The 57,671-nt window shown below is 62.6% G+C and carries 48 protein-coding genes (1 of these 48 running past the window's edge); 33 read left to right on the top strand and 15 right to left on the bottom strand.

Features of this window, described 5'->3' with window-relative positions:
- Nucleotides 1-106: 106 nt before the first annotated feature.
- The 3 genes from queF to ilvA are packed head-to-tail and all read right to left on the bottom strand — an operon-like array spanning nucleotide 107 to nucleotide 3,377.
- A complete protein-coding gene (gene queF / locus M0D68_RS34765; protein WP_054037665.1) occupies nucleotides 107-931 on the bottom strand; it encodes an NADPH-dependent 7-cyano-7-deazaguanine reductase QueF in 825 nt (274 codons plus the stop codon).
- Nucleotides 928-1,830, bottom strand: coding sequence for a 5'-nucleotidase (locus M0D68_RS34770; RefSeq protein WP_093647935.1), 903 nt, complete (start codon nucleotides 1,828-1,830; stop codon nucleotides 928-930). The genes queF and M0D68_RS34770 overlap by 4 nt, the downstream gene beginning before the upstream one ends.
- Before the next feature lie 23 nt (nucleotides 1,831-1,853).
- Nucleotides 1,854-3,377: a threonine ammonia-lyase, biosynthetic gene (ilvA, locus tag M0D68_RS34775; RefSeq protein WP_266226726.1), complete on the bottom strand. Its 1,524-nt coding sequence runs from the start codon at nucleotides 3,375-3,377 to the stop codon at nucleotides 1,854-1,856.
- A gap of 515 nt (nucleotides 3,378-3,892) precedes the next feature.
- On the opposite strand from ilvA, the gene M0D68_RS34780 reads away from it, so the two are divergent.
- The 18 genes from M0D68_RS34780 (at nucleotide 3,893) to M0D68_RS34865 (ending at nucleotide 26,304) form a co-directional block, all read left to right on the top strand.
- A complete protein-coding gene (locus M0D68_RS34780; protein ID WP_266226727.1) occupies nucleotides 3,893-7,987 on the top strand; it encodes a DUF3683 domain-containing protein in 4,095 nt (1,364 codons plus the stop codon).
- A gap of 34 nt (nucleotides 7,988-8,021) precedes the next feature.
- Complete coding sequence (locus M0D68_RS34785) at nucleotides 8,022-8,450, top strand: HIT family protein (RefSeq protein ID WP_266226728.1); 429 nt, start codon at nucleotides 8,022-8,024, stop codon at nucleotides 8,448-8,450.
- A 59-nt stretch (nucleotides 8,451-8,509) separates the two neighbouring features.
- On the top strand, nucleotides 8,510-8,923 hold the full coding sequence (locus M0D68_RS34790; RefSeq protein WP_054037674.1) for a gamma-butyrobetaine hydroxylase-like domain-containing protein: 414 nt from the start codon (nucleotides 8,510-8,512) through the stop codon (nucleotides 8,921-8,923).
- 67 nt (nucleotides 8,924-8,990) lie between these two features.
- Nucleotides 8,991-9,722 carry a bifunctional demethylmenaquinone methyltransferase/2-methoxy-6-polyprenyl-1,4-benzoquinol methylase UbiE gene (ubiE, locus tag M0D68_RS34795; protein ID WP_093646467.1) on the top strand — a complete coding sequence of 244 codons (732 nt, stop codon included), beginning with the start codon at nucleotides 8,991-8,993 and terminating at the stop codon, nucleotides 9,720-9,722.
- A gap of 38 nt (nucleotides 9,723-9,760) precedes the next feature.
- Nucleotides 9,761-10,753, top strand: coding sequence for a Tim44 domain-containing protein (locus tag M0D68_RS34800; RefSeq protein WP_211702913.1), 993 nt, complete (start codon nucleotides 9,761-9,763; stop codon nucleotides 10,751-10,753).
- Between the two features lie 131 nt (nucleotides 10,754-10,884).
- Nucleotides 10,885-11,529, top strand: a complete 645-nt coding sequence (locus tag M0D68_RS34805; protein WP_266226729.1) for an SCP2 domain-containing protein — start codon at nucleotides 10,885-10,887, stop codon at nucleotides 11,527-11,529.
- 15 nt (nucleotides 11,530-11,544) lie between these two features.
- Complete coding sequence (ubiB, locus tag M0D68_RS34810; RefSeq protein ID WP_211702914.1) at nucleotides 11,545-13,122, top strand: ubiquinone biosynthesis regulatory protein kinase UbiB; 1,578 nt, start codon at nucleotides 11,545-11,547, stop codon at nucleotides 13,120-13,122.
- 34 nt (nucleotides 13,123-13,156) lie between these two features.
- Nucleotides 13,157-13,780: a methyltransferase domain-containing protein gene (locus tag M0D68_RS34815; RefSeq protein WP_093646473.1), complete on the top strand. Its 624-nt coding sequence runs from the start codon at nucleotides 13,157-13,159 to the stop codon at nucleotides 13,778-13,780.
- 178 nt (nucleotides 13,781-13,958) lie between these two features.
- Nucleotides 13,959-14,363: an FmdB family zinc ribbon protein gene (locus tag M0D68_RS34820; RefSeq protein WP_093646475.1), complete on the top strand. Its 405-nt coding sequence runs from the start codon at nucleotides 13,959-13,961 to the stop codon at nucleotides 14,361-14,363.
- Nucleotides 14,364-14,438: 75 nt separating this feature from the next.
- The gene (locus M0D68_RS34825; protein WP_093646478.1) at nucleotides 14,439-15,092 is read left to right on the top strand and encodes a DUF502 domain-containing protein; all 654 of its coding nucleotides are present in this window, start codon (nucleotides 14,439-14,441) and stop codon (nucleotides 15,090-15,092) included.
- A 63-nt stretch (nucleotides 15,093-15,155) separates the two neighbouring features.
- Nucleotides 15,156-16,955 (top strand): aspartate--tRNA ligase, encoded by a 1,800-nt coding sequence (gene aspS / locus M0D68_RS34830; protein WP_093646480.1) that lies wholly within the window; start codon nucleotides 15,156-15,158, stop codon nucleotides 16,953-16,955.
- A 180-nt stretch (nucleotides 16,956-17,135) separates the two neighbouring features.
- Entirely contained in the window at nucleotides 17,136-17,636 is a 501-nt protein-coding gene (gene nudB / locus M0D68_RS34835; RefSeq protein WP_093646567.1) for a dihydroneopterin triphosphate diphosphatase, read from the top strand.
- Nucleotides 17,633-18,892: a cardiolipin synthase ClsB gene (clsB, locus tag M0D68_RS34840; RefSeq protein WP_093646483.1), complete on the top strand. Its 1,260-nt coding sequence runs from the start codon at nucleotides 17,633-17,635 to the stop codon at nucleotides 18,890-18,892. Before nudB ends, clsB begins: the two co-directional genes overlap by 4 nt.
- A 226-nt stretch (nucleotides 18,893-19,118) precedes the next feature.
- Nucleotides 19,119-19,718 carry a TetR/AcrR family transcriptional regulator gene (locus tag M0D68_RS34845; RefSeq protein WP_046566835.1) on the top strand — a complete coding sequence of 200 codons (600 nt, stop codon included), beginning with the start codon at nucleotides 19,119-19,121 and terminating at the stop codon, nucleotides 19,716-19,718.
- Between the two features lie 98 nt (nucleotides 19,719-19,816).
- Nucleotides 19,817-21,604 (top strand): acyl-CoA dehydrogenase C-terminal domain-containing protein, encoded by a 1,788-nt coding sequence (locus M0D68_RS34850; RefSeq protein ID WP_093646485.1) that lies wholly within the window; start codon nucleotides 19,817-19,819, stop codon nucleotides 21,602-21,604.
- A 124-nt stretch (nucleotides 21,605-21,728) separates the two neighbouring features.
- Nucleotides 21,729-24,164: a 3-hydroxyacyl-CoA dehydrogenase/enoyl-CoA hydratase family protein gene (locus tag M0D68_RS34855; protein WP_266226730.1), complete on the top strand. Its 2,436-nt coding sequence runs from the start codon at nucleotides 21,729-21,731 to the stop codon at nucleotides 24,162-24,164.
- Nucleotides 24,165-24,185: 21 nt separating this feature from the next.
- Nucleotides 24,186-25,385 carry an acetyl-CoA C-acyltransferase gene (locus M0D68_RS34860; RefSeq protein WP_266226731.1) on the top strand — a complete coding sequence of 400 codons (1,200 nt, stop codon included), beginning with the start codon at nucleotides 24,186-24,188 and terminating at the stop codon, nucleotides 25,383-25,385.
- Nucleotides 25,386-25,533: 148 nt separating this feature from the next.
- Nucleotides 25,534-26,304: an enoyl-CoA hydratase gene (locus M0D68_RS34865; protein WP_266226732.1), complete on the top strand. Its 771-nt coding sequence runs from the start codon at nucleotides 25,534-25,536 to the stop codon at nucleotides 26,302-26,304.
- Nucleotides 26,305-26,361: 57 nt separating this feature from the next.
- Here M0D68_RS34865 and fdhD read toward each other — a convergent pair whose 3' ends face one another.
- Complete coding sequence (fdhD, locus tag M0D68_RS34870; protein ID WP_266226733.1) at nucleotides 26,362-27,201, bottom strand: formate dehydrogenase accessory sulfurtransferase FdhD; 840 nt, start codon at nucleotides 27,199-27,201, stop codon at nucleotides 26,362-26,364.
- A 158-nt stretch (nucleotides 27,202-27,359) separates the two neighbouring features.
- On the opposite strand from fdhD, the gene M0D68_RS34875 reads away from it, so the two are divergent.
- Nucleotides 27,360-27,836, top strand: a complete 477-nt coding sequence (locus M0D68_RS34875) for a nitrate reductase associated protein (RefSeq protein WP_093646497.1) — start codon at nucleotides 27,360-27,362, stop codon at nucleotides 27,834-27,836.
- Nucleotides 27,837-28,072: 236 nt separating this feature from the next.
- Complete coding sequence (locus tag M0D68_RS34880; RefSeq protein WP_266226734.1) at nucleotides 28,073-31,183, top strand: EAL domain-containing protein; 3,111 nt, start codon at nucleotides 28,073-28,075, stop codon at nucleotides 31,181-31,183.
- A 29-nt stretch (nucleotides 31,184-31,212) separates the two neighbouring features.
- Here the strand turns inward: M0D68_RS34880 and M0D68_RS34885 are convergent, their stop codons facing one another.
- A complete protein-coding gene (locus M0D68_RS34885) occupies nucleotides 31,213-31,827 on the bottom strand; it encodes a glutathione S-transferase (protein ID WP_266226735.1) in 615 nt (204 codons plus the stop codon).
- A gap of 160 nt (nucleotides 31,828-31,987) precedes the next feature.
- On the opposite strand from M0D68_RS34885, the gene M0D68_RS34890 reads away from it, so the two are divergent.
- Together M0D68_RS34890 and M0D68_RS34895 are read left to right on the top strand one after the other, a co-directional pair.
- Nucleotides 31,988-32,893 (top strand): LysR substrate-binding domain-containing protein, encoded by a 906-nt coding sequence (locus M0D68_RS34890; protein ID WP_266226736.1) that lies wholly within the window; start codon nucleotides 31,988-31,990, stop codon nucleotides 32,891-32,893.
- A 215-nt stretch (nucleotides 32,894-33,108) separates the two neighbouring features.
- The gene (locus tag M0D68_RS34895) at nucleotides 33,109-33,435 is read left to right on the top strand and encodes a DUF4148 domain-containing protein (protein ID WP_266226737.1); all 327 of its coding nucleotides are present in this window, start codon (nucleotides 33,109-33,111) and stop codon (nucleotides 33,433-33,435) included.
- 124 nt (nucleotides 33,436-33,559) lie between these two features.
- Here M0D68_RS34895 and M0D68_RS34900 read toward each other — a convergent pair whose 3' ends face one another.
- Entirely contained in the window at nucleotides 33,560-33,955 is a 396-nt protein-coding gene (locus tag M0D68_RS34900) for an acyl-CoA thioesterase (RefSeq protein WP_093646508.1), read from the bottom strand.
- A gap of 171 nt (nucleotides 33,956-34,126) precedes the next feature.
- On the opposite strand from M0D68_RS34900, the gene M0D68_RS34905 reads away from it, so the two are divergent.
- The gene (locus M0D68_RS34905) at nucleotides 34,127-36,016 is read left to right on the top strand and encodes an ABC transporter ATP-binding protein/permease (RefSeq protein ID WP_266226738.1); all 1,890 of its coding nucleotides are present in this window, start codon (nucleotides 34,127-34,129) and stop codon (nucleotides 36,014-36,016) included.
- Nucleotides 36,017-36,086: 70 nt separating this feature from the next.
- On the opposite strand, the gene murU is transcribed toward M0D68_RS34905, so the two are convergent.
- Together murU and M0D68_RS34915 are read right to left on the bottom strand one after the other, a co-directional pair.
- On the bottom strand, nucleotides 36,087-36,800 hold the full coding sequence (gene murU, locus M0D68_RS34910) for an N-acetylmuramate alpha-1-phosphate uridylyltransferase MurU (protein WP_266212653.1): 714 nt from the start codon (nucleotides 36,798-36,800) through the stop codon (nucleotides 36,087-36,089).
- Nucleotides 36,801-36,803: 3 nt separating this feature from the next.
- Nucleotides 36,804-37,895: an aminoglycoside phosphotransferase family protein gene (locus M0D68_RS34915; RefSeq protein WP_266226739.1), complete on the bottom strand. Its 1,092-nt coding sequence runs from the start codon at nucleotides 37,893-37,895 to the stop codon at nucleotides 36,804-36,806.
- Between the two features lie 221 nt (nucleotides 37,896-38,116).
- Between M0D68_RS34915 and M0D68_RS34920 the strand changes: the two genes are divergently transcribed.
- The 4 genes from M0D68_RS34920 (at nucleotide 38,117) to rsmA (ending at nucleotide 43,937) form a co-directional block, all read left to right on the top strand.
- Nucleotides 38,117-40,474: an LPS-assembly protein LptD gene (locus tag M0D68_RS34920; protein WP_200652772.1), complete on the top strand. Its 2,358-nt coding sequence runs from the start codon at nucleotides 38,117-38,119 to the stop codon at nucleotides 40,472-40,474.
- 67 nt (nucleotides 40,475-40,541) lie between these two features.
- Nucleotides 40,542-41,903, top strand: a complete 1,362-nt coding sequence (locus tag M0D68_RS34925; protein WP_093646520.1) for a peptidylprolyl isomerase — start codon at nucleotides 40,542-40,544, stop codon at nucleotides 41,901-41,903.
- Nucleotides 41,904-41,908: 5 nt separating this feature from the next.
- On the top strand, nucleotides 41,909-42,919 hold the full coding sequence (gene pdxA / locus M0D68_RS34930) for a 4-hydroxythreonine-4-phosphate dehydrogenase PdxA (protein ID WP_266226740.1): 1,011 nt from the start codon (nucleotides 41,909-41,911) through the stop codon (nucleotides 42,917-42,919).
- 145 nt (nucleotides 42,920-43,064) lie between these two features.
- On the top strand, nucleotides 43,065-43,937 hold the full coding sequence (gene rsmA, locus M0D68_RS34935) for a 16S rRNA (adenine(1518)-N(6)/adenine(1519)-N(6))-dimethyltransferase RsmA (protein ID WP_093646524.1): 873 nt from the start codon (nucleotides 43,065-43,067) through the stop codon (nucleotides 43,935-43,937).
- 65 nt (nucleotides 43,938-44,002) lie between these two features.
- Here rsmA and M0D68_RS34940 read toward each other — a convergent pair whose 3' ends face one another.
- Nucleotides 44,003-44,938 carry a DMT family transporter gene (locus M0D68_RS34940; RefSeq protein WP_093646527.1) on the bottom strand — a complete coding sequence of 312 codons (936 nt, stop codon included), beginning with the start codon at nucleotides 44,936-44,938 and terminating at the stop codon, nucleotides 44,003-44,005.
- A gap of 355 nt (nucleotides 44,939-45,293) precedes the next feature.
- On the opposite strand from M0D68_RS34940, the gene M0D68_RS34945 reads away from it, so the two are divergent.
- A complete protein-coding gene (locus M0D68_RS34945) occupies nucleotides 45,294-46,403 on the top strand; it encodes a porin (protein ID WP_093646529.1) in 1,110 nt (369 codons plus the stop codon).
- 106 nt (nucleotides 46,404-46,509) lie between these two features.
- Here the strand turns inward: M0D68_RS34945 and M0D68_RS34950 are convergent, their stop codons facing one another.
- Entirely contained in the window at nucleotides 46,510-47,856 is a 1,347-nt protein-coding gene (locus M0D68_RS34950) for an MFS transporter (RefSeq protein ID WP_167378533.1), read from the bottom strand.
- Between the two features lie 102 nt (nucleotides 47,857-47,958).
- Here M0D68_RS34950 and M0D68_RS34955 point away from each other — a divergent pair, with 102 nt between their 5' ends.
- The 5 genes from M0D68_RS34955 to M0D68_RS34975 all read left to right on the top strand — a co-directional run bounded on the left by M0D68_RS34955 (nucleotide 47,959) and on the right by M0D68_RS34975 (nucleotide 52,627).
- On the top strand, nucleotides 47,959-48,915 hold the full coding sequence (locus M0D68_RS34955; RefSeq protein WP_266226741.1) for a LysR family transcriptional regulator: 957 nt from the start codon (nucleotides 47,959-47,961) through the stop codon (nucleotides 48,913-48,915).
- Between the two features lie 163 nt (nucleotides 48,916-49,078).
- A complete protein-coding gene (locus M0D68_RS34960; protein WP_093646533.1) occupies nucleotides 49,079-49,768 on the top strand; it encodes a TetR/AcrR family transcriptional regulator in 690 nt (229 codons plus the stop codon).
- Nucleotides 49,769-49,878: 110 nt separating this feature from the next.
- Complete coding sequence (locus tag M0D68_RS34965; RefSeq protein WP_266226742.1) at nucleotides 49,879-51,699, top strand: alkyl sulfatase dimerization domain-containing protein; 1,821 nt, start codon at nucleotides 49,879-49,881, stop codon at nucleotides 51,697-51,699.
- A 116-nt stretch (nucleotides 51,700-51,815) separates the two neighbouring features.
- Entirely contained in the window at nucleotides 51,816-52,202 is a 387-nt protein-coding gene (gloA, locus tag M0D68_RS34970; RefSeq protein ID WP_093646538.1) for a lactoylglutathione lyase, read from the top strand.
- A gap of 26 nt (nucleotides 52,203-52,228) precedes the next feature.
- Nucleotides 52,229-52,627: a hypothetical protein gene (locus M0D68_RS34975; RefSeq protein WP_093646541.1), complete on the top strand. Its 399-nt coding sequence runs from the start codon at nucleotides 52,229-52,231 to the stop codon at nucleotides 52,625-52,627.
- A 79-nt stretch (nucleotides 52,628-52,706) separates the two neighbouring features.
- Here M0D68_RS34975 and M0D68_RS34980 read toward each other — a convergent pair whose 3' ends face one another.
- The 5 genes in view from M0D68_RS34980 to glyQ are tightly spaced (at most 44 nt apart) and all read right to left on the bottom strand, a layout consistent with a single transcriptional unit that may run on beyond the window.
- Nucleotides 52,707-53,597, bottom strand: a complete 891-nt coding sequence (locus tag M0D68_RS34980; protein WP_266226744.1) for a M48 family metallopeptidase — start codon at nucleotides 53,595-53,597, stop codon at nucleotides 52,707-52,709.
- Nucleotides 53,598-53,641: 44 nt separating this feature from the next.
- Nucleotides 53,642-54,400 (bottom strand): 1-acyl-sn-glycerol-3-phosphate acyltransferase, encoded by a 759-nt coding sequence (locus M0D68_RS34985; protein WP_093646546.1) that lies wholly within the window; start codon nucleotides 54,398-54,400, stop codon nucleotides 53,642-53,644.
- Between the two features lie 40 nt (nucleotides 54,401-54,440).
- On the bottom strand, nucleotides 54,441-54,995 hold the full coding sequence (gene gmhB, locus M0D68_RS34990; RefSeq protein ID WP_266226746.1) for a D-glycero-beta-D-manno-heptose 1,7-bisphosphate 7-phosphatase: 555 nt from the start codon (nucleotides 54,993-54,995) through the stop codon (nucleotides 54,441-54,443).
- A gap of 10 nt (nucleotides 54,996-55,005) precedes the next feature.
- On the bottom strand, nucleotides 55,006-57,105 hold the full coding sequence (gene glyS / locus M0D68_RS34995; protein ID WP_266226747.1) for a glycine--tRNA ligase subunit beta: 2,100 nt from the start codon (nucleotides 57,103-57,105) through the stop codon (nucleotides 55,006-55,008).
- 15 nt (nucleotides 57,106-57,120) lie between these two features.
- Nucleotides 57,121-57,671 carry the 3' portion of a glycine--tRNA ligase subunit alpha gene (gene glyQ / locus M0D68_RS35000; protein WP_093646553.1) on the bottom strand. Its footprint extends 457 nt past the window's final position, so only the last 551 of its 1,008 coding nucleotides appear in the window; its start codon lies off the right edge, out of view; its stop codon occupies nucleotides 57,121-57,123.

Below are 57,671 nucleotides of genomic sequence, written 5' to 3' on the forward strand. Positions count from 1 at the left end.
CCGCCCCGCACAGGGGCAACGCTAATAAACCACTAACAATTCAAGGAAAGGCCAACACCCTAAGAACACGAACAAAAAGCGCCGCGCAGGCAAAACCGCCACATATTTATTGCCGCGCCAGCCGCAAATTATCCGGCATAGGCAAATTAAAATTCGTCCGGAACGGATTAATATCCAGCCCCCCGCGGCGGGTATACCGCGCGTAAACAGCTAGCTTCACCGGCCGGCAGGCCTTAAGCACATCGATAAAAATCCTCTCGACGCACTGCTCATGAAACCCAGTGTGATTCCGATAGGAAATAATGTACCTCAGCAAGCCCGCATGATCGATCTGCGGCCCAACATAGTGAATCTGCACACTGCCCCAATCAGGCTGCCCCGTCACAGGACAATTCGACTTGAGCAAGTTGGAAACCAAAGTCTCCTCAACAGGCGACTCGTCAAACGCAGCCTTCAGCAACGAAGCATCAGGATGATAAACGTCGGTATCGAGATCGAGTCGATCCAGCGACAAGCCGTCAAACTCTTCCATCTGCAATTTGCCGAACTCATACGGCGCCGCCAGATGAACCGACACCGTCGCTCCGCATGAAGCGGAAACATCCCGCTTGATCGTGTCACGCACAACTTCCATCGACTCGAAAGCCGTCTGCGCAAACGACCCCAGATAAAGCTTGAACGACTTCGACTCGACAATATTCGGCGAATCAGCCGGCACAAAGAAAGTCGCCACCGCAATCTGCGGCTTGCCGCGCGCGTTCAGCCAGGAAAGCTCGTAAGCATTCCAGATGTCCGTGCCGAAAAACGGCAACTGCGCGCCAATCCCAATCGCCTCGCGCGCATTCTTCCGGGCAATCGGAAAGAGCAGCGAAGCGTCATATTGTTCGGTGTAAGTGGAAGCCTTACCCAGCGGTGACTGTTCAGGTGTCATGATGCGTTCACGATGCCACTCAGCACGTGCCCCGTCGCCGTCACGACGCGGGCCGATTCGCAATGGCCAATTTGGTCGTCGAAGAAAAAGTCCGGCTCGAACTCGCGCAAAAACGCGCTCTTGTCGAGGCCGCCGAGGAACATCGCTTCGTCGATTTCGATGTTCCACGCCATCAATGTGCGGATCGCGCGCTCATGCGCCGGGGCCGAGCGCGCCGTTACCAATGCCGTACGAATATGCATCGGTGCGGCTTCGTCCGCGAGTTTCTGCAGGCGGTGCAGCGCTTCGAGCAACGGCTTCAAAGGCCCATCCGCAAGCGGCAAATCCTTGTTGTGAATCTCATGGCCGACGAACGCGCGCAAGCCATCTTTCTGAAAGATACGCTCGGCTTCGTCGGAAAACAGCACGGCGTCGCCGTCGAAAGCAATCCGGATTTCGTCCGGGTACTTGCTCGCCATTTTCGCCGATTCGGGCAAGACGCGCGCGGCCGGAAATCCGGCAGCCAATGCGTCGCGCACGTCGTCCTGATTCGCGGACAAAAACAGCGAGGCGTTCAGCGGCTTCAGATAACCGAATGGCGCGCGCCCACGTGTGAACACGCCGCGCTCGATCGCCAGCCCGTACTCCCTGCACGAATGAAATGCGCGCAGTCCACTGATCGGATCGCTGCGCGACAGGATCACCACTTCGACCCGATGGCCGCCGGCATTCAAGGCCAGCAGCTTGCGGATCAGCGGAAACGCGACGCCCGGTTTGGCGGGCACAGCCAGCCGCTCGCGCTGCAACGCTTCATACGCCTGCAGGTCGCCTTTCTCGTAAACGCAGTTCTCTTCCTCGAAGTCGAACAGCGCGCGCGACGAGATTGCCACCACCAGTTTGTCGACAAGCGAAAGAGCCATCTGCGCGTTTTAGTCCAATAAGGTCAAGCGAGAAATAATCGGTACACGGGATTCTGCGTCTCTTCCCAGCACGGGTAACCAAGCGTCGTGATAAAGCGGTCGAACTCGCTGTTCTCGCTTTCCGGCACCTGAATGCCGACCAGAATCGAACTGTAGTCCGCACCCTGGTTGCGATAGTGGAACAGGCTGATATTCCAGTTCGGCGCCATCGACGACAGAAACTTCATCAACGCGCCCGGACGCTCCGGAAACTCGAAACGGAACAGACGTTCGTCGTGGGCCAGCGGCGAGCGGCCGCCGACCATATAACGGATGTGCTGCTTCGACAGTTCATCGAAAGTCAGATCGACGGTGGCAAATCCGTGTGCCTCAAATGCGCCCGCGATCTGCGCCGATTCGCTGCGATTGCGGATCTGCACGCCGACGAAGATATGGGCTGAATTCGCGTCCGCGATGCGATAGTTGAACTCGGTGACGCTGCGCGTGCCCACCAGTTCGCAGAAGCGGCGGAAACTGCCGCGCTCCTCCGGGATCGTCACGGCGAACACCGCTTCACGTGCTTCACCCACCTCAGCGCGCTCGGCCACGAAACGCATGCGGTCGAAGTTCATGTTCGCGCCGGACGTGATCGCAATCAGCGTCTGGTCCTCGATGGCTTCGCGCTCGGCATACTGTTTGGCGCCTGCTACTGCCAGTGCGCCGGCCGGTTCCAGCACGCTGCGGGTGTCCTGGAACACGTCCTTGATCGCGGCGCATAGCGCATCGGTGTTCACGAGCAGCACGTCGTCGAGATATTCGCGGCACAGGCGGAAGGTTTCTTCACCCACGAGTTTCACCGCGGTGCCGTCCGAGAACAGGCCCACTTCATTCAGCGTCACCCGTTCGCCTGCTTTCAAGGAAGCGGCCATCGCGCACGAGTCGTCGGTCTGTACGCCGATCACCTTGATCTCCGGGCGCACCGATTTCACGTACGCGGCCACACCCGCGGCGAGTCCACCACCGCCGATCGGCACGAAGATCGCGTGAATCGGGCCCTGATGCTGGCTGAGAATTTCCATCGCGACCGTGCCCTGGCCGGCGATCACGTACGGATCGTCGAACGGGTGGACGAACGTCAGGCCGCGTTCTTCCTGCAGTTTCACTGCATGTCCATAGGCGTCGCTGTACGACTCGCCGAACTGCACGACTTCGACGGTCGCGCCGCCATGCGCGCGTACCGCATCGACTTTCACCTGCGGGGTCGTGACGGGCACCACGATGATCGCCTTCACGCCCATCCGGGCCGCCGACAACGCCACACCCTGCGCGTGATTGCCCGCCGACGCGGTAATGACACCCCGCTCCAGCGCGTCCGCCGGAATATGCGCCATCTTGTTGTACGCGCCGCGCACCTTGAACGAGAACACCGGCTGGTTGTCCTCACGCTTCAGATAAACCGGATTACGCAGCCGTGCCGACAGATTCGGCGCGCGTTCGAGTTCGGTCTCGCGGGCCACGTCGTAGACGCGCGCGGTCAGGGTTTTCTTCAGGTAGTCGTGGGAAGCCATGCGGGTGGCGCGGTGCGCTTTGCGAGACGGGAAAGGGTCAATGATAGCGCCAACGGTGTGCACGCTGGCCCTCTGTGAACCTTGGGTGTATCCCGGCGCGCCGCCGCCAAAGTCCAACCCGACCGTCCGGTCGGAGAATCGATCGTATGCGCTCGAGATCGCCGTTCAGGACAAAAACGCCAAAAGTCCTGCCACAACCCTGATTTCAGGCGTCAACGCGTGGCGGGATCATGGGGTAGAATTCCATTTTGGAATAAGGATCGGAAGATGCACTGGCAGCCTCGGATCGCCCACTTGATGCCCGTCCCGCGTGAGTCTTGCCCCGCGGCGGAGCGTCACGTCCGCCACGCGCGATCGTGTAGCTGTCTCTGAGCGCCGTGAAGCGACTGATGTGGGTAGGCCGTCGGTTGCGCTTCGCTCCCCTAGAAGATTTCCAGCATTGCGCCCCACGCGCACCGTCCGCCGACGCCTCACAGAGATGAGCGCGCCCGGTTGACCCACCGAGTCGTCCGAACATGAACGCACCTCAAGTTTTCGATCCGCACGGGGCCGCCACTGCGGTGGCCGCCGATCCCGAAGCGCGTCTGCGCGAAATTCCCTATAACTACACGTCGTTTTCCGACCGCGAAATTGTTATCCGTCTGCTCGGCGACGAAGCCTGGGCGGCCCTGGCCGAACTGCGCGCGGAACGCCGCACTGGCCGCTCGGCACGGATGCTGTACGAAGTGCTCGGCGACATCTGGGTCGTACGCCGCAATCCTTACCTGCAGGACGACCTGCTCGACAATCCGAAGCGCCGCGCGCTGCTGATCGAGGCGCTGCATCACCGTCTGAGCGAGATCGAGAAGCGCCGTCGCGCCGATCTGGTCGAGCACGGCGATGAAGCGGGCGTCGATCGGGCCGCTCGCGTCGAAACGCTGGTGGCGGCTGCTCGCCGTGCCGTCGACGATTTCGAGAGCGAATTCCAGAAGACCTTCGACCTGCGCCGTCGCGCGAACAAGGTGCTGGGCAAGGTCACGGAAAAAGACAACATCAAGTTCGACGGCTTGTCCCGCGTCTCGCATGTGACGGATGCGACCGACTGGCGCGTCGAGTACCCGTTCGTCGTGCTGACGCCGGATACCGAGGCCGAGATCGCCGGCATGATCAAGGCGTGTTTCGAGCTCGGTCTGACCGTGATTCCGCGCGGAGGCGGCACGGGCTACACGGGCGGCGCGGTGCCGCTCACGCCGTTTTCGGCCGTCATCAACACGGAAAAGCTCGAACAACTAGGCGCGGTCGAGATGACCGAACTGCCGGGCGTCGAGCGTAAGGTGGCGACGATTTTCTCCGGCGCGGGCGTGGTCACACGCCGCGTGACCGAAGCGGCCGAGCAGGCCGGCTTCGTGTTCGCCGTCGATCCGACTTCGCTGGATGCATCCTGCGTCGGCGGCAACGTCGCGATGAACGCGGGCGGCAAGAAGGCGGTGTTGTGGGGCACGGCGCTCGACAACCTCGCCTGGTGGCGCATGGTCGACCCGGAAGGGAACTGGCTCGAAGTCACGCGTTTGGACCACAACCTCGGCAAGATCCACGACATCGAAGTCGCGCGTTTCGAGTTGAAGTGGTTCGACGGTAGTCACGCGCCAGGCGAAAAGCTGCTGCGCACTGAATCGCTCAACATCAAGGGCCGCGTATTCCGTAAGGAAGGTCTCGGCAAGGACGTGACCGACAAATTCCTGGCCGGTCTGCCGGGCGTGCAGAAGGAAGGCTGCGACGGCCTGATCACGTCCGCGCGCTGGGTGCTGCACAAGATGCCGGCGCATACGCGCACGGTTTGCCTCGAGTTCTTCGGTCAGGCCCGTGAAGCGATTCCGAGCATCGTCGAGATCAAGGACTATCTGTTCGAAACGTCGAAGCAGGGCGGCGCGATTCTCGCCGGCCTCGAGCATCTGGACGAGCGCTATCTGCGCGCGGTCGGCTACGCGACCAAGAGCAAGCGCAACGCGTTTCCGAAGATGGTGCTGATCGGCGACATCGTCGGCGACGATGCGGACGCGGTGGCGCAAGCGACCTCGGAAGTGGTGCGCATGGCCAACGGTAAGAGCGGTGAAGGTTTCGTCGCCGTCAATGCCGAAGCGCGCAAGCGTTTCTGGCTCGACCGCAGCCGCACCGCCGCGATTGCCAAGCACACCAACGCGTTCAAGATCAACGAAGACGTGGTGATCCCGCTCAACCGGATGGGCGAATACACCGACGGCATCGAACGCATCAATATCGAACTGTCGATCAAGAACAAGCTGCAACTGGTCGACGCGCTCGAAACGTTCTTCAAGGGCGGCAAGCTGCCGCTCGGCAAGAGCGACGACGCCAACGAAATCCCGAGCGCGGAGTTGCTCGAAGATCGCGTGCAACAGGCGCTCGACGTTCTGAAGAAGGTGCGTACGCGCTGGGAATTCCTGCGCGACAAGCTCGATCTGTCCGTGCGTGAGGCGCAGCACTATCTGGTCGGCCTCGGCTACGAAGGGCTGGCGGAGAAATTCGCTGACCGCGCGGACGAGCAGCCGGATGCCACCGTGTTCCATATCACGCAAGACCGTACGGTGCGCGTGTCATGGAAGGCGGAGATCCGGGCTGAATTGCGCCAGATCTTCAACGGCGGCGAGTTCAAGCCGATCCTCGAAGAAGCGCAGGCGATTCATAAGAAGGTCCTGCGTGGCCGCGTGTTCGTCGCGCTGCACATGCACGCGGGCGACGGCAACGTCCACACGAACCTGCCGGTCAACTCCGACAACTACGAGATGCTGCAGGACGCCCACACGGCGGTCGCGCGCATCATGAAGCTGGCGCGTTCGCTCGACGGCGTGATTTCCGGCGAGCACGGCATCGGCATTACCAAGCTCGAATTCCTGACCGAGGAAGAGATCGGCGAATTCCGTGCGTACAAGCAGCGCGTCGATCCGCATGGCCGCTTCAACGCGGGCAAGCTGCTCGAAGGCGCCGACCTGCGCAACGCCTACACGCCGAGCTTCGGCCTGATGGGCTATGAATCGCTGATCATGCAGCAGTCCGACATCGGCGCGATTTCCGAGTCGATCAAGGACTGCTTGCGCTGCGGCAAGTGCAAGCCGGTGTGCGCGACTCACGTGCCGCGCGCGAACCTGCTGTACAGCCCGCGCAACAAGATTCTTGCGACCTCCTTGCTGGTCGAGGCATTCCTGTACGAAGAGCAGACTCGCCGCGGCGTGTCGATCAAGCACTGGGACGAGTTCAACGACGTCGCCGATCACTGCACCGTCTGTCACAAATGCGTGACGCCGTGTCCGGTGAAGATCGACTTCGGCGATGTGACGATGAACATGCGCAACCTGCTGCGCAAGATGGGCAAGAAGAAGTTCAATCCGGGCAACGCGGCCGGCATGTTCTTCCTGAACGCCACGAATCCGCAGACCATCAACCTCGCGCGTACCGCGATGATGGGCATCGGTTACAAGGCGCAGCGCCTCGGCAACGATGTGCTGAAGAAGTTCGCGAAGAAGCAGACGGCGCACCCGCCGGCAACCGTCGGCAAGCCGAAGGTCACGCAGCAGGTGATCCACTTCATGAACAAGAAGATGCCGGGCAACCTGCCGAAGAAAACAGCACGCGCGCTGCTCGATATCGAGGACAACAAGATTGTCCCGATCATCCGCAATCCGAAGACGACCACGGCCGATACGGAAGCGGTGTTCTACTTCCCGGGTTGCGGCTCCGAGCGGCTGTTCTCGCAAGTGGGTCTGGCGACGCAAGCGATGCTGTGGGAAGCGGGCGTGCAAACCGTGCTGCCGCCGGGCTATCTCTGCTGCGGCTACCCGCAGCGCGGCTCGGGTCAGTTCGACAAGGCCGAGCAGATCGTCACGGATAACCGCGTGCTGTTCCACCGCGTCGCGAATACGCTGAACTATCTCGACATCAAGACGGTGGTGGTGTCGTGCGGCACGTGTTACGACCAGCTCGCCGGCTACGAATTCGAGAAGATCTTCCCGGGCTGCCGGATCATCGACATTCACGAGTTCCTGCTCGAGAAGGGCATAAAGCTCGAAGGCGTGAACGGCGTGCGCTACATGTATCACGACCCGTGCCACTCCCCGATCAAGACGATGGACCCGGTCAAGCTCGTCAATCAGCTGATGGGATCGGAGAAGGACGGCTACAAGATCGAGAAGAACGATCGCTGCTGTGGCGAATCCGGCACACTCGCGGTGACGCGCCCGGACATTTCGACGCAAGTCCGTTTCCGCAAGGAAGAGGAAATGCGCAAGGGCGCCGCGAAGCTGCGTGGCATTCCTCTCGTAGCCGAGGCGGGTGCGAATGGGATCAACGCGGCCAATGCATCGGCCGGCGCGGCGGGTGCGCCGGATGGCTCCGTGCTCAAGGCGGGCGACGGGCCGCAACCGAACGGCGCCACTGAGGTGAAGATCCTCACGAGCTGCCCGTCCTGCCTGCAAGGCCTGTCGCGCTATAACGAGGACGCGGGCACCGAGGCGGACTACATCGTCGTTGAAATGGCGCGTCACGTGCTGGGCGAAGACTGGATGGCGGATTACGTCCAGCGGGCGAACAATGGCGGAATCGAGCGCGTGCTGGTTTAATGGCACGACTGACGATTTTTGCCTGAGGACGACGATGGAATGCGTTTTTTGCCGTGAAGATGGCGGCGATGTGCTGTGGCAGGACGACACCCTGCGTGTCGTCCTCGCCGACGAACACGACTACCCGGGCTTTTGCCGGGTGATCTGGAACAAGCATGTCGCTGAGTTTTCCGATCTCGCCGAGACCGACCGCGATCGCGTGATGCAGGCCGTGTATGCGGTCGAGCGTGCGATCCGGCGCATTCTCCAGCCGTTGAAGGTCAACCTGGCGAGCCTCGGCAACCAGGTGCCGCACGTGCATTGGCATGTGATTCCGCGTTTTTCGAACGACGCTCATTTTCCGCTGCCGATCTGGGCGCCGCGCCAACGCACGGTGTCCGAAGCCATGCTGTCGTCGCGCCGCGCGCAAGCTACCCTGCTGCGCGAAGCCGTGCGGCAAGAAATCGAACAGGCGTTTGGCTGAACGCTCCAAACCTGGCGTTCAGCGCCAGAGGCGGCCCGGCGCTTTCTAATGAGGTCAATATGAGTGGCTTGACTCGCGATACCCCGGTGCCGACCGGCGTGGTCGTGCATTCCAAATCGCGCGTACTCGAATTGCAGTACGCAAATGGCGAAACGTATCGCCTGCCGTTCGAACTGCTGCGCGTGTATTCGCCGTCGGCAGAAGTGATGGGCCACGGGCCCGGCCAGGAAACTTTGCAAACCGGTAAGCGCGACGTCACGATCACCATGATCGAAGGCGTCGGCAACTATGCGCTGCAGCCGACTTTCTCCGACGGACACGCTACCGGCATCTATTCCTGGGACCTGCTGCACGACATGGCTGTCCGTCAGGATGAACTCTGGCGCGACTATCTCGCCAAACTGGCAGCGGCCGGCGTCGACCGCGACGCCCCAATGGCGCCAGCCGGTGCTGCGCACGGGCACTGTCACTGATACGATTCGCCCTGGTCGCCGCACTGATGCGGCGCAACATTTCAGAATACGCGAAAGGACGAGCGCGATGAGCAAAACCCACTTCGGCTTTCAATCGGTCGACGAACAGGAAAAAGCGCAGAAGGTGGCGGGCGTGTTCCACTCGGTCGCCTCCAACTACGACTTGATGAACGACCTGATGTCGGGCGGGTTGCACCGGGCGTGGAAGATGTTCACGATCGCCCAGGCCAACGTCCGGCCGGGCTTCAAGGTGCTCGATATCGCGGGCGGCACGGGCGATCTCTCAAAGGCGTTCGCCAAACAGGCGGGCGACACCGGCGAAGTCTGGCACACCGACATCAACGAATCGATGCTGCGCGTGGGCCGCGACCGCCTGCTGGACAAGGGCGTCATCACCCCGGCGCTGCTCTGCGACGCCGAAAAGATTCCCTTTCCGGACAATTACTTCGATGTGGTGACCGTGGCATTCGGCTTGCGCAATATGACGCACAAGGATGTGGCGCTCGCCGAGATGCGCCGCGTGCTGAAGCCGGCAGGCCGTCTGCTGGTGCTGGAGTTCTCGAAGGTGTGGGATCCGCTTAAAAAGGTCTACGACGTCTATTCGTTCAAGGTGTTGCCGTGGCTCGGCGACCGGTTCGCGAAGGACGCCGAGAGCTACCGCTACCTGGCGGAATCGATCCGGATGCACCCGGATCAGGAAACTTTAAAAACAATGATGGAACAAGCGGGCCTGGACGGCGTCAAATATTACAATTTGTCAGCTGGCGTGGTAGCTTTACATGTGGGGACCAAATACTAGGGTTCCTAACCCATCGATTTTTAAAGGAAAGTACGAAAATGTCCGATTCAGGTGTGTTATCTCCCCGTAAGGTTACGAGGTCATTGGTGAGAAGAATCGGACTGATCGCGATGGTCGGTCTGATCATGGCCGGCTCTCTCGCCTCGCTCGATGCGGAAGCCCGCCGCATGGGCGGCGGCCGTAGCATTGGCCGTCAGTCGAACACGGTTCAGCAACAGTCCGCTCCGTCGCAACCTTCCCAAAGCAATCAGGCCATGCAGCAGCGCGCGCAGCCGGCACCGGCGCCCGCGCCGACTCCCGCCGCAGCGCCTAACCGCTCGCGCTGGCTCGGGCCGATCGCCGGTCTCGCTGCCGGTCTTGGTATCGCGGCGCTGTTGTCGCACTTCGGTCTGGGCGGCGCGTTCGCCGGCGCCATGGCCAACATTATCGTGATCGCGCTCATCGCGATGATCGGCATCTGGCTGATCCGCCGCTTCATGGGTCGTAAGCGCAATACGTCGCAACCGGCGTACGCGGGCGGCGCACCGTCGCTGAATGCGGGCGGCACCGGCTATACCCAGGAGCCGCGTTACTCCGCTCCGCCCACCGGCTCGTACCTCGAACCGCAAGGCAACCCGCTGACCACGCCGTCCATCAACGCTGCCCCGGCCGTGCCGGCCGGCTTCGATTCGGAAGCCTTCCTGCGCAACGCGAAGGTGTACTTCGTGCGCCTGCAAGCCGCGTGGGACGTCGGCAACACGGAAGACATCCGCGAATTCACCACGCCGGAAATGTTCGCGGAAGTGAAGGTGGATCTGAACTCGCGCGGTGCCGAGTCCAATCAGACGGACGTGGTGCAACTGAATGCGGAGCTGCTGGGCGTCGAAGAACGTGCGTCCGAATACTTCGCCAGCGTGCGCTTCTCCGGTTTGATCCGCGAATCGGCGGGTGCGGCGGCTGAACCGTTCGTCGAAGTCTGGAACCTGACGAAGGCGAACCGCCCCGGCGAAGGCTGGCTGCTGGCCGGCATTCAGCAGGTGGCACAGCACTGAGCCAGCGCTGCTTGCCCTGACTTTGCGCAAAGCATTGGCCGTTCGGCATAGCAAGCCGCGAAGCGAACGGACGTTACAATAGGAACCCGCGCGGGCACCTCGCCCGCGCGGGTTTTTTCTTGCCACTTTCAATGACCCTCGCCGCCAAGCCCTTCGCTGCTGCTGTCAATCATCTGCTCGCCCGCGAATCGTGGGCTCGAGAGCGCCTCGCCCCTTACGCGGGCAAGACCGCCAGACTGTCCTGTCCGCCAGTCGTGCTGATGCTGCTGGTGCAACCCGACGGCTACCTCGGCGCGCTCGGCGAAACCGATGCGCAACAATTCGATGTGACCATCTCGGTGCCGTCCGACGCGTTCCCGGCCTTCATGCAAGGCGGCCAGGCCGCCGTGATGAAGCACGTGAAGATCGAAGGCGACGCCGAGTTTGCGACCGTGATCGCCAAGCTTGCCGAGCATCTGCGCTGGGAGCCCGAAGAGGATCTGGCGAAGCTGATCGGCGACGGTCCGGCGTGGCGGGTGGCTTCGGTCGTGCGCACGGTAGGCGAACATGCACGGCGTACCGGGCGCAATCTGCTCGACACCGCCGCCGAGTATCTGCTCGACGAAAACCCACAGCTGGTGCGCCGCGCCGCGCTGGAAGACTTCAACGTCGAACTGGCCCGCGCCCGCGACGCTTTGGCGCGCGTGGAAAAGCGCATCGAGCGTCTTGAACAGAAGGTCGAAGCCCGCGGCGCAGATGCGCTGGGCGGCGCCGCCACGTCGCGCGGCACGCGCTAGTCATCGGGCACAACTATGCGTTTTCTGCGTTTCCTCAAGATTTTCTTTACGGTCATCCGCTTCGGTCTCGATGAGATGATGCTCAGCCGCGTCAATGACCGGCGTGTGCGTCTGCTGCTGCGTATCACCACCATCGGCCGCAAGTTCGACGCGCCTCCGGGTGTGCGTTTGCGGCTCGCGCTTGAGAGCCTCGGGCCGATCTTCGTCAAGTTCGGCCAGGTGCTGTCCACGCGGCGCGATCTGCTGCCGGTCGATATCGCCAATGAACTGGCCAAGCTGCAGGATCAGGTGCCGCCGTTCGATTCGGCGGTGGCGATCGGGCTGGTCGAGAAGTCGCTCGGCGCACCGGTCGACGTGCTGTTCGACGATTTCGAGCGGGTGCCGGTGGCGAGCGCGTCGATCGCGCAGGTTCACTTTGCGAAGGTGAAAGCAGGGCAGCACGCGGGCAAGGCAGTCGCCGTGAAGGTGCTGCGGCCGAACATGTTGCCGGTGATCGACTCCGACCTGGCCTTGCTTCGCGACATCGCCGTCTGGGCCGAACGCCTGTGGGCCGACGGCAAGCGCCTGAAGCCGCGCGAGGTGGTCGCTGAATTCGACAAGTATCTGCACGACGAACTTGATCTCATGCGCGAGGCGGCGAACGGCAGCCAGTTGCGTCGCAACTTCGCTGGCCTCGATCTACTGCTGGTGCCGGAGATGTACTGGGAGTTCTGCACGCCCACCGTGCTGGTGATGGAGCGCATGGTCGGCGTGCCGATCAGCCAGGTGGAGACGCTGCGCGCGGCCGGTGTCGATATTCCGAAGCTGGCGCGCGAAGGCGTGGAGATTTTCTTCACCCAGGTGTTCCGCGATGGTTTTTTCCACGCCGACATGCACCCGGGAAACATTCAGGTGAGCCTCGATCCGGCGCATTTCGGCCGCTATATCGCGCTCGACTTCGGCATCATCGGCGCGCTATCGGACTTCGACAAGAACTACCTCGCGCAGAACTTCCTCGCTTTCTTTAAGCGTGACTATCATCGTGTCGCCACGCTGCATCTGGAGTCCGGGTGGGTGCCGCCTACCACTCGGGTCGAGGAACTGGAAAGCGCAATCCGCGCGGTTTGCGAGCCCTATTTCGACCGCGCGTTGAAGGATATTTCGCTCGGCCAGGTGCTGATGCGCCTGTTCTCGACTTCGCGCCGCTTCAACGTGGAAATCCAGCCGCAACTGGTGCTGCTGCAAAAAACCATGCTGAACGTGGAAGGGCTCGGCCGCTCGCTCGATCCCGAGCTGGACTTGTGGAAGACCGCCAAGCCCTATCTCGAACGCTGGATGAACGAGCAGATCGGTCTGCGCGGCTGGTACGAGCGACTGAAGATCGAAGCGCCGCAGTGGAGCAAGACGCTACCGCAGTTGCCGCGCCTGATCCATCATGCGCTGGCTCAGCGTCACGACCACACGCGCGGCGCGAACGACGACATGATTCGCCAGATCCTCCTCGAGCAGAAGCGCACCAACCGGCTGCTTCAAGGGCTGCTGCTGTTCGGCGTGGCGGTCGGTGTCGGGGCGGTGCTGGCGCGGGCGTTTCTGGCGTTCGCTTACGGCGGGTGATCCCGCCCCGATCCTGATTCCTACGAGGCATCCCATGAGCGACCCGACCCAGCCTTCCGTGCCCGACTTTGCGACCCGCGATCCCAACTCGCCCGAGTTCTGGGACGAGCGCTTCGAACGCCATTTCACTCCGTGGGATCAGGCGGGCGTGCCGTCGGCGTTCCAGTCGTTCGCTAGCCGGCACACCGGCGCGGCCGTACTGATTCCCGGCTGCGGCAGCGCCTACGAGGCGCTCTGGCTGGCCGGGCAGGGCAACCCAGTCCGGGCGATCGATTTCTCACCGGCCGCCGTAGCGGCAGCGCGCGAGCAGTTGGGCGCGCAGCATGCGCAACTGGTCGAACAGGCTGACTTCTTCGCTTACGAGCCGCCGTTCACGCCGGCCTGGATTTACGAGCGCGCGTTTCTGTGCGCGCTGCCGTTGGCGCGCCGTGCAGACTACGCGCAACGAATGGCCGCGTTGTTGCCGGAGGGCGCACTGCTGGCGGGTTTCTATTTCATCGGCGCGACGCCGAAAGGGCCGCCGTTCGGTATCGAGCGTGCCGAACTCGATGCGTTGCTCTCGCCGTTCTTCGATCTGATCGAAGATGAAGCCGTGACCGACTCGATTGCCGTCTTTGCCGGCCGCGAGCGCTGGATGACCTGGCGCCGTCGAGGCTGAGCGGGCCGCCGCGTTTGACGATGGAGCAGGCCGCACTTGATTCGATAGTGGCCGCCCCCATTTACGTAGACGGCGGCTGCGCCTGGCTTTTGTCCCGGAAATTCGCGGGTGCCTAGCCATATGCGGCTATAATTCAAGGCTTTGCAAGCGTTTACAAGATTTCAGTAGGGAAAAGTTCATGCCGATCTACGCTTATCGTTGCGAGTCATGCGGCTTCGGGAAGGACGTGCTTCAGAAGATGAGCGACCCCCAGTTGACGCAGTGTCCCGAGTGCGGGAAAGACACCTTTCGCAAGCAGGTGACAGCAGCCGGTTTCCAGTTGAAGGGCTCCGGCTGGTATGTGACCGATTTCCGCGGCGGCAATGGCGGCGCAAGCGCGCCGGCCAAGCCCGACGCGAATGGCGGCTCGAATGCGAATTCGGGCGAAAACGCTGCAGCCGGTAATAACGGCGCGGCGAATTCCGACACGGCTTCGGCCAACGGCACGGCCGCCGCCGCTTCGTCGGGCGCCGCCGCAACGCCTGCCACGCCTGCTGCCGCACCCGCCGCATCGTCGAATTCGAGCGGCTCCGGCAGCGCCTAGTAGCACGGCCGCCCTTATGGGCGGCGCACACGCCGCGCGTCGGGTATCGGCTCGCGCGGCTTTCTGGCGGTACACATGACGACGAAAAAAACGACGCTCAAATCGGTGTTCCTGACTGGCCTGCTGGTGCTGGTGCCTCTGGCTATCACACTGTGGGTGCTCGGCCTGATCATCGGCACGATGGACCAGACGCTATTGCTGCTGCCGACCTCATGGCAGCCGGAGCGCGCGCTCGGCTTCCGTTTGCCGGGCCTCGGCGCGGTGCTGACGCTGGCGTTCATCTTTGTCGTTGGGCTGTTGACGCAAAACTTCATCGGGCAGAAGCTCGTGAAGTGGTGGGAAGTCGTGGTCGCTCACATTCCGGTGGTCGGCCCGCTCTACACCAGCGTCAAGCAGGTGTCGGACACCTTGTTGTCGAGTAGCGGCAATGCGTTTCGCAAGGCGCTCCTGATCGAGTACCCGCGCCGCGGTTCCTATACGATTGCGTTTCTGACCGGCATTCCGGGCGGCGACGTGGTCAATCACCTGAAAGAAGACTACGTCAGCGTGTATGTGCCGACTACGCCGAACCCAACGTCCGGCTTCTTCCTGATGGTGCCCAAGAGCGAAGTGATCGAACTCGACATGACGGTCGACGCTGCGCTCAAGTACATCGTCTCGATGGGCGTCGTGGCGCCGTCCGCGCCGCCGGCGCCGGTGCGCCGCACGACAGTCGAGCCTCCGCTGTAATGCCGGTGCGCAGCGTTTATCGCCGCGCGCCGTCCAACCAATGCATAACGAAAGACAAACATCATGTCGATGAGATCTGAATACTGCGGTCTGGTGACCGAAGAACTGCTGGGCCAACCCGTCTCGCTGTGCGGTTGGGTAAGCCGCCGCCGTGACCATGGCGGCGTTATCTTCATCGACTTGCGCGACCGCGAAGGCCTCGTTCAGGTCGTCTGCGATCCGGATCGCGCGGAAATGTTCAAGACTGCCGAAGGCGTCCGGAACGAGTTCTGCCTGCAGATCAAGGGCGTGGTTCGCGCCCGCCCGGAAGGCACGACGAACGCCTCGCTGAAGAGCGGCAAGATCGAAGTGCTGTGCCACGAGCTGATCGTGCTGAACCCGTCGATCACGCCGCCGTTCCAGCTCGACGACGACAACCTGTCGGAAACCACGCGCCTCACGCATCGCGTGCTCGACCTGCGCCGTCCGCAGATGCAGCACAACCTGCGTCTGCGTTACCGCGTCGCGATCGAAGTGCGCAAGTATCTGGATTCGCTGGGCTTCATCGACATCGAAACGCCGATGCTCACCAAGAGCACGCCGGAAGGCGCGCGCGATTACCTCGTGCCGTCGCGTACCAACCCGGGCCAGTTCTTCGCGCTGCCGCAATCGCCGCAACTGTTCAAGCAGCTGCTGATGGTCGCTAACTTCGATCGCTACTACCAGATCGTCAAGTGCTTCCGCGACGAAGACCTGCGCGCCGACCGTCAGCCGGAATTCACGCAGATCGACTGTGAAACCTCGTTCCTGTCGGAACAGGAAATTCGCGATCTGTTCGAAGCGATGATCCGTCACGTGTTCAAGGAAACGATCGGCGTCGAACTGGCCGAGAAATTCCCGGTCATGGAGTACTCGGAAGCCATGCGCCGTTTCGGTTCGGACAAGCCGGACCTGCGCGTGAAGCTCGAATTCACCGACCTGACCGACGCGGTTAGAGACGTCGACTTCAAGGTGTTCAGCACGCCGGCCAACACGAAAGACGGCCGCGTCGCGGCGATCCGCGTGCCGAAGGGCGGCGAGCTCTCGCGTGGCGACATCGACAGCTACACGGAATTCGTGCGTATCTACGGCGCGAAGGGTCTGGCGTGGATCAAGGTCAACGAAGTGGCGAAGGGCCGTGACGGTCTGCAAAGCCCGATCGTCAAGAACCTGCACGACGAAGCGGTCAAGGCGATCATCGAGCGCACTGGCGCGCAAGACGGCGACATCATTTTCTTCGCGGCGGATCGCGCGAAGGTGGTGAACGACAGCCTGGGCGCGCTGCGCCTGAAGATCGGTCATTCGGAATTCGGCAAGGCCAACGGCCTCGTCGAATCCGGCTGGAAGCCGCTGTGGGTGATCGACTTCCCGATGTTCGAATACGACGAGGAAGACAACCGCTACGTCGCCGCGCATCACCCGTTCACGAGCCCGAAGGACGAGCACCTCGAGTATCTGGAAACGGATCCGGCGCGCTGCCTCGCCAAGGCCTACGACATGGTGCTGAACGGCTGGGAAATCGGCGGCGGTTCGGTGCGTATCCACCGTGAAGAAGTGCAGAGCAAGGTGTTCCGCGCGCTGAAGATCGGTGCGGAAGAAGCGCAGGCCAAGTTCGGCTTCCTGCTCGACGCGCTGCAATACGGCGCGCCGCCGCACGGCGGCATCGCATTCGGTCTGGACCGCATCATCACGATGATGGCCGGCGCCGATTCGATTCGCGACGTGATCGCGTTCCCGAAGACGCAACGCGCGCAGTGTCTGCTCACGCAGGCGCCGAGCGAAGTCGACGAGCGCCAGTTGCGCGAGTTGCACATCCGTCTGCGTCAGCCGGAACCGAAGGTCTAAGGTGGATCAAACTAACGCTGTCTGAAAACGACAGCGTGAGGTGACGAAAAAGCGAAACGAAAAAGGCGCGTGATGCGCCTTTTTCGTTTTTTGCGTTACAGTCGCAGCAACCGGTCTCGACCGCTTATTGGACCATTCGCCGACATGTACCGCGCAAGCGTTGCGCCCAGTCTTTACGCCATGCCGAAACCGCCGAAGATCCCGCAATCCGTACTCGTCGTCATCCATACGCCCGCGCTGGACGTGCTGTTGATCCGGCGCGCCGATCACGCAGATTTCTGGCAATCGGTGACTGGCTCGAAAGACCAGCTCGACGAACCCTTCGTCGAGACGGCGACGCGCGAAGTGGCGGAGGAAACCGGCATCGTGGTCGGCAGTACGCTCGTGCCGCATAGCGCGCTGTTCGACTGGCAGTATTCGATCGAATACGAGATCTACCCTCAGTTCCGGCATCGCTACGCCGAGGGCGTGATCCACAACACCGAGCACTGGTTCAGTCTGGAAGTGCCCGAGCAGCTCGAAGTGACGCTCGCGCCGCGCGAGCACACCGCGTTCCTGTGGTTGCCCTATGAAGAAGCGGCCTCGCGCTGCTTTTCGTCGTCGAATGCCGACGCGATCCTGCAATTGCCGAAACGGCTCGCTGGGCGCCTGAATGGCCAGCCCGAGGAGCGTGCCCGGTGAGCGTCGGCGGCGCGCGCCGTTTCGCGCGACTCCGTCAATCGCTCCTTGGCCGCCGTTACTGGCAGCGCTACCGCTTCACCAGCGGCAACGAGGTCAAGCTGCTGCGCTCCGGCGACGAGTTCTTCGCCGCGCTGATCGAACGCATCGACGCGGCGCAAAGCGACGTCGTTCTCGAAACTTATATTTTCTGTGGCGACAGCGCCGGCCAGGCCGTCAGCGCGGCTTTGCTGCGCGCAGCCTCGCGCGGCGTGAAAGTGCGCGTGATTACCGACGGTATCGGCACCGAGCGCCTGCCGATGTTCAACGAATGGCCGCTCGCCGGCGTCGACCATCGCATCTACAACCCGCATCTGTTCGGCCGCTTCGGCTTCTCGCGCACGCACCGCAAGATCGCGGTGGTGGACGATCAGTTCGGCTACTGCGGCGGCATCAATATCGTCGACGATTACGAGAACAACGGCGAGACGCTGCCTTACCGGCGCTGGGACTTCGCGGTGGAATTGCGCGGGCCGGTGGTCGCCGATATCCGCCAGGCGTTCGAAGTGCAATGGCAGCGGATCCGTCTCGGGCATCGGCCGCTGGACTCGCTCGAGCCGGATCTTGCGCCGAAGACCATGGCGTCGCTCGGCACGCTGCGCCGCCGGCGCCGCAATCGCAACGAGGCGCTCTGGGCCGGAGGGCTGCCCTGCGTGGCCTTCGTCGCCCGCGACAACCTGATCAACCGCCGCGCCATTGAAAAAGCGTATCTGACCGCGATCGGCCAGGCGCGCAGCGAAGTACTGCTGGCTAACCCGTACTTCATGCCGGGCCGCAAGCTGCGGCGCGCGCTGGTGTTCGCGGCGCGGCGCGGCGTCGACGTGAAGCTCATTATCGGGCGCAAGGAGTTCAAGGCGCTCGATTACGCCGTGCCGTTCCTGTATCGTGCGCTGCTCAAAGCCGGCGTGCAGATCGCCGAGTACGAGAAAACCATGCTGCATGGCAAGGTCGCGGTGGTGGATTCGAATTGGGGGACGGTCGGCTCGTCGAACCTCGACGCGTTGAGCCTGATGCTCAACAACGAGGCCAACGTGGTGCTGGTGAACGACCCGTCGATCGACGCACTGCGCGAAGCGATCATCGCCGCGTTCAAGGAATCGCGCCGGATCGACGAGGCGCGCTATGATGCCCGTCCGGCGGGCGAGCGCTTGCTCAACTGGCTTGCCTACACGACCTATCGGGCCGTGATGAAGCTATTAACGGTGGGTGGCTATGACTAGCTCATCAGCACCTCGCACATAACCGCAAGGGCGCAGCGTCAATGAAAGGGACAAAAAGAAGGCAAACGCCTCTAAAAAATCTCCTTCCTCTGATTGACGGATGCCGCAGAATTGAAACCGGGTTAGAAACCGGTTTCTAATAAAGTCCTTGTTTCGCGGACGGCAGCACTCAATAATAGTACGGCCGTTCGATTTTCTTTCGGTCACATTAGAACGGTAAAAAGCTATGCGAAAAGGCGAACAAACACGAGTCGCGATTCTCGAAGCAGCACTTGATCTGGCAAGCCGCGACGGACTGGAAGGTCTGACGATTGGGTTGCTGGCTGAGCGCATGCAGATGAGCAAAAGCGGTGTGTTCGCGCATTTCGGGTCGCGCGAGGATTTGCAGGTCGAAGTCGTGCGCGAATACCACCGTCGTTTCGAAGACGAGGTGTTTTTCCCGAGCTTGCGTGAGCCTCGTGGATTGCCGCGCTTGCGCGCGATGATTTCCCGCTGGATCGAGAAACGCATTCAGGAAGTCACCACGGGGTGCATCTACATCAGCGGCGCCGTCGAGTACGACGACCGCGGGGATAACCCGGTGCGTGAACAACTGGTGTCGAGCGTGACGATCTGGCGTGCGGCGCTTACGCGGGCAATTTCGCAGGCGATGGAAGAAGGGCATCTGCGTGCCGATACCGATCCGCAGCTGATGCTGTTCGAACTATACAGCTTCACGCTCGGCCTGCATCACGACGCGCGCTTCCTGCACTTGCCGGATGCAGTGCGTCTCACGTGGGCCGCGCTGGAAAAATTGATTGTTTCGTATCAGAGCGAAAGCCGTTAGCAGAACCGCCGAACTTAAAGCAGATTCAGCGGCGCTGAAAGATCCGATCCACGGACTCAGCTAACGGCCTGGCTCCTTGTCAAACTTGGGAGAGAGTCATGGGACAGTACGCCGCGCCGCTGCGCGACATGCAATTCGTGTTGCACGAGCTGCTTAACGTCGAAGCCGAGATCAAGCAGATGCCGAAGCACTCGGATCTCGATGCGGACACGATCAACGCCGTGCTCGAAGAGGCCGGCAAGTTCTGCTCCGAAGTGCTGTTCCCGCTCAATCACAGCGGCGACCAGGAAGGCTGCACGTACGTCGGCGACGGCGTCGTGACCACGCCGAAGGGCTTCAAGGAAGCCTACAAGCAATACGTGGAAGCCGGCTGGCCGGCGCTCGGCTGCGATCCGGACTACGGCGGCCAGGGCCTGCCCGCGTTCGTGAACAACGCGCTGTATGAAATGCTGAACTCGGCGAACCAGGCGTGGACGATGTACCCGGGCCTGTCGCACGGCGCGTACGAATGTCTGCATGCGCACGGCACGCCGGAGTTGCAGCAACGCTATCTGCCGAAGCTGGTCGCGGGCGTCTGGACCGGCACGATGTGTCTGACCGAGCCGCACTGCGGTACCGATCTCGGCATCCTGCGCACCAAGGCCGAACCGAACAGCGACGGCTCGTACGCGATCAGCGGCACGAAGATTTTCATCTCCAGCGGCGAACACGATCTCGCGGAGAACATCGTTCACCTGGTGCTCGCGCGTCTGCCGGATGCGCCGAAGGGCACCAAGGGCATTTCGCTCTTCATCGTGCCGAAGTTCGTGCCGAACGAAGCGGGTGAACCGGGCGAGCGCAACGGCGTGAAGTGCGGCTCCATCGAACACAAGATGGGCATTCACGGCAATGCGACTGCCGTGATCAATCTGGACAACGCGAAGGGCTGGCTGGTCGGTGAGCCGAACAAAGGCTTGAACGCGATGTTCGTGATGATGAACGCCGCGCGTCTGGGCGTTGGCATGCAGAGCCTGGGCCTGACCGAAATCGGCTATCAGAACTCGCTCACGTACGCGAAAGAGCGCCTGCAAATGCGTTCGCTGACCGGCCCGAAGGCGCCGGAAAAAGCGGCTGACCCGATCATCGTGCACCCGGACGTGCGCCGCATGCTGCTCACGCAGAAGGCCTACGCTGAAGGCGCGCGCGCGTTCTCGTACTGGTCCGCGTTGCACATCGACAAGGAACTGTCGCACGCCGACGAATCGGTGCGTAAAGAAGCGGCGGATCTGGTCGCGCTGCTTACGCCGATCCTGAAGGCATTCCTCTCGGACAACGCGTTCGAGAGCACCAACCACGCCATGCAGATCTACGGCGGCCACGGCTTCATCACCGAGTGGGGCATGGAGCAATACGTGCGCGACGCGCGCATCAACATGATCTACGAAGGCACCAACGCGATTCAGGCGCTCGACCTGCTCGGCCGCAAGATTCTCGGCGACATGGGCGCGAAGATGAAGAAGTTCGGCAAGCTGGTGTCGGATTTCGTCGAAGCCGAAGGCGTGAAGCCGGAAATGCAGGAGTTCATCAACCCGCTCGCCGACATCGGCGACAAGGTGCAGAAGCTGACGATGGAAATCGGCATGAAGGCGATGCAGAACCCGGACGAAGTCGGCGCTGCCGCCGTGCCGTATCTGCGTACCGTCGGCCACCTGGTGTTCTCGTACTTCTGGGCGCGCATGGCGCGTATCGCGCTGGACAACGAAGCATCGGGCGATCCGTTCTACAAGGCCAAGCTCGCTACCGCACGCTTCTACTTCGCCAAGCTGCTGCCGGAAACGGCCATGACGATCCGTCAAGCGCGCGCCGGTTCGAAGTCGATGATGGACGTCGAAGAGTCGCTGTTCTAAAGCACACACTTCACGGCAAGCGCCACGCCTTCAGAAGGCGTGGCGCCTTCCACCGCCACAAGTCACACATCGCGAAACATAAGAGACACCTTCGCGACACCGCATAACTCCCCGGAGGAACGACGTGAGCAATCTGATCATTCGCAAGGTCGCCGTACTCGGCGCCGGCGTGATGGGCGCGCAGATCGCAGCGCACCTGATCAACGCCAAGGTGCCCGTGCTGCTGTTCGACCTGCCTGCCAAAGAAGGCCCGAAGAACGCGATTGCCCTGAAGGCGATCGAGAATCTGAAGAAGCTGTCGCCTGCGCCGTTCGGCGTGAAGGACGACGCGCAATACATCCAGCCCGCGAATTACGACGACGACATCGAGAAGCTCGCCGAGTGCGACCTCGTGATCGAAGCGATCGCCGAACGCATGGACTGGAAGCACGACCTGTACAAGAAGGTGTCGCCGCATATCGCACCGAATGCGATCTTCGCGACCAACACGTCGGGTCTGTCGATCACCGAACTGTCGAACGGTTTCTCGGATGAACTGAAGGCGCGCTTCTGCGGCGTGCACTTCTTCAATCCGCCGCGCTACATGCACCTGGTCGAACTGATCCCGACCGCGACGACGCGTCCGGAAATCCTCGACCAACTCGAATCGTTCCTGACGAGCGTGGTTGGCAAGGGCGTCGTGCGCGCGAAAGACACGCCGAACTTCATCGCCAACCGCGTGGGTATTTTCTCGATCCTCGCTGTTATCACCGAAGCCGCGAAGTTCGGTCTGCGTTTCGACGAAGTGGACGACCTGACCGGCTCACGTCTGGGCCGCGCGAAATCGGCAACGTTCCGCACGGCGGACGTGGTCGGTCTCGACACTATGGCGCACGTCATCAAGACGATGCAGGACACGTTGAAGGACGACCCGTTCTTCCCGGTCTACGAAACACCGCCCGTGCTGGCTGAACTCGTGAAGAAGGGCGCGCTCGGTCAGAAGACCGGCGGCGGCTTCTACAAGAAGGAAGGCAAGGCGATCAAGGTGCTCGACCCGAAGACGGGCGGATACGTCGACGGCGGCGCGAAAGCAGACGAACTGGTCGGCCGCATTCTGAAGCGCCCGCCGGCAGAGCGGCTGAAGCTCCTGCGCGAATCGGAGCATCCGCAAGCGCAATTCCTGTGGTCGATTTTCCGCGACGTGTATCACTACATCGGCGTGCATCTGGAATCGATCGCCGACAACGCACGTGACGTCGATCTGGCGATTCGTTGGGGCTTCGGCTGGAACGAAGGTCCGTTCGAAGGCTGGCAGACGGCCGGCTGGAAGCAGGTCGCCGAATGGGTGCAGGAAGACATCGCGGCAGGCAAGGCGCTGTCGAACGTGCCGCTGCCGTCGTGGGTGCTGGAAGGTCCGGTTGCTGAAAAGGGCGGCGTGCATACGAACGAAGGTTCGTGGTCGCCGGCTTCGAAGACTTTTGTGCCGCGCTCGTCGCTGTCGGTCTACGACAAGCAGGTGTTCCGCGCACCGCTGATCGGCGAAACGTCGGCTGATCCGAAGACCTACGGCAAGACGCTGTTCGAAACCGACGCCGTGCGTGCGTGGGTCGACGACCGTGCCGGCGAAAACGACGTCCTGATCGTGTCGTTCAAGAGCAAGATGAACACGATCGGACCGTCGGTGATCGACGGTTTGACGCAAGCCATCGAACTGGCCGAGAAGGACTACAAGGGTCTGGTCGTGTGGCAGCCGACGTCGCTGAAACTCGGCACGCCGGGCGGCCCGTTCTCCGCGGGTGCGAACCTCGAAGAAGCCATGCCCGCGTTCATGATGGGCGGCGCGAAGGGCATCGAGCCGTTCGTGAAGAAATTCCAGCAAGGCATGCTGCGTGTGAAGTACGCGAGCGTGCCGGTCATCTCGGCTGTGTCGGGCATCGCGCTCGGTGGTGGTTGCGAGCTGGCGCTGCATAGCGCGAAGCGTGTCGCGCACATCGAAAGCTATATCGGTCTGGTCGAAGTCGGCGTGGGTCTCGTGCCGGCGGGCGGCGGTCTGAAGGAAGCGGCACTGCGCGCAGCAGAAGCCGCAACCGCGGCCGGCGCGACCAATGACCTGCTGAAGTTCGTGCAGAAGTCGTTCGAAAACGCGGCAATGGCGAAGGTCTCGGCCTCGGCACTCGATGCCCGCGCCATGGGTTACCTGAAGCCGTCCGACACGATCGTCTTCAACGTGTTCGAACTGCTCGACATCGCGAAGAAGGAAGCGCGTGCCCTGTCCGCCGCGGGTTACCGTCCGCCGCTGCGTGTCACGCAGGTGCCGGTGGCCGGCCGCTCGGCGATTGCGACCATCAAGGCATCGCTCGTCAACATGCGCGACGGCCGTTTCATCAGCGAGCACGACTACCTGATCGCCAGCCGCATCGCGGAAGCGGTGTGTGGCGGTGATGTGGAAGCGGGCAGCCTCGTCGACGAAGAATGGCTGCTCAAACTCGAGCGTCAAGCGTTCGTCGATCTGCTCGGCACGCAAAAGACGCAGGAACGGATCATGGGCATGCTGCAAACCGGCAAGCCGGTGCGCAATTAAGCGACGATAGAGGAGCTTCAAATGGCAAAGCAATTGCAAGACGCATACATCGTCGCCGCGAGCCGCACGCCGATCGGCAAGGCGCCGCGCGGGATGTTCAAGAACACGCGCCCGGACGAACTGCTGGTGCACGCGATCAAATCGGCCGTGGCGCAAGTGCCCGGCCTCGACACCAAGGTAATCGAAGACGCCATCATCGGCTGCGCGATTCCTGAGGCCGAGCAGGGCCTGAACGTCGCGCGCATGGGCGCATTGCTGGCCGGCCTGCCGAATACGGTGGGCGGCGTTACGGTGAACCGCTTCTGCGCTTCGGGCCTCACCGCGCTGGCTATGGCGGCTGACCGTATCCGCGTCGGTGAATCGGACGCGATGATCGCGGGCGGCTGCGAATCGATGAGCATGGTGCCGATGATGGGCAACAAGCCGTCGATGTCGCCGCATATCTTCGATCGTAACGAAGACATCGGCATCGCCTACGGCATGGGCCTGACCGCGGAGAAGGTCGCCGAGCGCTGGAAGATCAGCCGCGAAGCGCAAGACGCGTTCTCGGTCGAATCGCATCGCCGCGCCATCGCTGCGCAGCAAGCCGGTGAGTTCAACGACGAAATCGCCGCGTACACGATCGCCGAACGTTTCCCCGATCTCGCCACCGGCGAAGTGCGTATCAAGACGCGTGAAGTCGCGCTCGACGAAGGCCCGCGTGGCGACACGTCAATGGAAGGCCTCGCCAAGCTGCGCACTGTGTTCGCTAACAAGGGTTCGGTGACGGCCGGCAACAGCTCGCAGACGTCGGACGGCGCGGGCGCGCTGATCGTCGTGTCGGAAAAGATGCTGAAAGAGTTCAACCTGACGCCGCTCGCCCGTTTCGTCAGCTTCGCCGTGCGCGGCGTGCCGCCGGAAATCATGGGTATCGGTCCGAAGGAAGCGATTCCGGCCGCCCTGAAGGCCGCCGGCCTGAAGATCGAAGACATGGACTGGATCGAACTGAATGAAGCATTCGCCGCGCAATCGCTGGCGGTGATTCAGGACCTCGGCCTCGATCCGTCGAAGATCAACCCGCTCGGCGGCGCGATTGCACTCGGCCACCCGCTGGGTGCGACCGGCGCGATTCGTGCGTCGACGGTGGTGCACGGCCTGCGCCGCCGCAACTTCAAGTACGGCATGGTGACGATGTGCGTCGGCACCGGCATGGGCGCGGCGGGCATCATCGAACGCCTGTAATCATGTTCGCTCAGATTCAAGCGGTGATCCTTGTCGCGATCGCTGCGGTAATCCCCGCAGCGGTTCCCTAGGGATCGCGGAAACGGTTCGCAGGCCGCCTGGCTTGCGAACCGTTTTTTCATTCAGCAGCAACGAGGAGTACGAGGAGATGACAATGGACATTCTGGTCGAGCGCGCCGACGGCGTGCTGACGATTGCCTTCAACCGGCCCGAGAGGAAAAACGCGATCACGGCTGCGATGTATCAGACGATGGCCGACGCATTGGTCGAAGCGCATGGCGATACATCGATCCGGGCGATTCTGATTCGCGGCAGCGCCGGCATTTTCAGCGCCGGCAACGATCTCGAAGACTTCATGAAGAAGCCGCCAGGCGGTGAAGACGCGCCCGTATTCCAGTTCCTGCGTGCGCTCAGTTCGGCGGAAAAACCGGTGGTGGCGTCGGTGGCGGGCCCAGCAGTCGGCATCGGCACGACGCTCCTGCTGCATTGCGATCTGGTCTACGCTGCGAACACGGCGAGCTTTTCGCTGCCGTTCACGCAACTCGGACTTTGTCCGGAAGCGGCGTCGAGTTTGCTGTTGCAGCGCGTGGCCGGCTACCAGGCCGCAGCGGAAAAGCTGCTGCTCGGCGAAGCGTTCGACGCCGCCGAAGCGCACCGTATGGGTTTCGTGAACCGCGTGCTGCCCGCGGCTGAGGTCGATGCGTTTGCAACTGCGCAAGCGGCGAAGCTGGCGGCGCTGCCGGCGTCGTCGCTGCGGGTGACGAAGAGTCTGATGAAGCGCGCGAGCCAGCATGAACTGCAAACGCAGATGAGCGAGGAAGCGGTGCACTTCGGCAAGATGCTGATCGCGCCGGAAGCGCGCGAGGCGTTCAAGGCGTTCTTCGAGAAGCGCAAGCCGGACTTCCGGCAGTTCGACTGATTGGCTGGGCAAGGGGCGGATTCGGGCGCCTGAATCATTTTCAGGCGCCTCGCGCACTCAAGCTTGCGTTGGCTGCAAGGTGTCGTAGTCGACGTAGCTGGTTTCCCGGCAGAAGCTGACCAGCCGCACGCCCGCTTTGCGGGCAATCGCAATTGCCAGCGAAGAGGGCGCCGAAATCGTCGCGAGCATCGGCACGTCGACGCGCGCCGCCTTGCGCACCAGCTCGTAGCTCGCACGGCTCGACAGAAACACAAAACCTTCCCGAGTATCCACGCGATCGAGCACCAGCTGGCCGATCAGCTTGTCGAGCGCGTTGTGGCGGCCGACGTCTTCGAACGCGTAACGGATAGCGCCTGCCGCATCGCACCATGCGGCGGCGTGCAGGCCGCCGGTGAGACGCGTCAGCGCCTGGTGTTCCGGCAATTCGCGCGCGGCACGCGCGATCGCATCGGGTGCCAGCCGTTGCAGAAAGCCGGTGTCCGGCACGCGTTCCGGTTTCAGATCCAGCAGATCGATGCTTTCGATCCCGCATACGCCGCAGCCGGTGCGCCCGGCGAGCGCGCGGCGCCTTTCCTTTAGCGCGACGAAAGCTTGCTGCACCACCTTTAATTGCACTTCGGCGTGCGGCAATTCGTCATCGTCGTGCAGCTCGACCTCGATGTCCTGAATGTCGCTGCCGCGTTCCACGATGCCTTCCGAAATCGCAAAACCGACCGCGAACGCTTCCAGGTCGCGCGGCGTGCACATCATCACCGCGTGCGAGATGCCATTGAAGACGAGCGCTACCGGCCATTCCTGACCGACGTGATCGGTGACGGTTTCGACCGCTGCGCCGCGATGCCGGTGCACCTGGCGCTCCACGGCGCCCGTCTGCCCGTCTGTGTCCAGTTCGTTCAAGCGACTTCACTCCTTTCATGCTGCGCGTGTTTCTGTGGCTTGCAGCGTTGCCCGGCGGCGCGAAGCAGCGCCAGACCACGCCGCTATCGCGCGAATAAGGTTCTAAAATACCTCAAGCTGGGCTTGCGCGTTGCCCGCCACCAAAGAGGAATACTGTCATGGGACTCAACGAAGCACCGCTTCTGTTCAACTTCGAAGTCGCGTCCTCGGAGAATTTCACCTACATCCCGATGTCGGTGCGCTTCAATCTCGATCGTTTCGGGCTGCGCATCACCCTTGAGCAGTGGCAAATGCTGCCGCTCGAAGACCGCAAGCTGCTTGCGCGATTTCCGGTCGAAGAAGACGCGGAAATCGAGCCGAATTTCGACCACGCACTGTTCGAGATGCTGCGCACGCACGCGAATGTCGAGCCGGAGTGGTTCACGCCCGAGGACGCGCCTGCCTGGCGCCGCACGGATGCCGTGCCGGACGGCGTAGTGCATCAGGCGGGGCTGGCCGGCCTACCCACGCCGCGTGTCGCGCAGTGGGCCGAACTCGAGCCGTTCAAGCGCTACGTCCTCGCCAAATTGTCGCGCAAGCCGGAAAGCAACCACGACTTCGTCCCGGCGATGAGGGAATTCGGTACGGCCGGTTAGGCGCTGCTGGCTACTACAGACCACCCAGGGACGTCCGGCCAGCCGCTGCCGCCCAGGCACCGCCAGCCAGACGCCCCCAGCCAAATCCGCGAAATATTTCGCCTCGCCCCCTCAATCTGTTCCGAACCCTGCCGTTATCCATGGGTTGGCGCGTAAAAAGACTCGACCCGGTGCGACCCGACGCACCGAAAGCGACCCCGCGCTCCCGCCCTCAGAACGATTGACGTTCGGAACCCATGACTCCTTTTTTATCGAAGCGGCTGCTGATCAATCTGGCGGTCGTCGCCGCGGCGGTCGGCGCGAACGCGTTCGTCGCCTATACGCAGATTTGCGGCCAGCGCGACGCCGACGCGCGCATGCTGCGTTCGACGAACGTGCGTCAGAATCTCGACGCATACCATACGGCGCTCGACGGCGGGCTGGCCGCGCTCGGCCGTTTCGAAGCAACGGGCGAGGCCGCGCCTGTCAACGAGGCCGCCGCCATGGCCGCCTCGCTGGCAGGTCTGGAGCGCGAGTTGCGCAACGAACTCGCCGGCGAACCGGCCATGCTCGACACGCTCGCGAGGCTGAGCGTGGACAGCCGCGCGCTGCAACACGATATCGATGACGCGCTCCTGAAGAGCGCCAGCGCCACGCCGGATGAGTCGCGCGCGTGGGCGGCCTCGACCTATACGCATCTCGGGCTGGGTCTCGGTCGTGTGGAAGACGCTCTGGCGGCGTTGCGCAAACAGGAGAACGAGGCGCTGCAGGTGTCGCTCGCGAGTTCCGCGAACGAAACCCAGCGCGCCATGTTTCTGCTGATCGTGACGATGATGGCCGGCAGCGCGCTTCTGATTTTCACGTTCGGCGCCCGCGAAAGCAGCGCGCGCGAGAAACTGCGCACGGTGCGCGCGCTCGGCCGCAACGATGAGCGCTTTCGCGGTCTGTTCGATGACCATCCGGTGCCGATGTACATTTTCGATCGCGAGACCTTGCGCTTTCTCGCCGTCAACGCGGCGGCGATTCAGCAATACGGTTACTCGGAAAGCGAATTTCTCGGCATGACGATTCGCGCGATCCGGCCGAATGGCGAAATCTCGCGCCTCGAATCGCACATGCAGCGCAGCGACACCGCGCAACACGGCCGCACGATGGCGGGTGTCTGGCATCACCGGCGCAAGGACGGCTCGATGATCAGCGCCGACATTTCATATCACGCGCTCAACTTCATGGGCCGCGCCGCTTTCTTCGTGCTGGCCGACGACGTTACCGAACAGATCAATACCGAAGCCGAAGCGCAGCGTTCGAACCAGATGCTCGAAACGGTGATGGACAACATCCCGCAGCGCATTTTCTGGAAGGATCACGAGTCGCGCTATCTCGGCTGCAATATGGCGTTCGCGCGCGATGCGGGGCTTTCTTACCCCGAGCAGGTGGTGGGCAAGAGCGACAGCGACATGCCGTGGCGCGCCTTCGCCGACCTGCTGAACGAGCACGACAAGGAGGTGGTGACCACCGGCGTGCCGAAGATGAGTTTCGAGGTCGACCTGGTGATCGACGGTGTGCACCGCACCACGGTCACGAGCAAGCTGCCGTTCACCGACGGCGACGGCCGCGTGATCGGCGTGCTCGGTTCGTATACGGACATCACCGAGCGCAAGCGCGCCGATCTGGCTTTGCGTCTGCAAAGCCGCGCGCTCGATGCGAGCGTCAACGCGATTCTGATTACCGCGCCGTCGCCGGCGGGCAATCTGATCGAATATGTGAACCCCGCGTTCATGCGGATCACCGGCTACGATCCCGCCGAAGTGATCGGTCACGATTGCCGCGTGCTGCAGCGCGACGACCGCGACCAGGAAGGCGTCGCCTTGATCCGCCAGGCGCTCGCCGCGAATCGCGAGGTGAGCGCCGTGGTGCGCAACTATCGCAAGGACGGCGCGCTGTTCTGGAATCAGCTGTTCATTGCGCCCGTGCCGAACGCAGAGGGCGTGATCACGCACCACATCGGCGTGATCAATGATGTGACGGATCTGATCCGCTATCAGGAACAGCTCGAATATCAGGCCAACTACGACAGTCTCACGCGGCTGCCGAACCGCAACCTGCTGCGCGATCGTCTGCAGCATGCGTTGATCGTCGCTCAGCGGCATCACAAGGGCGTCGCGGTCGTGTTCATCGATCTGGACGGCTTCAAGAACGTCAACGACAGCCTCGGCCATAGCGTCGGTGACCGCTTGCTGAGCGTGGTGGCCGAACGGCTCGCCCGTTGCACGCGGACCAGCGACACGGTCGCGCGGCATGGCGGCGACGAGTTCGTGATCGTGATGACCGATACCGTCGACGAGCAGTCGCTGATCGCGTGGATGGAGCGGGTGCGCGCGTCGATTTCCGAGCCGGTGTGGCTCGACGGCACCGAGTTGTATGTCGGCTGCAGCATGGGCGCGAGCCTCTTCCCGCAGGACGGCGAAGACGCGGAAACGCTGATGAAAAAGGCCGACCTCGCGATGTACCGCGCGAAGGACATGGGCCGCAATACCTTCCAGTTCTACCAGCCGGAGATGAATGCGAGCGCGGGTGCGCGCATGAATCTCGAACGGCGTCTGCGCCGGGCCTTGCGTGACAACGAATTCCTGCTGCACTACCAGCCGCAGGTGGATATCGTGAGCGGGCAGATCGTCGGCACCGAGGCGCTGGTGCGCTGGCGCGATCCGGAAGTCGGCTTGGTGCTGCCGTCGCTGTTCATTCCGGTCGCCGAAGAGAGCGGGCTGATCGGGCCGCTGTCGGAATGGGTCTTGCGCGAGGCGTGCCGCCAGAACAAGGCCTGGCAGGACGAAGGACTGCCGCCGGCGCGGGTGTCGGTGAATCTGTCGGCGCGCGTTTTTCAGCAGCGCGATATCGCGAAGCTCGTCATGCAGGTGCTCGCCGAGACGGGGCTCGAACCGCAGTATCTCGAACTTGAGCTCACCGAAAGCACCATCATGCGCAATGCCGAGGAGGCGGTGTTGATGCTCAACGAGCTGCACGCGCTCGGCATCGGTCTTGCCATCGACGACTTCGGCACCGGCTATTCGAGTCTCAGCTATCTGAAGCGCTTCCCGGTGGACCGGTTGAAGATCGACCGCTCGTTCGTGTCGGATATCGGCGTGTCGGGCGACGATGAGACGATCACCTCCGCGATCATCGCGCTCGCGCATTCGCTGAAATTGCAGGTGATTGCTGAAGGCGTGGAGACCTCGGCGCAACTCGACTTTCTGAAGGAGCGTGCCTGCGACGAGATGCAGGGCTTCTACTTCGCGAAGCCGATGTCGACGGACGCGATTTCGGCCTTGTTTCAGGGAGGAGTTGGGCGGGAAGCGGAGACGGTGTAGTTCGGCGTCCCGCTCCCCGCCGCGGTGCGTCAGGCGGCCGGCGTATCGAGGAACACCGGCAGTTGTTCGGCTACCTCGGAAAACGCCTGCAAGTGGGGATACGCCGCCTTGGTAACGATCTCCGAAATGTACATTTGCGTGAAATTCCACGCGACGGCCACCGCCACGTCCGCCGCACCAAAATGGTTCGGTTCGACCGGCAACGGGGCCGACGCGAGTTCCTCTTCGAGTTCGCGGTACGCGGCGTGCAATTGCTCGGTCACGCGATCGACCCACGGCTCGTGCTGTTTGTCCGCCGGGCGCAGATTGCGTTCGTAGACGATTTGCACAGTCTTTTCACTGGCGGCCAGCGCGAGGCCGGTAAGGCGCGCGGCGCGCAGGCAGTGCTCCGGCTGTGACGGGAAGATCCGCTGATCCGGCGCGGCGAGCGTGGCGAGATACTGCAGGATCACCGTCGAGTCCATCACGCTCTGGCCGTTGTCGAGGATCAGCGTCGGCGCTTTCACAACCGGGTTGATCTTCGCGAACGCCTCATACGTGCTGAACACGGAAATCGACTGGTGCTCGAAGTCGAGTTTCAGCAACTTCATGCAGATAGCGACGCGGCGCACGTAGGGCGAATCCAGCATTCCGATCAGTTTCATCTTATTTCCGTTAGAAGATCTATAAGGTTAGCCTGAGCGGGCGAAGAGGCGGCTGTTCGCTTGCCAGACGGTGCTTGTGATGCATCAGACCAATAGATTAAAGCGCTCGGCGAGGCAAAAAAAGCGACATTAATCGACGGTTTACGTCAGAATTTCTTACATGAAGCCGATCCCACCCCTCACTGCTTTGCGCTGCTTCGAAGCCGTCGCCCGCCTGGGCGGTGTGACCCAGGCCGCGCGCGAATTACATGTCACGCACTCCGCGGTGAGCCAGCAGATCAAGGTGCTGGAAGATTCGATGGGCGTCGCGCTGTTCGTGCGCGAAGCGCGTGGCCTGCGGCCCACCGAGGAAGGCCGGCTCTACGCGCTGGAAATACGCTCGGCGTTGCGCGACATTACGCGGGCGACGCGCCGAGCGCAGGCGCGGCCCCACGAAAGCGAATTGATCATCGCGACCGTGCCGTCGTTTGCGCAGCATTGGCTCGTGCCGCGTCTCGCGAGTTTCCGCGAGATGCACCCGTACTACCGGGTCCGTCTGCTGACGAGTCTGCAGGTCGAGGATTTGCGCCAGAGTGTGAGCGACATTGGCATTCGCATGGGCCAAGGGCATTGGCCCGATGTCGCGCAGCAGAAACTGTTCGACGACGAAGTGCTGGTAGTCGCGGCGCCACACTTCACGCTCGCGCCGGGGGGCCGCCTCCCCGTTACAGCCGAGGACGTGATCGCGTGTCCGTTGATCTCCAGCCCCAACACGCCGTGGGCCGAATGGTGCCAGGCGGCGCAGGTGGCGGAGCCGGCCGCCGAGGCGGTCGTGCTGTCTGCAAACGATTCGAACATCGTGCTGGGCGCGGTCTTGCTGGGGCAGGGCATTGCGCTCGAACGGCGCAGTCTGGTCGCGCATGCGCTGGCCCGCGGTGATCTGGTGCAGATCACCGATATCCGCGTGCCGTACCGGTATCCGTACTGGCTGGTGTGGCAGCAACGCGAGACGCTGAACGCGAAGCAGGCCCATTTTGCGCAGTGGATCGAAGCGCAGGTCGACGGCTATTTGCGTAGCGGCGGGTGAGATTCCAGGACGATTGGCGCGCGCAGACTTTCGCTTACGGGGGGATTACCGGTTTGCGCGCGAGGGGCACTCGTATATATTTGGGATTCCCATCTCTGACTTCGCTGGGAACCACGAAGCATCGATTCACGTGGCGTTGCGCCCGCTTTTCGCTGCTCGCACTTGGTCACGGGCGTTTCGCCGTCGAATATTTGCCAATCCGACTGGAGAGAGAAATGACGTCTTCACCTGCAAAGAAATGGGCTGTGCTGTTCGCATCGGTTGTATTTAGCGTGGCTTCGGTTACACCGGCGTTAGCGCAAAGCGCCGGTAGTGCCCCGGCGGCCGATCAGGCCACGGCCGCCACGCCGGCGGCCGCATCCAAGGCCGCCGCCAAGGCGCAACGTAAGGCTGCCCGCAAGCAGGCGCGGGCGAAGAAGAACGCCGAGTTGAAGCAGCTGGAAAGCAACGGGTACAACCCGTCGCGCAACGATCCGAACTATCCGACGGATCTCCAGAATGCGCAGAAGAAGGCGGCAGCGGGCGCGGCGGCGAGCCAGTAAGCGGCTGCGGGCCGGATGAAGGTTGCCGGCTCTGTTGTGCTTGCGCTGGGGATCCCGGCAAAGTACGACGTATGAAACCAAACGAGGCGCCCAGGCGCCTCGTTTTTCGTTCAAATTCCGCCGCTCAATCGAGCACCGGCAGCGCGCGCGGGCGCCGGTCGCTGTCGGTTGCGACATAGGTCAGGGTTGCCTCGGTGACCTTCACGAGCTCTTCGGTCAGGCTCATGCGCTGCGCGTAAACCTCGACCGCCACCGTCACCGACGTGGTGCCCGTCTTGACGATATCCGCGTAGAAGCTCAGCAGATCGCCGACGAACACCGGCTGCTTGAAGACGAACGAATTGACCGCGATGGTCGCCACCCGCCCATTGGCGCGGCGGCTTGCCGGAATCGAACCGGCAATATCCACTTGCGCCATGATCCAGCCGCCGAACACGTCGCCGTGGACATTCGCGTCCGACGGTTGCGGCATGACGCGCAGCGCGCACGGCTTTTGCGGAAGTTGAAGAATATCGGTCATGGGGATGAAAAGCGGCGCCAGCCAGCTTCTGCGACAATAGAAAGATCAGGAATTGTACGGGAAAGCGCCCAGCCGGGTCGCGCGACATAAAGCAGGATGCCATCTTGGCACGCTGCCGGTCGGCGCGCCGCTGCGAACTCCGTCGCTTCCATACACTCCCCAGCCGATCCCATGCGTCGTACGCCCTCGTCCGAACCTTCCCCGATCTCGACCCAGCCGCGCAACGACTGGCAAACGATCCTGTCGCTGCTGCCTTACCTCGCCACCTATAAATGGCGCGTCGGCTTCGCGCTGAGCTGCCTGATCGGCGCGAAGGTCGCCAATCTCGGCGTGCCGATCGTGATGAAACGGATCGTCGACAGCCTCGCGTCGGTGCAGCATCTCACCGCGCTCGGCCGCGCGCACGATTCGCCGGCCATCGTCCTGCTGGGCGGCGTCGGTTTGCTGGTGGTCGCCTATGCGGTGGTGCGGCTGTCCACGTCGCTCTTTACCGAACTGCGTGAAATCCTGTTTTCGAAGGTGACCGAAAGCGCGGTGCGGCAACTCGCGCTGAAAGTGTTTCGCCACTTGCACGCGCTGTCGTTGCGGTTCCACCTCGATCGGCAGACGGGCGGCATGTCGCGCGATATCGAACGCGGCACGCGTGGCATCACGCAACTGATTTCGTATTCGCTGTACAGCATCTTGCCGACCCTAGTCGAAGTCGGCCTCGTGCTGGGTTTCTTCGTCGTCAAGTACGAGGCGTATTACGCGATCGTCACGTTCATTGCGCTTGCCGTGTACATCACGTTCACAGTGAAGGTCACCGAGTGGCGCACGCATTTTCGCCGCACGATGAACGACCTCGATTCAAAGGCGAATTCGCGCGCGATCGATTCGCTGCTCAACTACGAGACGGTAAAGTACTTCGGCAACGAAGAGTGGGAAGCGCACCGTTACGACGAAAACCTCAAACGCTATCGCACGGCCGCGATCAAATCGCAGCGCTCGCTGTCGGCGCTGAACTTCGGGCAGCAGGCGATCATCGGCACGGGGCTCGTGTTCATTCTGTGGCGCGCAACTGAAGGCGTGATGGCCGGGCGCCTCACGCTCGGCGATCTGGTGTTGATCAACACCTTCATGTTGCAGCTCTATATTCCGCTGAATTTTCTCGGCGTCGTGTATCGGGAGCTGAAGCAAAGCCTCACCGACATGGACCGCATGTTCACGTTGCTTGGCGCGGCCCAGGAAGTGCCCGACGTGCCGGACGCGCCCGAGTTGCGGGTGAGCGGTGCGCAGGTGCGCTTCGAGCATGTGAACTTCTCGTATGAGCCGGCGCGGCAGATTCTGCACGACGTCAGCTTCACGATTCCGGCGGGCGCCACCACGGCGGTGGTGGGCCATAGCGGTTCGGGCAAATCGACACTCGCGCGGCTGATGTTCCGCTTCTACGATCTGGACCGGGCGACGGGCGGCGCGATCACCATCGACGGTCAGGATATTCGCGACGTCACACAGGATTCGCTGCGTGCTTCGATCGGCATCGTGCCGCAGGATACGGTGCTGTTCAACGATTCGATCTACTACAACATCGCTTACGGCCGCCCGTCGGCCACGCGCGATGAAGTGATCGCGGCGGCGCGCGCGGCGCATATTCACGACTTCATCGAAGGGCTGCCGAAGGGGTACGAGACACCGGTCGGCGAGCGTGGCCTGAAGTTGTCCGGTGGAGAAAAGCAGCGAGTGGCGATTGCGCGGACCATCCTCAAGAATCCGCCGATCCTGCTGTTCGACGAAGCGACGTCGGCGCTCGATTCGCGCTCGGAGCGCGCGATCCAGCACGAGCTCGATCAGATCGCCCGCGAGCGCACGACGCTGATCATCGCGCACCGGCTTTCAACAGTCGTGCACGCGCAGCAGATCATTGTGATGGACAAAGGACGGATCGTCGAGCGGGGGACGTACGCCGAATTGCTGCAGGCGAACGGCTTGTTCGCGCAGATGTGGGCCTTGCAGCAGCAACGTGCCGCAGAGGCGCCGGAGTCGGCTGAAACGGTGGGTGCGGGGGATGGCGGGCGGTGAGTTTTGCGGCGGCGTTGGGCGGCGCGCTATCGCACGATACCGCGCGGCGCCGCTCAACACCTTGCAGTACTCAGCGTGAGCTTACACGCCGATCCAAATCCTGTAGTTGCGTCGGCGTACCGACGTTCTCCCACAATCCTTCATACAATTCGCCGCTCGCGAGACCGCTTGCAATCGTCGCGCGATAGTAAGGCGTGAGCGCGCGCCGCGTGCCGCGCGGCAGATCGCGAAACATACGCGTGTCGTACAGACCGATATTGCCGAACGTAAAGCGCGGTTGCGCCTCGAGCGACAGCACGCCGTCGACCAGACCAAAGTCGCCGTTCGGATGAAACGCCGGGTTCGGCACCATCACAAGATGCATGCCGGGCTCGCGCAATGCCGCGAGCGTCTCAGCGCGAGCGTTCAGCGCGGCGTAATCGAAATCCGCGTACACGTCACCGCTTACCGCGACGAACACTTCGCTAGCGCCGTCATCTTCGAGCAGCGGCAACGCCTGAACGATCCCGCCGGCCGTTTCCAAGGCTTCATGCTCGGCTGAATAGCGCAATTGCACCCCCCAGCGCGAACCGTCGCCGAGCGCGGCCTCGATCTGTTCGCCGAGCCAGGCGTGATTGATCACAATGGTTTGAAAACCGGCGTGCGCGAGGCGTTCGATCTGCCACACGATCAACGGCTTGCCACCCACTTCGAGCAAAGGCTTCGGGCATGTGTCGGTCAACGGACGCATGCGCTCGCCGCGCCCGGCGGCGAAGATCATCGCTTTCTTCAGAGACATCGTCATCGGTCAGAACGTGTAGCCGACTTCATTCGCGCGGCCTTCGAGCTCGTCGAGCAGCTTCGCGAACGGACGCAGCGGCGCATAGCGTTCCGCGACCTTGCGGGCATAGCCGATGAAACGCGGCAGATCTTTCATGTAATGCGGCTTGCTGTCGCGGTAATTGATCCGGCAGAACAGCCCCAGCACCTTGATGTGCCGTTGCAGACCCATCCATTCGAGCTGGCGGTAGAACTCTCCGAAATCCGGATCGACCGGCAGCCCGGCTTTTTTCGCGCGCTCCCAGTAGTACACGAAGCAATCCAGCTCGAACTCTTCGTCCCAGCTGAGGAATGCATCGCGCAGCAAGGAGGCGACGTCGTACGTGATCGGGCCGTACACCGCGTCCTGGAAGTCCAGCACGCCGGGATTCACGGGGTTCGGCAGGGCAGCGACCATCAGATTGCGCGGCATGAAATCGCGCAGCATGAACACTTGCGGTTGCGCCCGGGCGCTCGCGATCAGCAGCGCGAAGGTGCGATCGAGCAGCGCACGGGTCTTATCGTCGACCTCGCGGCTCAGATGGCGGCCGATGAACCACTCGGGCAGCAACTCCATCTCACGGCGCAGGAAGGCTTCGTCGAACGGCGGCAGCACGCCTTCGCGCGAGGTGAGCTGCCAGCGGATCAGCGCGTCGAGCGCGTCGTGCATCAGCGAGCGAGCGCGACGCGGGTCGTCGCCGTTTTGCGTCTCGGTCAGCGCGCCGAGGTAGGAATCGGTGCCCAGATCGGTGACGAGCATGAAGCCGGCGTCGAAATCGACCTCCAGCACGCGCGGCACATGTACGTTGGCGGCCTCGAGCAATTGTGCGATTTGCACAAATTCGCGGCACTTTTCGGGGGGCGGGGCATCGACAGCGATCAGGGTGCCGGTGCTTTCGCCTTCCGCCGCCTTACCGGCGAGCCGGAAATAGCGCCGGAAACTGGCGTCGGACGAAGCCGGGAGAAGCGTGCCGAGATCAAGCGCATAGCGCGCTGCGTGGGCGTTCAGCCAGGCCTTGAGCAGTTCGAGGCGGCTGTCGGAGTAATCTTGGGTAGCGTTTTTGGCAGGGGGGGGCGTCATGAAAACCGGCAGCAAATTCAGAGGGGCAACGTCTTGCCATATAATACCCCACGACTTTTTTGACGCGACTCACGCCAGCTTTCGCGTGTCCGCTCTACCGCCCGCCTCATCGTTCGACAGATTGTAAATATTGATGTGCAGCCGACTGTCACGGTCGGGATGTGCAGGCGGTGGATCGTGACTACAAAAGCTGACGGACGGGCCGATTCGCCAAACGATACATGCCGCCTAGACAGCTTTCCCAAACGACTCCCTCTTGTGCTGTAGTCCCGCGCAAAAGGCGGCTCGTCGCGGCGTTGATCGCCGTTCCGGGCCTGATGCCCGCGCTTGCGCACGCCCAGCTGGTGGGGGAAGCCGCGCAGCCGCAACCTATCGACGCGCCATGGGGCATGCAGCTCGCCCCGCAGCTCGAAGAACATCCATTGCAGACCGGCCAGAAGGCGGCCACCTTTGTGCTCGGCGACACGACGAGCGGCACCACCGACCAGGACATGGCCGCGAAAGGCTCGGCCGAGGTGCGGCGCAATACCTTCGTGATCAAGGCCGACGCGCTGCACTACGATCAGGACACGGACATGGCCGACGCATACGGCCAGGTTTTCCTGAACAACAACGGCGCCGCGTTCACCGGCCCGGAAGCGCATATGCGGGTGGACTCGAGTGAAGGCTTCATGTCCGCGCCGAAGTACCACTTCAACGTGACGGGCGGCTCGGGCAGCGCGGAGCGCGTCGACCTGCTCGACAGCGAACGTTCGGTGTTCACGAAGGGCACATACACGGCTTGCTCATGCACGGACAAGCCGGGCTGGTATCTCAAGGGCAGCGAGTTCGATTTCGACACCGGCGCGGACGAAGGCGTTGCGTACAACAGCGTGCTGTTCTTCCAGGGCGTGCCGGTATTCGCTTCGCCGTGGTTGTCGTTCCCGCTATCGGGCGATCGGCGCAGCGGGGTTCTGCCGCCCACGTTCTCGCTGAGTTCGTCGAACGGCTTCGAACTGTCGGTGCCGTACTACTTCAATATCGCACCGAATCGCGACCTGACCGTGACGCCGCGGCTGATCTCGAAGCGCGGCGTGCAGTTGCAGTCGACCTTCCGTTATCTGTCGCCCACGTACTCGGGCTCGATCACCGGTGAATACCTGCCGGACGACCGCCTGACGAAGACCAACCGCTACGCGCTGTACATCCAGCACAACCAGAACTTCGGCAACGGGTTCGGCGGTTACATCTACTACAACAAGGTTTCGGACAACACGTATCCGGAAGACCTGTCGTCGTCGGTCAGTCAGTTCATGAACGGCACCCAGCTCCTGTATCAACAGGAAGCCGGGGTGACCTATAACAACGGCCCATGGTCCGTGCTGGCCCGTGAACAGCACTGGCAGACGCTGACGCCTTCGGTGGCGCCGTACGGCCGCGAGCCGCAGTTGAACGTGAAGTACGCGAAGTACAACGTCGGCGGTTTCGACTACGGCGCGGAAGCCGACTACACGAACTTCCGCATCACCACCGCGGACACGACCCAGGGTCAGCGGGTGATGTTCAACCCGTACCTGTCGTATTCGGTGGTCGGACCGGGTTACTTCGTTACGCCGAAGGTGCAGTGGCACTTTGCGTCGTACAACCTGAACAACATCGCTACGGCCGGCACACCGAAGAATTTCACCGAGTCGATCCCGACGCTCTCCTTTGACACCGGGCTGATTTTCGACCGTTCGGTGCGGATCTTCGGCGAGGATTACATCCAGACGCTGGAGCCGCGGCTCTACTACGTCTATACGCCGTACCGCAACCAGGAAAACGCGCCGCTGTTCGATACGGCCGACTCCGACTTCGGGCTGGCGGAAATCTTCACGCCGAACACCTTCGTCGGTAACGACCGGATCGCCGACGCGAACCGTCTGACCGCGGCGATTACCACACGCTTCATCAACCCGGCCACGGGCGACGAACGCGCGCGTTTTGTGATCGCGCAGCAGTATTACTTCCAGGATCAGCGCGTCACGCTGCTGCCTACGCAGACCAGCACGCAGGCCACGCACTCGGACCTGATCGCGGGTGCGTCGCTCAAGCTCGGCGCCGGTTTCGCGTCGGAAACTGCGTTCCAATATAATGCCGACAACAACCAGTTGACGAAGACGAGCATCGGCTTCGGGTTCAGTCCGGCCAGCGGCAAGGTGATCAATGTCGCGTATCGCTACACCCGCGCGAACACCACGCTGGATAACCAGCCGATCAACCAGGTGCTGATTTCGGGCCAGTGGCCGCTGACGCACCGTGTGTACGGGGTAGGCCGTTTCAATTACGACCTGGGCGGGCATCGAATCGTCGACGGTCTGGTCGGCCTGCAATACGACGCCGACTGCTGGACGCTCGGCGCGGGGATCCAGCGCTATGCGAACGGTCTGAACACGTCGGGGCAGAATCAGTCGAGCACGCGGTTTCTCGCGCAGTTGACGTTCAAGGGCTTGTCGAGCGTCGACAACGGGCTGATTTCCGCGTTCCGCAGCAGCGTGGCGGGCTATACGCCATTGCCCCCGCCGCCGCCGCCGGAAGCGCGTTTCACCAATTACGAATGACGCTCGCCCGATCATTTATAGCATGCGAAAAGACGGGCCAGGCGCGCCCGACATCATTGGAGTATCTGTGGCAATCATGAAAAAGCTTCGCTTGGCAACGCTTGCGGCCGGTCTGGTCGCCGCGGCGTCTTTCCTGTCGGTTGCGCCGGTTCAGGCGCAGGCGCTGTCCGGCAATAGCGGCCAGACGGTCGACACCATTGCCGCAGTGGTCAACAACGGTGTCATCACGCGGCGCGAGCTCGACGAGCGCATCGGCCTGATCACCCGCCGGCTGAACCAGCAGAACGCGCCGGTCCCGCCGATGGACCAGTTGCGCCAGCAGGTGCTCAACCAGATGGTGCTGGAACGCATCCAGCTGCAGAAGGCGAAAGAAGACGGCATCAATATCGACGACGCCGCTGTGCAAAAAACGCTCGAGCGGCTCGCGCAGGCGAACAACCTGACACTCGAGATGTACCGTGCGCGTATCGAGGCGCAAGGCGTGCCCTGGACCACCTTCACGAACGACGCGCGCACCGAGCTCACGCTCTCGCGTCTGCGTGAGAAGGAAGTGGACAGCAAGGTCACGGTGTCGGACGCCGAGGTCGCGAACTACATCGCCAGCCAGCGCGGACCGAACTCCGGTCTGACGAGCGATCTGCACATTCAGCACATCTTCCTGAAGGCGCCGCTGAACGCCTCGGAAACCGACATCGAAGCCGCGCAGCAAAAGGCTCAGGCTCTGCTGACCGAAGCCAAAGGCGGCGCCAACTTCGAAAAGCTGGCGAAGTCGAATTCGCAAGCACCGGATGCCTCGAAAGGCGGCGATACGGGTTTCGTGACGCCGTCCAAGCTGCCGCCTGAGTTCGTCAAGGCCGCCTCGTCGCTGCGCCCGGGCGAAGTCAGCCCGGATTTGATCCGTACCAACGACGGCTTCGAAATCGTGCGCCTCGTCGATCGTCGCGCGGGCCAGGGCACCAGCTCCGATGCGCCGAAGCTCGTACAGACGCACGTTCGCCACATTCTGCTGCGCGTCGGCGACGGCATGTCCGAGCCGCAAGCGCGTCAGAAGCTGCTCGAAATCAAGAACCAGATCGCCGCAGGCGGCGACTTCGCCAAGTTCGCCCACACCTACTCGCAAGACGGTTCGTCGTCGCAAGGCGGCGACCTCGGCTGGATCAGCCCGGGCGAGACGGTGCCGGAATTCGAGCGCGCGATGAACAACCTACAGGACGGTCAGATCAGCGACCCGGTGCGCAGCGAATACGGCTATCACCTGATTCAGGTGATAGGCCGTCGCGAATCGGAAGGCTCGGTTTCGCAGCAGATGGATCTGGCGCGTCAGGCAATCGGCCAGCGCAAGGCGGAACAGGCCTACGCCGACTGGTTGCGCGAACTGCGCGATACCGCCTATGTGGAAGTGAAGCCGCAGTTGACGAGCGCGCAATAAACGTCATGACAAGCGCCGCGCAGTCCACCAGCCTGCCGTTGCAGATCGCGATCACGACCGGCGAGCCTGCCGGCGTCGGTCCAGAGCTGACCGTGCAGGCGCTGGCGGGCGCGGCGGCGCATTGGCCCGGCGCCGAGTTCACCGTGCTGGGCGATGCGGATTTGCTGGCGGAGCGTGCGTGTGCGGTAGGCGTCGACTGGGCTGCGCTGGTGGCGGACGGCAAGCGCGTGCGGGTGCAGCATCGGCCGCTTGGCGCACCCTCGCTGGCCGGCAAGCTGAACGCCGCCAACGGCCGCTACGTGCTCGATCTGCTCGACAGCGCGATCGACGGTGCCGTGGCCGGCGCCTTCGACGCCATCGTTACGGCGCCGCTGCAAAAAAGCACCATCAACGATGCCGGTGTCCCGTTCACCGGGCACACGGAATACCTCGCCGAGCGTACGCATACGCCGCGCGTGGTGATGATGCTGGCCGGCACCGGCAAGCGCCCGTTGCGCGTTGCCCTCGCTACCACGCATCTGCCGCTCAAAGACGTCTCTGCCGCGCTGACGATCGAAGGCATCGTCGAGACGCTGCGCATCATCGATCACGATCTGCGTCACCACTTTGGCCTGCCTGCGCCGCGTATCCTCGTGACGGGGTTGAACCCGCATGCGGGCGAAAACGGTTATCTGGGCCGCGAGGAAATCGAGGTGATTTCTCCCGCGCTGAAGCTCGCGAACGATCAAGGCATCGACGCGCCTGGCCCCTATCCGGCAGACACCCTGTTCCAGCCGCGTTATCTGGAGCAGGCCGATTGCGTGCTGGCGATGTTCCACGACCAGGGCCTGCCAGTGTTGAAGTACGCAACGTTCGGCGAAGGCATCAACATCACGCTCGGCTTGCCGATCATCCGCACTTCGGTCGATCACGGCACCGCGCTCGATCTGGCCGGCACCGGCCGTGCCGACTCGGGCAGTCTGATCGCCGCGATCGATACGGCGGTTTCGATGGCCCAACACCGCCGCGCGGGCTGATCCAGCGATTGCGGCGCAGTTTGGTTCGCGCTTTTCTGGGTTTTCCTTTCCGGGTGCCTGACGTTTGCGCGTTCGTTGCGCAGTCGTTGTGCGTATTCCTGGTTTGTTCCTATTCTTAAGCAGTTCTCTTTTTAGCGTTTCTTCGATGTCCACCAGCAGACAGCAACCGGGCCGGCACCAAGGCCATATCGCGCGCAAGCGTTTCGGACAGAATTTTCTGGTCGATATGGGCGTGATCGATTCGATCGTCGACGTGATCCGGCCGCAGCGCGGCGAGCGCATGGTCGAGATCGGGCCGGGGCTTGGCGCACTCACCGAACCGCTGATCGAGCGTCTGGCGACGCCCGAAGCGCCGTTGCACGCCGTCGAGCTGGATCGCGATCTGATTGGCCGCCTTAAGACAAAATTCGGCGACCTGCTCGAGCTGCACGCGGGCGATGCACTCGCGTTCGACTTCGGCACGCTGGCCGCACCGGGTGAGAAGGCGTCGCTGCGTATTGTCGGCAATCTGCCGTACAACATCTCGAGCCCGCTGCTGTTTCATCTGACCGCATTCGCGGATCGCGTGATCGACCAGCACTTCATGCTGCAGAACGAAGTTGTCGAGCGGATGGTGGCGGAACCGGGTACGAAGGCGTTCAGCCGCCTTTCGGTGATGCTGCAGTACCGCTACGTGATCGACAAGCAACTCGACGTGCCGCCTGACGCATTCAACCCGCCGCCGAAAGTCGATTCGGCGATCGTGCGGATGATTCCGTACGAAGTGCATGAACTGCCGGCCGTGGATGAGCGCGTGCTCGGCGAAGTCGTGACGGCGGCTTTCTCGCAGCGCCGCAAGATGCTGCGTAATACCCTGGCCGCGTTTCGAGATTCGGTGGATTTCGAGGCGCTCGGCTTCGATCTGCAACGCCGTGCTGAAGATGTGCCGGTGGCCGAATATGTGCGTGTGGCGCAGATCGTGGCGGCTTCGCCGTCGCGTGGCGCCGCGGCCGCGGAAACTGGGACTGACGACGCCTGAGTGGCGTTGCACGGTCTTGAAGGAAGCGCGCTGCGTCCTGCAGCGCGCGTGAAACGCCCCACGCCTTAGGCGGCAACCCGCTTCGCCGGCAGATTGACCAGCGCGATGCCGGTCAGCACCAGCGCCGCGGCCATCAGAAAGCGCAGGCTGAACGACTCGCCGAGCAACAGCACGCCAAAGGTCACGCCGAACAACGGCGTCAAGAACGAAAACACCGAAAGGCGCGACGCGATGTAACGCGTCAACAGCCAGAACCACAGCAGATAGCTGACGAACGCCACGATCACCGCCTGGTACGCGAGGCTCATCACTGCCAGTGGCGTGACGGTTTCCACGCGTGCCTGCCCGAGCCCTAGTGCGAGCGCGAGCAGCACCACCGCCGACACCGTCAATTGATAGAACAGCGTCTTGCTGGCGCTCGTGCAAGCGAGACGTGTGGCGCGCACCACCACCGTGGTCGCGGCCCATGTGATGCCGCCCAGCACGCCGAGCGCGTCGCCGGCAACGCCCTTCAGCGTCGAACCCTGCGCCCCGTGGCCATGCAGGAAACCGTCGGCGAACGCCAGCGCGATGCCGGCAAACGCCACCAGGATGCCGAGCCACTGAGTGCGCCGCATGCGCTCGCCAGCGACGAACCAGTGCAGCCCGAGTGTCGTGAAGCACGGTGCGGTGTACAGAAAGACCGCCATACGCGAAGCGCTGGTCAGCGTCAGGCCGAGAAAAATGCACACGAATTCCCCAGCGAACAGCACGCCCGCGAGCAAGCCGGCGCCCAATGTGCCGTCGTCGCGAAAGAGCGGCGTACCGCGCGAGCGGGCCCAGCCCCATACCAGCACGGCTGCGATTGCCGAGCGCAGGCCGGCCTGGAATACCGGTGGTAGTGCGGCGTTGGTGCTCTTGATCGCGACTTGCTGGAGTCCCCAGATCGCGCACAAACCGATCATCAGCAGGATGGCGAAGCTATCCAGGGTGCGGCGCGTGGATAGGGCGGTGGTGCTCATGGGTTGTGCAGGGTCACTGTCATAAGTCATACGATATCAAAGCTATCTGCCCCGTAATGCGATGACCCCATCGCCTACGCGTGCTTCTTTCAGGCTGCAAGCACTTCGATGACATAACAACACTTACTTCAGTCTATTTTCTTACAGCCCCTATTTCGCGCTAAGGTTCACCCACACGCATTTCGTCAGCTTATTCAAACAGTCTGAATTGGCTGTTGTGCGAGGTTCCAACGCGGACTTCGCATCCTACCTGTCGATTTGCGCGGCCTCAGATGAACAGCGTGCCGGTACTTTGCAGCAGGCGTGGCGGTGTCGAAATATCCGTGAAAAGCGGGAATCTGTATGAGGAGACGAAATGAAGCGCGTAAGCAAGTGGGCGATGGCGGTGGTGCCGGCAGCGCTGGCGTGTCAAATGGCGCACGCTCAATCGAGCGTGACGCTCTACGGCGTGATCGACGAAAGTGTGCACTATCTGACCCACGCAAACCAGGCCGGCGATTCGTCGATCGGACTCGGTAACGGCGGCATGACGGAAAGCCGCTGGGGGATAAGGGGCGTCGAGGATCTGGGCGGCGGCTGGTCGACGTTCTTCAAGCTCGAAAACCGCTTCTACATGAATACCGGCCAAAGCGATCCCACCTTGCCGTTCTTCAATGAAGCGCAAGTGGGCGTGCGCTCGGATTCCCTTGGGCAGGTGATCTTCGGCCGTCAGTACAACGTGATGATCGAGGGCATTACCATCGGCGGCTACGGCAGCAATATCTGGATTCCATACGATTTCAGCTTCCAGCCGGAAGTGACGATGACAGGCGGCATCTGGACCAGCAACCAGGTGCAGTATCAGGCGAAATATAACGGTTTCCATGTTGCCGCCGGCTACGCATTTGGCGGCAACGCGGGCAATTCGTACGGCAGCCAGATCGGCATGGCGCTGGCTTACGCGCCGGGTGGGCCATTCACCTTCGGCGGCGCGTATCAGGAGTCGAAAGATTCGGTCAACGGCGCGGCCGCGAAAGCGTGGACCTTCGGCGGGTCGTACACGTGGAACCTGACCCGGTTCTCCGTCGGCTATATCGTCGATCAGAATGACGCCGGCTTTTCGAATTTCGCCAACGGGCCATTCACCGCACCCGCGTTGGCCGCGCTCAAGTACACGGACTTTTCGCGGCGCCGCATGATCATGGGCGGTATCACACAGCAGGTCAGCAACAAGTGGCACTTCGCCGCGAATGTCTGGCGCACGCTGCAGGACGGCAAAACTGCCGCGCAGAACGGTTCGGCATGGCAGTACCAACTGGTCGCCGACTACAACTTGTCTCTACGCACCGATATCTATCTGGAAGGCGACTACTCGCTGTACCGGGGTGACCTGATCGGCGCGCAGTTGCAGGGCGTCAACGGTGTCGGGCTTGCGCAGAAGGGTAGCCAGATCGGTTTGATGGCGGGCATGCGGCATCAGTTCTGAGTACTTGCCTACTTCGGTGCGCGCCCAGATTGCCCTCTACGTGCTGAGATGTTCGCCGTTCACGTTCACGGTGTAACTCGCGGTGGCGAACATGCTGCCGCGCGTCTCACCCCGCCGCGCCCTCCATACGTCGCTTCGACCGTTGCGGATCGATCAACGCGAAACCTGCTGTACCCACGATCAGCAACAACGTGCCGGTTACCGCAAATCCGATCTCATAGCCACGCACGTCGCCTGCGGCGCCGAGCAGCTTGCCCATCGCGACGGGGCCGATCAGTCCGGCGGTGGTAACGATCGAGTTGGTGATCGCGAGCAGGGCACCGCGCCGTGCAGCCGGTGCGACTTCGGCGACCAGCATCGGGCCGAAGGTGAACGTCTGGATCGCCAACGCGCTGGCGAGTCCCATCAATGCCACCTTGAGGAACGGCGGCGCACCGAGCAGCAGCGAGCAGTACGCCAAACCGCTCACCACGCATGCGGCACTGATCAGTTTGCCGCGCGCCACCTTCGACGGCACGCCGCGCTTGAGCATGCGATGCGAAGCCATCGCGAGCGCGATGCCGAGCGGGATCTGCGCCGCGACTTGCAGCGCGAACAACCAACCCGCCTGGGTCGCGCCAAAGCCGAGGCCGAGCCGGAAATACGCAGGCACCCAGGTGAAGCCAATCGCGATCACCGCATAGCCAACAAAGCATTGCAGCATCACGCCGATAACCGTGCGGTCGCTCAGCATGCGCCGAAAGCGCAATGACGCAGCACGTGGACCGGCCGCTGCGGCGACAAACGCGGGTGACGGGTTGTGCTGACGATTACCCGTCTTGCCCAGGCACAGCCACAAAACGGTCCAAACGATGCCGACGGCGCCGAGCGTGAGAAATGTCGCGTGCCAGTGCCACCGCTGCGAGATATAGGTAAGCAACGGCCCGGCGATGATGACGCCCGCAGTCGCCCCTTGTTGCACGATGGCCGTGGGCAGATTGCGTTCGTGGTCGTCGAACCAGGTGTAGACCACATGCAGTGCGAGCGGCGAGGCCGGTCCTTCGCCCGCCCCCAGCAGAACGCGACACAGCAGCAGCACGGCAAAGCTCGTCGGCCATGCGAGCGGCAATTGCGCGACCGCCCAGATCAACGCAAGCGCGGCGAGCAGCCATTTCATATTGACGCGGTCGGCGATCAGACCGACGGCGATACCCGAGATCGAGAACAACAGGAAAAACGCGCTGCCGACGAGGCCGAACTGACTGTGCGTCAACTGCATGTCATGCATTAGCGGGATCGCGACAAGACCGAGCACGGCCTTGTCGGCGAAGTTGATCAGCATGAACAGGAACAGCGAGGCGACGATCACCCAGCGGCGTCCTTGCGCGGTCTCGCGAGCCTGGGTGGGATAAGCCGACGCTGTGTCGGCGGCTAGCGCCGTGCAGCGCTTCGTGCTGCTGAGGAAAGTGGGCAAAACGTGTCTCCATTTCTGGCGCGGGGCGCTGGGTTTTCGCCCATTTGAGGTGGTATAACTGAATTGTTCAAGTGCATTCTCGTTATCGGGAGCTTGCAAACTATGCATGAGGTCAATTCCCGCCGCCTTACTCATCTGATCGCGCTCGCCGAGGAAGGCAGCTTTGCGCGCGCGGCAGAGCGGGTTCATCTGAGCCAGCCCGCATTGAGCCGCAGTATTCAGGCGCTCGAAGAGGAAGTCGGCATGAAGCTGTTCGACCGCGCCGCGCGCGGCGTCGCGATGACGGCGGCCGGGCGGTTGCTGGTCGAGCGCGCCCGGCGCGTGCTGTTCGAAACGCGCTGCCTGTTCCGCGACGTCGAATTGCTGAAGGCGCATGAACTCGGCGAGGTGCGCATCGGCCTCGGGCCTTACGCGGCCGTCGTGTTGCTGCCGGACCTGCTGGTGGAGTTCACGCGGCGCTTTCCGAAGATCAAGGTGTCGATCGAACTCGGCGAAGGCGATGCGCTGTTTGCCAAGCTGCGTGCCGAACAGGTCGACTTTCTCGTCACCGACCGCCGTGTGCCGCCCGTCACGCCAGATGTCACGTTGCAGCGTCTGCCGCGTCACGAGGGCGGCTGGTTCGCGCGGCCGGACCATCCATTGTTCGCGCGCGGCACGGTGCAGCTTGCGGCGTTGCGTGAGTTCCCGCTGGTCTCGGTGACCTTGCCCGCGTTCATGAAGGACGCCCTGCATCGCCTGCTCAAGTACCGTGCACACGAGCAGATTCCGTTGCAGATCGAATGCAACGACGTGGCGGTACTGAAGGACGTCGTGGCGCAGACCGATGCCGTGCTGTTTTCCACGGCGTCCGCGGTGCGGCGCGATTTGGAAACGCGGCGGCTGGCGCGCATTCCGCTCGTCAATCCGCCGCGTCTCGCGCTGGAATTCGCGCTGGTGTATCTGGCCGAGCGCACGCCTTCGCCCGCCGCGTATTCCGCGTTGGGACTCGCCGAACAGGTGATGGAGGACGCCAACCGCGCCGCGCGGGGCTTGCTGCATCCCGAGTCATTGGCGACGTGAATGGACCGCTGAACTGTTGGTCGGTTGATCGCATGACCGGCCCTCGTGATTACCCTGGATGCGGTTGACACAGCGATCCCAATCGCGGACGATCCGGAATCAGGATTCCGGTTTGCCGCGAATCTTCAATTTTTCAGAACAGCGAACCGAGGCTGAACACCGCATGACGACGACTTCACCGCGCGGCCGCGAAGCGCAGCCCAGCGCCATCGCCGCGCCACGTCAGACGCGCAGTCAGCAAGGGCTCGTTCGCATGCTGCAAGCCGGACGCGAGTTGATCGAAGCGAGCGGCAATCTCGACGATCTGTCGATCAACGACATCGTCGAGCGTGCAGGTACGTCGATCGGCGCGTTCTATCGGCGCTTCGACAATAAGGACAGTTTCTTCGAAGTCGTCCAGGACGCGGCGATGCAGGAGGGGCTCGCGCACGTACGCGAGACCGTCGAGCGTGATCCGGCCTGGCGTTCGAACGACGCGGGCACGCTTGCCGACGCCGTCATTTCGTTTTACGTGATGACGTTCCGGCGCAATCGCGGGTTGTATCACGCGTCGTTACTGCGGGCGTCGCAGCGTAAAGCCAACTGGGACGCCGTGAAATCGACCAATCACGAGGTGCTGGCGATGATCGTGCCGCGTCTCGTTAGCGCGCTGGCAAAGTCGCGAGGCATTAAGGCCGGCGGCGACGCGATCCAGTCGCTCGAATTCGAAGTGCGCGCCACCCTGCAAATGATCCTCGGCATGCTGGTCAACAGCGTGCTGAACGACCCGGGTCCGTTGTCGCTCTCCAGCCGGCAACTGCGGTCATGGCTGCAAATCCGGGTGCGGCGTTGCCTTGGTTTGCCGGACGGCTGATTTTTTTTGCCTAGAAATCGGAATCAGAATTCCGGTTCCATTAATCAAGAACAAATACAGATACCGCGCGAGTGCCATTCTGCGCGGACAAATATTCAAGGAGACACCGCATGAGCTCATGTTGCCCCGAACGGGTCCGCAATCCCGCCTTCGATGCGCCGCATATCGGCGAGCCGCTCGATGTCGCGTTCGACGCAGGCGTGAATCTCGCCTTCGCCGTCGCCGCACCAACCGTGCCGCCGCGCCTGACCGAACACTCGCGGCGCATGGCGCAGCGTATCTATCGTGTCGCCGAACGCGTGTATTGCGCGGTCGGCTACGCGATCGCGAACATCATCTTCGTCGTGGGAGACGACGGCATCGTGGTCATCGATGCGACGGAGGCGGTGTCCGCTGCGAAGCGCATCTATGAGGATTTCTGCGCGATCGATCCGCGTCATGCCGAGCTGCCGGTCAGGGCGGTCGTCTATACGCACAACCACACGGACCACACCGGCGGCGTGCGCGCTTTCGTCGATGAAGCCGCGCTCGAGGCGGGTAGCGTCGAGATCATCGCGCATCGCTCGTTGATGGACACGGTGATCAACAACGCAAACCTCGTCGCACCGATTCTCGCCACGCGTTCGGCCTACAGCTTCGGCACGCTGCTGCCGGCCGGCGCGACCGGTAAGGTCAACGCGGGCATCGGGCCGGTGCTGATCGCCGAGCCGGCGAGCTTCTTTGCGCCGACCCGCGTGTTCGACGACAAGCTCGATATCGTGCTAGCCGGCGTGCGTTTCGAGTTCCGCTACGCGCCTTCCGAAGCCGACGACGAAATCGTCATGTGGCTGCCCGAGCTTGGCGTGCTGCTGTCGGCGGAAGTGATCCAGGGCGAGTGTCTGGCGAACGTGCATACGCTGCGCGGCACGCGTTATCGCGACCCGGTGCGTTGGTATCAGACCATCGATATGATGCGCGGCTTCAACGCGGCGCATATGGTGCCGGCGCATGGCCGTCCGGTATCGGGCGCGCAGTATGTCGCCGAGGTGCTGTGCGTGTATCGCGACGCCATCCAGTTCATCCACGATCAGACCATTCGCCACATGAACTTCGGCATGAGCCCGGACGAACTTGCTGAGGCGATTCCAGCGCTGCCACCGCATCTCGCGGAGCATGCGTGGCTTGGCGAGTACTACGGCACGGTCAAGCATTCGGTGCGGCAGGTGTACAACGGTCAGCTCGGCTGGTTCGATGGCGATCCGGCGTCGCTCGATCCGCTGCCGCGTGCTGAACGTTCGCAGCGCATGGTGAAGATGATGGGCGGCGTGGAGGCGGTACGCGCCGCTGCGCGTATCGCCCTGGGTGACGGCGACTGGCGCTGGGCCGCGGAACTGGTCACGCTGCTGGTGCGCCTCGATACAAGCGACACTGACGCTCGCAGCATCAAGGCGAGCGCGTTGCGCGAGCTGGGCTACCGCACGGTGAACACCAACTGGCGCAACTGGTATCTGAGCGCGGCGCGCGAACTCGAACACGCCTACGACGAACTGCCGTTCGCGGGCAGCTCGAGCCTCGCCTCGACGGACGTGTTGCGCGCCCAACCGCTGCGCAATGTGTTCCAGCGCTTTAGCGTGAACGTCGATCCGGAACGTTGCGCCGATGTGCAGATGACACTCGCATTCCGCGTGACGGATCGCAATGAAACGCATGCGCTCGAGTTGCGGCGTGGCGTGTTGCAGATTCACGAGCGCACACCATCGGCGATCGATGTTCAACTCGCGCTGGAAACCAGCACCCTGTACGGTATGTTGCGCGACATGGCGTCGCAGTTGCCCACCGGCATCGAGAACGGCACAGTGGTGCTGGAGCGCGGCACGGCCGAGCAGTTGCGCAGATTCTTCAGTTGCTTCGACCGGCCCGCGCAGCGTATGCCCGCACTCACTACGCGATAGAAGCGCCTCGCATCGGCGTATCGGCGCAGCACCGAAAGCGGGTGCGGCGCTCCCTGCAGCGCAGCGTGATTCCGGGTACATTGTCGTTCTCGACATCACGCACTTGGGAGTACACGATGCGCCTGCTTCACACCATGCTCCGGGTCGGCGACCTGGACCGTTCGATTGCCTTCTACACCGAACTGCTCGGGATGAAATTGCTGCGCCGCGACGATTATCCGGAAGGCAAATTCACGCTGGCTTTCGTCGGCTATGAAGACGAACGCGACGGCACCGTTCTCGAACTCACGCACAACTGGGACACGCCGAAGTACGACCTCGGCTCCGGTTTTGGGCACCTCGCCGTCGAAGTTGCAGACGCATATGCTGCCTGCGACAAGATCAAGGCCCAGGGCGGTAAGGTTGTCCGCGAAGCCGGTCCGATGAAACACGGCACCACCGTGATCGCTTTCGTCGAAGATCCGGACGGCTACAAGATCGAGTTCATCCAGAAGAAAAAGTGACGTAAGCGGCGGGGCGAGGACATGCAATGAATAACGGCAATCCCTACTTCAAAGAACTCGACGACATCCACGTCGAAATCCAGACTTTGTTCGACGGCTCCGCGGATCACGGCGCGCTGGATCGCATCATGGCGCGCTTCGCTCCGCAATTCACGCTGGTGATGCCGTCCGGTCTCGCACTGGACCACGCGGGCCTGCGCGAGATTTTTGCGAAGCTGAACGGCGCGCGCCCCGGCTCGCAGATCACGATTCGCGATATGGAGATTGTGTCCGAGTATCCGTCGGGTGCGGTGGTGAAATATCGGGAGTATCAGCGCGACAACGCGGGCAATGCGAACGTGCGGCGCTCGACGGCGGTGATGGATCTCGACGCGCACGGCAAGGTGACGTGGCGTCACCTGCAGGAAACTTTCTGCACGGAGTGAGTGCTGGGTTTCAGAAAGCTGGCGCTTCGCGTTGAGGCGCCGGCTTTAAGTCTGCATGGCCGAAGATGGCCCGAATGCCTCAAAGCGTCGGCAGCAATTCCGGCGGATGCGACTTCAACGTCTGCCGCGCTTCGCGGAATTCCGGAAAAATCGATTCGACTGTCTGCCAGAAGCGCGGACTGTGATTCATCTCACGCAGATGCGCGAGTTCGTGCGCCACGACGTAATCGATAATCGACAGCGGGAAGTGAATCAGCCGCCAGTTCAGGCGGATTTTCCCATCGCTCGAACAACTGCCCCAACGCGTGGCCGCAGAAGAGAGCGCATATGCGCGATAGTTGACGCCGAGCTTCTCGGCATAGATTGCAAGGCGCTCGCCGAACAGGCGCTTTGCTTCACCTTGCAGCCAGCCCTGCACACGATCCTTGATCTGCTGTGGGTCCGCTTGCAACGGCAGCGGCACTTGCAGTGCGGCTTCATCCGCGTTGAACGCGAGCGTGCCCTGCGGCGAGCCGAGCTTCACACGCACCGGCTGGCCGAGATACGGCACTTCCGCACCGTCTTTCCAGTCGACCTTGGGCAACGCGCGCTGTTCGACACGCGTTTGCCATTCGATCAGCTTCGTAAAAATCCAGCGTTGCTTTTCGGTGATCGCGGTTTCGATATCGGCGAGCGTGACCCAACGTGGTGCGGTGATCATCAGGCCGGTGCTGTCGATCGCAAAGCCGATCGAGCGGCGTGCCGAGCGCTTGAGTGCATAGTGCAGCGTGCGCGAACCGATGGTGAGGCTGCGCAGCTTGGTGCCGTCCGGTGCGAGCGGCACGGCCGGCTGCTGCCCGCTCTGCGAACCCGCTGATGGTGCGGAGGGTGTTGGGGACGACGACGTCGACCCCGGCTCGGCGAAGAGCGGGAGATCGAGCTGCCGGTTATCGAGCGCCGCAGCGGGCTGCGACGTAGGAGACTTCTGCATCGGATTCGGCTTCGCGCAAATGCGCCTTCGAGGGCGCGGGCGCGTCAGATTGGTGCGGCGGCGGAGCTGCTTTCCGCCGCGCGGTACGCAGTAGGATCGATGCGGCGCATTTCAGCTTCGATCCACTGTTCGACGCGCGTGTTCACTTCATCGGGCGTGAGCCCCGTCGTGTCGATCGGCTTGCCGATCGACACTGTGACTATACCCGCATATTTGAGAAACGAGTTGCGCGGCCACAGACGTCCGGCGTTGTGCGCGATCGGCACGACCGGCGCGCCGGTGGCAATCGCAAAACGCGCGCCGCCAGTTTTGTACTTGCCTTGCTTGCCGGTCGGCGTACGCGTGCCTTCCGGAAACATGATGACCCAGGCGCCTTCGGCCATGCGCTGCTTGCCTTGCTTGATGACGGATTCGAACGCGTACTTGCCTTCCTTGCGGTCGATATGGACCATCTTCAGCATGCCCAATGCCCAGCCGAAAAACGGCACATACAGCAGCTCGCGTTTGAACACGTAGCACAGCGGCCGCGGCATCAGTGCCGGAAACGCCAGCGTTTCCCAGGCTGATTGATGCTTCGACAGCAGCACCGCCGGACCGTTAGGCAGGTTCTCATAACCCTCGATCTTGTAGCGGATGCCGTTCAGCCAACGCACCGTGTGAAGCGTGGCGCGGCACCAGCCGGCCGCCATCCAGTAGCGATTGTCGGCGCGCATGAACGGGAACGCGATGAAGCACGCGGTTGCGTAGGGCACCGTGAAGAGCACGAAGTAGATCAGCAGCAGCAAAGAACGGATGAAGCGCATCGGCGTGGTCAGTGAGAGTTGGGGACGCGCATGGCGCGCGTCACTCGTGAGCGTCGGAAAGGAAGTCGAGTGCGAACGCCCGCAGGTCGTCGTGCACGCGCGTGCCCTCGGGCAGGCCGCCCGCTACGAGCGTCTTGCGGCCCTTGCCGGTCAGCACCAGATGCGTCGGATGGCCGAGCGAGGCGCCCGCTTGCAGGTCGCGCATCGCGTCGCCGACCACCGGCGTATGGTGCGGATCGACTTCGAAACGTTCGGCGATCATCTTGAGCATGCCGGGCTTCGGTTTGCGGCATTCGCAGTGATCTTGCGCCGTGTGCGGGCAGAAGAACACGGCGTCGATGCGCCCGCCGACTGCCGCCGCCATGCGATGCATTTTCAGATGCATCGCATTGAGCGCGTTCATGTCGAAGAGACCGCGGCCGATACCCGACTGGTTGGTCGCGACCGCCACGCGATAACCCGCCTGGTTGAGGCGCGCGATCGCTTCGAGCGAACCGGGCAGGGCAATCCATTCGTCCGGCGACTTGATGAACGCGTCGGAATCGACGTTGATCACGCCGTCGCGGTCGAGGATCACCACTTTTTTGGTCGGCATGGCGCGGGGCTCAGGCGGCGAGTCGGGAAATGTCGGCGACGCAATTCATCTGCTGATGCAGTGCGCCGAGCAAGGCCAGACGGTTGGCGCGCAACGCCGGATCTTCGGCGTTGACCATCACGTCGTTGAAGAACGTGTCGACCGGTTCGCGCAATTCGGCGAGCGCGGTGAGTGCGCCCGTGTAGTCGCGCGCGGCGAGTTGCGTCTGCACGCGCGGTGCAACCTGTTCGAGTTGCGCGTACAAGGCTTTTTCGGCCGCTTCGGTCAGCAGTGCAACCTGCACACCGCCGGTTGCCGAACCTTCCGATTTCTTCAAAATGTTCGAAATCCGCTTGTTGGCCGCTGCGAGCGATGCGGCTTCCGGCAGCGCCGCGAATTCGCGCACTGCATCCAGGCGCGCAACGATATCGTCGAGGCGCGTCGGGTTCAGTGCCAGCACTGCGTCGATTTCGCCCGGCGCGTAGCCGCGTTCGCGCAGCAGACCGCGCAGGCGGTCCATGCTGAATTCGTAGATCGCCTGCGTCGAATCGGCGACGCCCGGTACGGCGGCGAATTGCGCGTAAGCGGTGCGCAGCAATTCGATCAGATCGACCGGCAATTGCTTCTCGACCAGAATCCGCAGCACGCCGAGCGCATGACGGCGCAGCGCGAACGGGTCTTTCTCACCGGTGGGTTGCAGGCCGATGCCCCAGATGCCGACCAGCGTTTCGAGCTTGTCGGCGAGCGCGACGACGGTGCCGGTTGCCGTGGCCGGCAACGCATCGCCGGAGAAGCGCGGCTGATAATGTTCCGAGCATGCCAGCGCGACTTCTTCCGGCTCGCCGTCGTGGCGGGCGTAGTACGTGCCCATCGTGCCTTGCAGCTCGGGGAATTCGCCGACCATGTCGGTGATCAGGTCGGCCTTGGCCAGACGCGCAGCGCGCTTGGCGAGCGCGACATCGGCGCCGATCAGAGTGGCAATTGCACCCGCTAGCGCCTCGACGCGCTCGACGCGTTGCAGCGCTGAACCCAGCTTGTTGTGATACACGACGTTCGCGAGCAGCGGCACGCGCTCGGCGAGCGGCTTCTTCTTGTCCTGCTCGAAGAAGAACTTGGCATCGGCCAGACGCGGACGCACCACGCGTTCGTTGCCTTCGACGATATCGCCAGGCGTTTTCGTTTCGATGTTCGACACGATCAGGAAGCGCGAGCGCAGCTTGCCGTTCGCATCCGTCAACGCGAAGTATTTCTGGTTTGTCTGCATCGTCAGGATCAGGCATTCCTGCGGCACCTGCAGGAATTCGTCCTCGAAACGGCAGGCGTAGACCACCGGCCATTCGACCAGCGAGTTCACTTCATCCAGCAGCGATTCGGGCATCACGACCTGATCGCCGTCAGCTTGCGCGAGCAGATGCGTGCGGATGGTTTCCTTGCGGTCGGCGAAATTCGCGACCACACGGCCCTTGTGCATCAGCGTGTCGGCGTAAGAATCCGCGTGCTGGATCTGCACGAGGCCTTCGGACAGGAAGCGGTGGCCGAGTGTGGTGTCGTCTGCATCGACGCCCAGTGCCGTGACCGGCACGACCTGTTCGCCGTGCAAGGTGGTCAGACGGTGGACAGGACGCACGAACTGCACATTGGTGCCGTCCGGGCGCTGATACGTCATCACCTTCGGGATCGGCAGTTTGGCGAGCGTTTCGTCGAGCGCGGCTTGCAGGCCTTCGGCGAGCGTAGCGCCCGGCGCGGCGTAGCGCAGGAAGAAGGCTTCGGCCTTGCCGTCCTGCGCGCGCTCCAGGTCGTTCACCGAAAAATCGGGGAAGCCGAGCGCAGCCAGTTTCTTCGCGAGCGGCGCGGTGGGCTGGCCGTCTTTATCCAGCGCGACGGAAACCGGCAGCACTTTTTCGCGCACGTGTTTTTCCGGCGCGACCGAACGCACGTTCTTGATCGTGACGGCGAGGCGGCGCGGCGTGGCGTAACGTTCGAACGACAGTTCGCCTTCGACCAGGTCGCGCGCCGCGAGGCGCTGCGCAATGCCTTCGGCGAACGCGTCGCCGAGACGCGCGAGCGCTTTCGGCGGCAGTTCTTCGGTCAGCAGTTCGACGAGCAGGGTAGCTTGATGGGGTTGAGTCATTTCTTGGTGTTCTCGTCAGTCCGGATCGATCTTGCGTTCGATTTTCAGCGGCGGCGCCCACGCGGGCATCGCGGCATCCTGTGCGTCGGTGGTCAGGCCGGGCACGCCGTGCACCGGATTGCCGAGCATCGGGAAACCGAGCTTTTCGCGCGAGTCGTAGTAAGCCTGTGCAACCAGACGCGACAGCGCGCGAATCCGGCCGATGTAGGCCGCGCGTTCCGTGACGGAGATCGCGCCGCGGGCGTCCAGCAGGTTGAACGTGTGGCCGGCCTTCAGCACCAGTTCATAAGCGGGCAGCGCGATCTGCGCGTCGATCATGCGCTTGGCTTCTGCTTCGTAACTGTTGAAGAACGTGAACAGCAGATCGACGTTCGCGTGCTCGAAGTTGTAGGTCGACTGTTCGACTTCGTTCTGGTGGTACACGTCGCCGTAAGTCAGGCGGCGAAGTTCCGGGCCGTTCGGGCCTTGCTCTTCCCACTCGGTCCAGACGAGATCGTAGACGTTCTCGACCTTCTGAAGGTACATCGCGAGACGTTCGAGACCATAGGTGATTTCGCCCAGCACCG

This window comes from Paraburkholderia sp. SEWSISQ10-3 4 (assembly GCF_030464785.1).
In the GTDB taxonomy this organism is placed as follows: domain Bacteria; phylum Pseudomonadota; class Gammaproteobacteria; order Burkholderiales; family Burkholderiaceae; genus Paraburkholderia; species Paraburkholderia aspalathi.

What these genes read in the sequence shown, in the direction of transcription:
- M0D68_RS34800 (WP_211702913.1), top strand. Translation starts at nt 9,761, where the DNA reads ATGTCCGATTCAGGTGTGTTATCTCCCCGTAAGGTTACGAGGTCATTG.
- murU (WP_266212653.1), bottom strand. Translation starts at nt 36,800, where the DNA reads ATGACGATGTCTCTGAAGAAAGCGATGATCTTCGCCGCCGGGCGCGGC.
- M0D68_RS34920 (WP_200652772.1), top strand. Translation starts at nt 38,117, where the DNA reads ATGCCGCCTAGACAGCTTTCCCAAACGACTCCCTCTTGTGCTGTAGTC.
- ubiE (WP_093646467.1), top strand. Translation starts at nt 8,991, where the DNA reads ATGAGCAAAACCCACTTCGGCTTTCAATCGGTCGACGAACAGGAAAAA.
- M0D68_RS34780 (WP_266226727.1), top strand. Translation starts at nt 3,893, where the DNA reads ATGAACGCACCTCAAGTTTTCGATCCGCACGGGGCCGCCACTGCGGTG.
- M0D68_RS34945 (WP_093646529.1), top strand. Translation starts at nt 45,294, where the DNA reads ATGAAGCGCGTAAGCAAGTGGGCGATGGCGGTGGTGCCGGCAGCGCTG.
- nudB (WP_093646567.1), top strand. Translation starts at nt 17,136, where the DNA reads ATGCCGAAACCGCCGAAGATCCCGCAATCCGTACTCGTCGTCATCCAT.
- glyS (WP_266226747.1), bottom strand. Translation starts at nt 57,105, where the DNA reads ATGACTCAACCCCATCAAGCTACCCTGCTCGTCGAACTGCTGACCGAA.
- M0D68_RS34815 (WP_093646473.1), top strand. Translation starts at nt 13,157, where the DNA reads ATGAGCGACCCGACCCAGCCTTCCGTGCCCGACTTTGCGACCCGCGAT.
- ubiB (WP_211702914.1), top strand. Translation starts at nt 11,545, where the DNA reads ATGCGTTTTCTGCGTTTCCTCAAGATTTTCTTTACGGTCATCCGCTTC.
- M0D68_RS34880 (WP_266226734.1), top strand. Translation starts at nt 28,073, where the DNA reads ATGACTCCTTTTTTATCGAAGCGGCTGCTGATCAATCTGGCGGTCGTC.
- M0D68_RS34965 (WP_266226742.1), top strand. Translation starts at nt 49,879, where the DNA reads ATGAGCTCATGTTGCCCCGAACGGGTCCGCAATCCCGCCTTCGATGCG.
- M0D68_RS34900 (WP_093646508.1), bottom strand. Translation starts at nt 33,955, where the DNA reads ATGACCGATATTCTTCAACTTCCGCAAAAGCCGTGCGCGCTGCGCGTC.
- M0D68_RS34785 (WP_266226728.1), top strand. Translation starts at nt 8,022, where the DNA reads ATGGAATGCGTTTTTTGCCGTGAAGATGGCGGCGATGTGCTGTGGCAG.
- M0D68_RS34885 (WP_266226735.1), bottom strand. Translation starts at nt 31,827, where the DNA reads ATGAAACTGATCGGAATGCTGGATTCGCCCTACGTGCGCCGCGTCGCT.
- M0D68_RS34805 (WP_266226729.1), top strand. Translation starts at nt 10,885, where the DNA reads ATGACCCTCGCCGCCAAGCCCTTCGCTGCTGCTGTCAATCATCTGCTC.
- M0D68_RS34940 (WP_093646527.1), bottom strand. Translation starts at nt 44,938, where the DNA reads ATGAGCACCACCGCCCTATCCACGCGCCGCACCCTGGATAGCTTCGCC.
- M0D68_RS34975 (WP_093646541.1), top strand. Translation starts at nt 52,229, where the DNA reads ATGAATAACGGCAATCCCTACTTCAAAGAACTCGACGACATCCACGTC.
- M0D68_RS34895 (WP_266226737.1), top strand. Translation starts at nt 33,109, where the DNA reads ATGACGTCTTCACCTGCAAAGAAATGGGCTGTGCTGTTCGCATCGGTT.
- M0D68_RS34890 (WP_266226736.1), top strand. Translation starts at nt 31,988, where the DNA reads ATGAAGCCGATCCCACCCCTCACTGCTTTGCGCTGCTTCGAAGCCGTC.
- queF (WP_054037665.1), bottom strand. Translation starts at nt 931, where the DNA reads ATGACACCTGAACAGTCACCGCTGGGTAAGGCTTCCACTTACACCGAA.
- gloA (WP_093646538.1), top strand. Translation starts at nt 51,816, where the DNA reads ATGCGCCTGCTTCACACCATGCTCCGGGTCGGCGACCTGGACCGTTCG.
- M0D68_RS34770 (WP_093647935.1), bottom strand. Translation starts at nt 1,830, where the DNA reads ATGGCTCTTTCGCTTGTCGACAAACTGGTGGTGGCAATCTCGTCGCGC.
- M0D68_RS34980 (WP_266226744.1), bottom strand. Translation starts at nt 53,597, where the DNA reads ATGCAGAAGTCTCCTACGTCGCAGCCCGCTGCGGCGCTCGATAACCGG.
- M0D68_RS34915 (WP_266226739.1), bottom strand. Translation starts at nt 37,895, where the DNA reads ATGACGCCCCCCCCTGCCAAAAACGCTACCCAAGATTACTCCGACAGC.
- M0D68_RS34850 (WP_093646485.1), top strand. Translation starts at nt 19,817, where the DNA reads ATGGGACAGTACGCCGCGCCGCTGCGCGACATGCAATTCGTGTTGCAC.
- rsmA (WP_093646524.1), top strand. Translation starts at nt 43,065, where the DNA reads ATGTCCACCAGCAGACAGCAACCGGGCCGGCACCAAGGCCATATCGCG.
- M0D68_RS34820 (WP_093646475.1), top strand. Translation starts at nt 13,959, where the DNA reads ATGCCGATCTACGCTTATCGTTGCGAGTCATGCGGCTTCGGGAAGGAC.
- M0D68_RS34960 (WP_093646533.1), top strand. Translation starts at nt 49,079, where the DNA reads ATGACGACGACTTCACCGCGCGGCCGCGAAGCGCAGCCCAGCGCCATC.
- M0D68_RS34875 (WP_093646497.1), top strand. Translation starts at nt 27,360, where the DNA reads ATGGGACTCAACGAAGCACCGCTTCTGTTCAACTTCGAAGTCGCGTCC.
- ilvA (WP_266226726.1), bottom strand. Translation starts at nt 3,377, where the DNA reads ATGGCTTCCCACGACTACCTGAAGAAAACCCTGACCGCGCGCGTCTAC.
- aspS (WP_093646480.1), top strand. Translation starts at nt 15,156, where the DNA reads ATGTCGATGAGATCTGAATACTGCGGTCTGGTGACCGAAGAACTGCTG.
- M0D68_RS34860 (WP_266226731.1), top strand. Translation starts at nt 24,186, where the DNA reads ATGGCAAAGCAATTGCAAGACGCATACATCGTCGCCGCGAGCCGCACG.
- M0D68_RS34790 (WP_054037674.1), top strand. Translation starts at nt 8,510, where the DNA reads ATGAGTGGCTTGACTCGCGATACCCCGGTGCCGACCGGCGTGGTCGTG.
- pdxA (WP_266226740.1), top strand. Translation starts at nt 41,909, where the DNA reads ATGACAAGCGCCGCGCAGTCCACCAGCCTGCCGTTGCAGATCGCGATC.
- M0D68_RS34905 (WP_266226738.1), top strand. Translation starts at nt 34,127, where the DNA reads ATGCGTCGTACGCCCTCGTCCGAACCTTCCCCGATCTCGACCCAGCCG.
- M0D68_RS34845 (WP_046566835.1), top strand. Translation starts at nt 19,119, where the DNA reads ATGCGAAAAGGCGAACAAACACGAGTCGCGATTCTCGAAGCAGCACTT.
- M0D68_RS34955 (WP_266226741.1), top strand. Translation starts at nt 47,959, where the DNA reads ATGCATGAGGTCAATTCCCGCCGCCTTACTCATCTGATCGCGCTCGCC.
- gmhB (WP_266226746.1), bottom strand. Translation starts at nt 54,995, where the DNA reads ATGCCGACCAAAAAAGTGGTGATCCTCGACCGCGACGGCGTGATCAAC.
- M0D68_RS34865 (WP_266226732.1), top strand. Translation starts at nt 25,534, where the DNA reads ATGACAATGGACATTCTGGTCGAGCGCGCCGACGGCGTGCTGACGATT.
- M0D68_RS34825 (WP_093646478.1), top strand. Translation starts at nt 14,439, where the DNA reads ATGACGACGAAAAAAACGACGCTCAAATCGGTGTTCCTGACTGGCCTG.
- M0D68_RS34985 (WP_093646546.1), bottom strand. Translation starts at nt 54,400, where the DNA reads ATGCGCTTCATCCGTTCTTTGCTGCTGCTGATCTACTTCGTGCTCTTC.